Below are 57,671 nucleotides of genomic sequence, written 5' to 3'. Positions count from 1 at the left end.
GGGGTGCGACGAACAGACCCTTGTCGATGTCGTTGAAGGACTCCCGGGCGATGAGCTCGCTCATCTCCTGCGCGGTGCCCCACTGGTCCTGGTTGGAGACCTCTTTGATGTTGAGGCGGTGCGGCTGCCAGGTCTCCTCATCGACCACCGAGAGCTCGGTCGTGTACTCGATCGTGTTGCCGGCGGGGCTGAGGAAGTACGCGAACGTGTTGTCTCCGGCGTTGTGGCGACCGGGACCCCAGATCATGCGGGCTCCGGAACGGAGGATCTTGCCTGCTCCGCGCATCCACTCCTCGATGCCGCGCATCTCGAACGACAGGTGGTGCAGCGAGTGATGCGGCCCCATCGCGATCGCCACCGAGTGGTGGGTGGGGTTGCAACGCATGAAGTGCATCATGCTCGCCCCGTCCGGGCGGGTGAGCGAGTCCGAGATCGAGAAGTCGAGGTGATCGATGTACCACTGCGCGGACTGCTCGAGGTTGGCGGAGTTGAACACGACGTGCGAGAGCTTCGCGGGGATGGGCTCGCGCTCGCGGATCTTCCGCGCCTCGCGCGTGGCGTAGCCGGTGGAGAACTCCAGCACGCGTCCGTCGCCGTCGAAGACGCGGAAGCCGTACCCGCCGCTGAAGCCGGTGAGGTCCTGCGGCTCGTGGACGAACTGCACCCCCTCGGCGCGCAGCTTGTCGGCGAGGGCGTGGAGGTCGTCGCGACCGTTCACGGCGAATCCGACAAGGTCCACGCGCTTGTCGTCCGCGCGGAGGCGCAGGATGAACGGCTCGCTGGAGCCCTCGGCGGCGAGGTGGCTGAGCCCCTCTTCGGTGTGGACCTCGGTGAGACCCCAGTAGTTGACGAAGAAGTCCCGCTCCTCCGTGAAGTTCGGCACCGCCAGCGCGGCGTAACGGAGGTGGGACACCAGACGGTGCGTCATCATCGACCTTTCCTGCACAGCTTTCCGGCGCGGATCGCGCCTGTTTCCACGGTAGATCCGCGGAGCCGGCCCCGGCATGCGCGTCGTGGATACCGCGCATCACGGACCGGCATCCGCGAGTCGTCGACACCTCAGCCGAGGCGTTCCACGAGGGCTCGGGCACCGCGCACGGCGAGCGCCACCGACATGAGGGTCGGGTTCATCGTGTTCGCGGTCGGGATCAGCGCGTTGCCGCCGACCACGAGGTTGTCGAAGCCCCAGACCCGCGACTCCGGGTCGGCCACGGAGGTGCCGTCGTCGGTGTCGCCCATGCGCATCGTGCCCATGTAGTGCAGGCTCGAGCCGTTGGGGAGCAGTCGGGGCTCGGCGATGAAGGTGCCGAGCGCACCTCCGGCGCGCCGGAGGTGCTCGGTCGCGCGGGCGATCTCGGCGTTCTCGCGCTCGGTGAGGGCGTATTCGATCGTGAAGTTCGGGAAGCCCCGGTAGTCGAGCTCGTCGTCGTGGAAGCGCACGCCGTCCTCGACGCGCGGGAACTTCCGAATGCCGTAGCCCATGTTGACGTACCCCCACGGATTGCTCGCGTGCGGGTGGGTGCCCTCCAGCGGAAACGGCGGGTTCTCGGCGTACATGACCTGCAGCGAGAACGGGTGGTCCGGCTCGGAGAACGGGATGCGGTTGACCGCCGCCACCGGGTCGGCGGGGTTCTGCGCGCGGCGGGCGAGCTCGGCCTCGCGTTCGGCATCCGTCACCCGGGCCGCCATCTTCTCGGCGTCGAGCGACACCGTCGAGATGACCACGTGGTGTTCCGTGAGGTAGCGACCGAGGGCCTCGGGACGGATGCCGGAGGCCCACAGCAGCTGGGGCGAGCGGAACGCGTCCGCCGCGACGACGACCGCGTCAGCGGGGACGAAGGAGGTCTCCTTCGTCCGGAGGTCCTCGATCGTGACCCCGGTCGCACGGGCGCCGTCGGTCTCGACGCGACGGACGAGCGTGAGGTCGCGCAGCTCGAAGCGATCCGCGTAGGGCGAGTCTTCGGCGATGAGGGGGCCGAGGACGACGTCTGCGCCCGCCCACCGCATCGAGCCGTCGGGCTGGGGGTCGCCGGCGACCGGGAGGGTGGAGACTCCACGGCCCTCGTCCAGCTCGGCGCCGAATTCTCCGTCGAGGAGATCGCGCAGCGCCGCCCCGATCGGGGAGTCCGAGAACGCGTCGTGCTGGGCATGGAGAAGCCCTTCGGCGACGTCGATGAGGTCGTCCCACTCGGCATCCGGGATGAAGGCGACCTTCTCGCTGCCGTGCGGGCGCGGGATCGCGCAGGTCCAGTGCGCGCCCTGTCCGCCCACGTTGGTCGCGGCGGCCGCGGCGGGGAACGTCGGGGCGTGCGCGGAGCCCTCTCCGCCGAAGTCGAGGAGGTGCGTGCCGCCGCGCGCGGTGAACATCCCCTCCACGGCGACGCCGGCGGGGATGCCGAGGCTCTCACGGTACGACCCCGCTTGCGGACCCTGCGACATCTCGCGGGCGCGCGCCTTGTCGTCGGGGTCGGCGATGTTGCGGACGCTCTCGCCGGGGATGTCGGTCAGCTGCGGGCCGGCCTCGAACATCACCACGCGCGCGGTGGGGTGGTTCTCCAGGATCAGGCGGGCATAGGCCGAGCCGATCGGTCCGCTGCCGACGACGGCGACGGTGGGTGCGGTGCTCATGGGTACTCCTCTTCGAGTGGATGTCGGATGCCTGTGCGGGCAGGTGTCAGGGGGTGCGCTCGGCGAGCGCGGGGGCGGGTTCTTCGAGGGTGTCGGCCAGGCGGCCGGGAGGCATCAGGAGGGCGGCGACGACCCCGACGAGGTAGGCGATGCCGAGACCGACGAAGACCGGGGCGAGGACCGCCGAGTAGAGCGCCGCCACCTCGGCCTGGACGGCCGCGGACGCGGTCTGCATCGCCTGCGGGGTCAGCAGCGCCGGGTCGATCCCCGTGGGAAGGCCCGCGAGGACACCTGCGCCGATCACCCCGCCGACGACCGCGGTCGCGGTGGTCGATCCGATCTGTCGGACGAGGGAGACCGTCGCGGTGACGCTCCCGGTGTCTTCCCGCGCGGCGGCCGACTGCGCGACGGCGACGATGATGTTCATGAACGCACCCGTGCCGACGCCGACCACCGCCATAGCCGCCATCGGAACCCACAGTGGCAGACCCGGCGGAAGCGCGGCCATGACGAAGAGCCCCGTCGCGGCGAGCGCCGTCCCGATGACGGGGAAGAGGCGGTAGCGCCCGCTGCGGCTGGCGAGCCAGCCGGTGACGAGGGTGCTCACGAGCATGCCGAACACCGTCGCGATCGGCACGAGACCCGACACCGTGGCCGAGGTGCGGTAGGCCATCTGGATGTAGGTGGGCACGTAGGACACCACCGAGAAGAGACCCACGCCGATGACGGTGGAGAGGATGATGCTCATCAGCACCGTTCGGTTCGCGAAGTGGCGCAGCGGCACGATCGGCGCGCTCGCGCGGAGCTCGACCATCACGAAGGCGAGGGAGCCGACGGCGGCCACGACCGCGGCGGCGATGATGACGGGAAGGTCCGCTCCCCCGCTCGTGGCCCACCCGGCGGCGAGGACGAGCGCGGTGATGCTGACTCCGAGGAGCACCGCCCCGAGGACGTCGAATCGCCGCGCGGGCTGCCGATCGATGTGCGGGACGGCGATGACGGCGAGGACGAGTGCGACGAGGCCCACGGGGATGTTGATCCAGAACACCCAGCGCCATCCCCACGCGTCGGTGACGAAGCCCCCGACGAGCGGGCCCACCAGGATCGCGATCGGGAAAGCGACACCGATGAGCGAGAGGACCCGCGGGCGCTCGCGCGGGGTGGTCACGACACCGACGATCGTCTGCGGCATGAGGTGAAGACCGGCCGACCCGATGCCCTGGCCGACGCGTCCGACGGCGAGCTGCGCGACATCCTGCGCGAAACCGCAGTACAGCGACGCGACCAGGAAGATCACGAGGCTCGTGAGGAAGATCAGTCGCGCACCGAACAGGTCGGCGAGCTTGCCGAGGACGGGGAGGAGGACGGTGCTGGCCAGGGTGTACGACACCACGATCCAGCTCATCTGGTCGATCGCCCCGAGATCGCCGGACATGGTGGCCAGCGACGTGGCGACCACCGTGTGGTCCAGGGCGCCCAGGAACGAGACGGTGAGCAGGGAGACGATGAGGAGGCGGAGCCTCCAGCGGGAGAGCGGCATACCGGATTCACCCGAGAGATCGGGCCGTCGACGCGACGGTGTGTGCCTGCGATCGGCTTCGTCGACCGCAGAACGGGCCCGGAAAGACCCCGACGTCGCTGTCATCCTATCCCGACTTACGCCGAAAAGCAACGGAAGTCAGCCGATGCGGGACCGAGCGCGACTCCGTGTCCGCGCGCGCGTCACCGGCGGAACCGGACGCGGCGCGCCGACGACGCCGGAGAGTTCACCGATGCCCTCCACGACCATCCGCACGACGTCGCCTTCCGCCAGCGGCGGGGGCGTCAGTGCGCCCGCACGCCCCCACAGTTCGCCGAGGCATCCGCCGTTGCCGACGGTCCCAGACCCGAGGACATCGCCGGCGACGACGCGGGAGTTGCGCGCGGCATAGGCGACGAGCTCCGCGAAGGGCCACCCCATGTTCGACACGAGGTCCTCGCCGATCAACGCCTCGTTGACGTAGACCTCCGCCCGCACGGCGAGGAAGCCGTCGGTGTCGAGGTACGGGGCGAGCTCGTCGGCGGTGACGATCCACGGCCCGAGGGTCGTGGCGAAGTCCTTGCCCTTGGCGGGTCCGAGCCGCACCTTCATCTCGCGCGACTGCACGTCGCGCGCCGACCAGTCGTTCATGATCGTGTACCCGAAGATGCGCGATGCGGCGGCCTCGGCATCCAGATCCGCGCCGTCTGGACCCCCCAGGACCACGGCGACCTCGAGCTCGAAGTCCAGGCGCTGCGTGTCGGGCGGTGCGATGCGGTCTCCCGGTCCGTGCACCGTGTGCGGATTGGTGAAGTAGAACGTGGGCGCCTCGTACCACTCCGGCACCACCTCGCTCTTGCCGTCGACCGACGCGCTCACCCCCTCGACGTGCTCCTCGAACGCGACGAAATCGCGGATGGATGCCGGGACCAGCGGGGCGAGCAGGCGGACGTCGGCGAACGCACGCCCGGCGTGAGGGTCGAGGTTCGCGGCGAGGACGAGGGCGTCGTCGAGCCCTGCGGCGAGGACGTCGGCGACCGTGCGTCCGTCCGGGAACGGCACGACCCGGTCGCCCAGGACGACGCCCTCCTCGATCGGACCGTCGGCCGCCGCCAGCCACCGCGCGATCTTCACGCGGGAACCTCGACACGCGCGACGAGGGCGTCGGCGTTCCGGGAGAGGACGCGGGCGACGACCTCGGCGGGAAGCCGCGCGGACCGCACAAATCCCACGGGATCCTCGAGCCCCATGTCGAACGGGAAGTCGCTGCCGAGCACGACCTGAGACGCGCCGACCGTCTCCACGAGACGTCGGAGCCCCACCGTGTCGTGGACGACGGTGTCGAAGAAGATCTTCCGCAGATACGTCGACGGCGCATGCGCGCACCCGTGCGCCTCGGGGCGCACGCGCCACGCGTGGTCGCTGCGACCGATGGCGGTCGGGAGGTAGCCGCCGCCGTGCGCGGCGACAAGGCGCAGGCCCGGATGCCGGTCGAGCACGCCCGCGAAGATGAGGTGCGACAGTGCCACGGCGTTCTCGGCGGGCTGGCCGACGGTGTTGGAGAGGTAGAACCGGTCGAGGCGCTCGTCCAGGCTGCACCCGAAGGGGTGCAGGAACACGATCGCGCCGAGCTCGGACGCCCGGGCCCAGAAGGGCTCGAGACGCGGATCGGACAGCTCCACGTCCCCGGCGAACGAGGAGATCTCCACGCCGACGAGTCCGTGGCCGAGGACGGCGTCCTCGAGGCATTCGACGATGCGCTCGGGATGCTGCAGCGGCACGAGCCCGAGACCGGTCAGGCGCTCGGGGGCGAGCCCGATGTGCGTCGCGATCAGGCGGTTCGACTCGCGCGCGGCCCACACCGCGAGTTCCTCGTCGGCCCACGGATAGAAGTGGTTCGGCGAGGCACTGACCCACTGGCGGTCCACACCCTGGCGGTCCATCTCGGCCAGGCGCACGGAGACGTCGGTGAGCTTCGGGATGCGCGAACCGACCATGGGTCCGGACACCTGGAGGCTCTCGGCGCCGTTGCGGACGAGCTCGAGCGCGGCGGCCGCGCGCACGCCCTCGGGCGCGCGGCGTTCGATCTCGGCGTGCAGCGAGGGCAGGAGGATGTGCGCGTGGACGTCCGTGACGCCGGGGCGTGGGTCGGTCATGCCGGTTCCGCCATCTTCTGCGCGATCCCGAAGATGAGCCCGCCGGCGTCCGCGTCGCGATCACCGTCGATCTGCCACTGCGCGAGCTGGCTCGACGCCTCGACCACCGCCGTGGCGCGCGGCAGGCGGCGCGCGTGGAACTCGTCCCACAGACCCTGGTCGAGGGCGTCGCGGGCGACGAGCAGCTCGGTGAGGACGAATGCGTCCTCGAGGCCCTGCGCCGCGCCCTGCGCGATCGTGGGAGGGCACGAGTGCGCGGCGTCGCCGATGATGACGACGCGCCCGCGGTTCCAGGGGGCCTCCACGACATGCTTCGTGAACCACGTGTAGTTCGTGTGCGCGCCCTTCTCGAGGTCGGCGCGGATCGCGTTCCACGGTCCGCCGTACGCGCGGGACTCCTCGAGCATGATCTTCGAGGCCTCCTCGTCGGAGAGCCCGACGCGATCCTGCGCCTTCTCGACGAGGAACGCGTACATCGTGTCCTCGCTCGTGGGCGTGTACCCGGCGATGTAGACGGGCCCGCCGTAGTACAGCTCGCTGCTCTCGACCTCGGCGGGACGCGAGACGAACGTGCGCCAGATCCCCATACCGTTCGTCTCGGGCTTGGTCTCGATCCCGATGAGGTCGCGGACGACCGAGTTCACCCCGTCAGCGCCGATCAGCAGGTCGAACACGCCCGCGGACTCGTCGCCGATGAAGACCTCGACGCCGTCCTCGCGCTGCTCGAGCCCGGTGACCTTCGCGTCGAACCGCACCCGTGCACCCGCCTTCTCGGCGTGCGCGAAGAGGATCCGCGCGAGCTCGGGGCGCGGCATCCCCATCGTGGAGGGGTAGTCCGGGCCACCGGACTTCACGTCCGGCATGCGCGCGACGACCGTCGCGTCCGGCCCCGGCGCCCGCAGGTTCAGTCCGACGAACGGGTAGCCCGCCGCCTGCATGTCCTCCCAGACGCCCAGCGCGTCGAAGACGCGGAGCGCGTTGCCCTGGAGCGTGATGCCCGAGCCGAGCGCCGTGAGCTCGGGGCGGCTCTCGAAGACCTCGACCTGCACGCCCGCCTTCGCGAGCTGGATCGCGGCGGCGAGGCCGGCGACGCCTCCGCCGGCGATGGCGACGTTGTGGACTGCGGTCATCTCAGTTCCTCCGTTGGTCTGGATGGGGTCGCGGATCTAGAGGATCGCGACGGGGTTGAGGGGGGATCCGACCGCACCGGTGATCGGCAGCGGTGCGGCGGAGAGCAGGAAGGCGTATCGACCGGATGCCGCGCACGCGGCGCCGAGGGCGTCCAGGTCCCACATCTCGCCGATCGTCAGTCCGAGGTTCGGGATCACGACCTGGTGCAACGGCTGGAACGCGGGCACGTCGAACTCGTTCGGGCGGACCTCGAAGCCCCACGTGTCGGTGGCGATCGCGGCGATCTCGGTGCGGTGCAGCCAGCCGGCGGTCGTGAGCGAGAGTCCCGGCGCGGCGCCGCCCGCGTAGTCGCCCCATCCCTCGCGACGCGACCGGGCGAGCTGCCCGGTGCGGACGAGCACGATGTCGCCCGCGCCGAGCGTGACGCCCTGCGCTGCGGCCGTGGCCTCGAGGTCGGCGACGGTGATCGCGTACCCGTCGGCGAGCTCGCCGGTCGAGGGCTCGAGGTGGCGGCCGACGTCCAGCAGCACGCCGCGGGAGACGATGACGGATGCCGCGTGCTCGATGCCCGTGACGAGGTCGCCCTCGCTGGTCACGACATCGCCCGCACGACGGCCGTTCCAGGCGTTGCCGTGGTCGAAGATGTGCCCGAGCCCGTCCCACTGGGTCGAGCACTGCAGCGGCATGGAGATCACGTCGTCGGCACCGCCGATCCCGTGCGGGAAGCCCTGGTTGCCGCGCTCGGCATCCGTGCCGGTGTCGGTCATCGTGTGGACGGGGTTCGTCCGCCGGCGCCAGCCCTTCTGCGGGCCGTTCGTGTCGAACGACTGCGCGAGCGAGACGACGCGCCCCTCGCGGACGAGCGCGGCCGCCGCGACGCGGTGCGCGGGGGTGATGAGGTTCAAGGTGCCGAGGACGTCGTCCTGGCCCCACCGACCCCAGTTGCGGTACGCCTCGGCGCGGCGGGCGATCTCGCCCTCCGGGTCCTGACGGTCGAGGTCGGCGGGGTTCTCGGACGGCGCGCTCATGATGCGCCCACGCAGCGGACCGTCTGGGTGCCGAGATGCGCGATCGTGCCGGTCATGACGTCGCCGTCGCGGAGGAAGCGCTTCCAGTGCTGACCGTTGCCCGCCGGGCTGCCGGTGAGGAGGATGTCGCCGGGCAGGAGCGGCATCGTCTGCGAGGCGCCGGAGATGAGTGCGGGGACGTCGAAGAGGAGGTCGCTGGTGGAGGCGTCCTGCATGACGTCACCGTTGAGTTCGAGCGTGACCGAGAGGTCGGCGGGGTCCACGAAGGCGGCCGGCACGAGGAAGGGGCCGGTGGGGAGGAACCCGGGCGCGTTCTTGGCGCGGTACCAGTCGGTGCCGATCTCCTTCATGTCCTTCCGGAACACCAGGTCGCGCGTGGTGATGTCGTTGACGATCGTGTAGCCGGCGACGTGCGCGAGGGCGTCGTCCGGCGAGACGCGGAAGGCGGGGCGCCCGATCACGACGGCGAGCTCGAGCTCCCAGTCGTGGACGTCGCTGTAGGCGGGGAGCACGAGCTCCTCGTCGTCGCCGACGACGCACGCGGGGAGGCCGATGAAGAAGTACGGCTCGCCGTTCGCGGCGCGGTCGTCCATGAGCTTCGCCGCGAACGCACGTGCCTCGTCGGGGGTCCGATCGGTGTTCTGGGTGAGGCCCGCCGCGACCAGCTCGATGACGTGCTGGCGATAGTTGGCACCGGTCTGCAGCACCTGTCGGGGCTCGACGGGCGCGGTGAGGGTGACTTCGGCGAGCGCGCGCCAGTCGGCGGCGCCCTCGTCCTCGGCCAAGGCCCGGACGCCTGTCCAATCGCCGGCGGCGAGGAAGCCGTTCAGCCCGTCCGCCCCGAGCACCTCGGACGGGACGGGACGGATGCGGTCGCCGGCGACGACACCGACCCGGACGGCATCCGCATCACGGTAGCGCGCGAGGGCGAAGGGGGCGTCCGGTCCGGTCGACGTCGTCGTCATGTCTCTCTCCTGTCGGCGCATTCGGCCTGGTCGGCGCGCACCCCGAGTGGGTCGCGCGGCCTTCCTCCACTTTCGTCGTGGACGGACATATCAGGCAACGCCGTATCGCCGATCACCGGGATCAGTGACATCGATAATGCGGGAGAGCTCCTGCGCGAGCTCGGCATCGGCGACGAGGTCGTCCAGATCGGACGGCGTCGCACCCGTGCGGACGGCGTCGATCGCCCGGCGGAGGGCGACGCGTGTCGTCGATTCGTGCAGCGCGGGGAGGATCGTCTGCCCGTGTTCGCTCTCGCGCGAGACCTCGACGCCGAGCGAGGTGGCGAGGATCGTCGTCCGCTCCGGACCGATCACCCGCACCCGGACGCGCACCGGGCCCGCGGCCGCCAGAATCACGCCTGCGGTGATGGGGATGCCGGCCGGACTCTCGAGGAGCGCAATCCCGGCATCCTGGGCGAGGAGACGCGGGGCGCCTCCTCCCGCGACCCGCATCCATCCCGCCACGGCGCGCAGCGCGGTCGCAGCGCGCGGCGTCGGCGCGATCCCGTCGACGCTGATGAGGTGGGCCGGGCGCCCCGCCGCGATCGCAGCCTCCGCTGCGGCGACGAGGTCGGGACGTACGCGCGGTCGGTCGACCACGACGGGGATGCCGACCCGTTCGCGAAGGTCGCGCAGGTCCTCCACCGGAGTCGAGGCGGGGTGCGCGACGACGGCGGCGACGGCCCCTCGCGCGGCCGCCTCGAGTACGCGCGGGATCCACCCGGGCGCCCCGTCCAGCCCCACGACGGATCCGCGGACCTCGTCGCTCAGGTGCGACGACACCGGCAGCTCCGCGACGGCGGAGTGGAACAGGGGCGAGAGCACGCGTACGGGCATCGACGGCGTCATCGTCCACCCTCGAGGATCAGATCGTGCGCCGCGGTGGCGACGGCTTCGATGTAGTGGAGGTCGTCGAGCACCGCGTCGTATTCCGCCGCCGCGACGCCGGCCAGGAGATCGGCGAGCGCGCGCCACTCGGCGAGGTAGCCGTCGTCCGCATCGCGCGGGTACGTCGACGCGCGGTCTGTGCCCGAGATCACCGACACCTCCGCGCTCCCGGCGTGGACGAAGGAGGGCGGGAACGACACGCTCACCAGGTCGGTGTCGGTGGTCATCTCCACGCGCCACAGCGCGTCGGCGCCGGCCGGGAGCATGAGCGCCGACATCCGCACCGGGATGCCGGAGGCCCGGAACCCGAGCGCGAAGCCGAGGGGCGCGAGCGCCCGCGCGAAGACCATCCGCTCGAAACGCGGCGCGAGGTCGCGGACCAGTGGAAGGTCGTGCGCGGCCAGCCCCTCCACGAGCCGGCGGACGACCGTCGCAGCGATCGCGGGATCGGACAGGTCCGGGAGCCTGGGCGGCCCGGCCGCGGCCTCCGCCGGCGGGCCGTCCGGAGCCTCGCCGACGAGGGCGTGGTACCGCTGGTTCGGCGGCAGCGCGAGCGTGACGGTGATGTCGCGCACGCGCTCCCCCGAGGCGAAGAGATGATGCGTCGCGCGTCCCCACGCGGGGTCGAAGGCGTGATGGGCGCCGACGATGAGCGGGATGCGGGCGCCCCGGCAGGCCGCGATTGCCGCCTCGGCGTCGGCACCGCCCGTCGCCAGCGGCTTCTCGCACAGGATGCCGCGCACGCCGGCGTCGACGGCGGCGAGGATGTGGGCCGCGTGCTGTTCGGGCGGCGAGCAGATCGCGACGACCTCCACGGCCGGGTCGGCGAGAAGCTCGACGATGCCGTTCGAAGACCGCGCGCCGGTGCGCGCGGCGAGCGCCGCCGACCGACCGCTGCCCGCATCCGCGACGTGGACGACCCGGAAGAGCTCCGGCAGCCGCGCCAGCGTGGGCAGATGGAGAGAGGCGACACCGGGACCGGCACCGATGAGACCCACGCCGTACGGCATCCGTTCTCCTCATCATCGAGACTTGTGCCTGAAGTCTACATAAGAGAGACGGTTTCCGAACACTGACCTGCGTTCGTTCCGCCTGAATCGACACCGCTTGTGTCAAGATCAACCATGGCCAGTGAATCCACCTTGCGCTTCGGGGCTCAGACCGACGAGGTCACGAGCCTGCTCCGCATCGTCAACCTCGTCCGCACCGGCGTCGCCTCCACCCGCCCCGAGATCGGCCGCGTCACCGGCCTCGGACGCGGCGTCGTGACCCAGCGGGTCGAGCAGGCGATCCAGATGGGCTACCTCGAAGACGGCGAGTTCGGCCCCTCCTCGGGCGGCCGCGCGCCGCGCACCCTGCGCTTCCGCTCCGATCGCGCGCGCCTCGTCGTCTGCGCGCTCGGCGCCCTGCACATCAACGTCGGCATCGCGACGCTGGACGGCGAGATCATTGAGCAGAGCCACCGCGCATGGGAGATCGCCCGCGGACCCGCGGAGACCCTCGACGTCGTCCAGGAGATCGTCGACGACCTCCTCGCGCGCACCGGTGACGCCCCGGTCTGGGGGGTCGCCGTCGGCGTGCCCGGCCCCGTCGATTTCGCGTCCGGCCGCCCGGTCGCGCCGCCGATCATGCCCGGCTGGAACGGCTTCGACATCCGTCGCCGCTTCGAGCAGCACTACGAAGCGCCGACCTGGGTCGACAACGACGTCAACCTCCTGGCCCTGAGCGAGCGAGCCCACCGCGCCGCCGAGGACGCCGACCTCATCTACTGCAAGATCGGCTCCGGGATCGGAGCGGGCCTGCTCTCCCAGGGACGCATCCACCGCGGGGCGAACGGCGCCGCGGGTGACATCGGTCACGTCCGGGTGCGCGACTCGGAGGCCGCGTGCCGCTGCGGCAAGGTCGGCTGCCTCGAAGCCGTCGCGGGCGGCTGGGCCCTCGTGCGCGATGCCGCAGCGGCGATCGCGGATGGAGCAGGCGGGGCGCTGAGCGCCCTCGCGGACGCCGGCGCCCTCACCCCGGAGGCGATCGCGCGCGCCGCGGAAGACGGCGACGCCCTCGCGATCAGTCTCGTCCAACGCTCCGCGCGCGTCGTCGGCGAGTCGGTGGCCACGTTGGTCAACATGTTCAACCCCGGGGTCATCGTCATCGGCGGCGCCATCGCCTCCGCCGGCGAGGTGTACCTCGCGGAAGTCCGCCAGCGCGTGTACGAGCTCTCCCTGCCTCTCGCGACGCGCGACCTCAGCATCGTGCAGTCGACCGACGACGTCCGCGAGCCTCTGCGGGGCGGGGCCGAGCTCGTGCGCGAGCAGTTGTTCGACACCACGTTCCCGCGGTGGTTCGCCGACGGCAAGCCCACCATCGCCGCGATACGCGGGACGGAGTAACACTTCTTCCACTTTTCGTCAGAACTAGGTACGTTAGCCACGTAAGCCGGGTTCACGAAGGAGTGGCATGACGCTGGACGCCCTGCGCGAGGACGCGCTGACGACGACGCCCGAGGGCACCACGGTGCTGCTGTCCCTCCCCTGGATCCGATCACTCCCCGTGGCGTCGCTTGTCGCTCCGATTCTGGAGATCGACGGCATCCCCGCCGACGATCTGACCGTCGGGATCGACGGCACCGCGGTCGCACCGGACGCCCTGGACGATCACGACCAGTGGTGGTTCCTGCAGGACCGCCTGGCGCTGCGTACCGCCCGCGCCGTCGGTCCCGGCACGCACGTCGTGGCGGTGAGCTTCGGCCTGCGCATCCCCTACCTCCAGACCGGCCCCGACGGCCCCCTCGTCCTGCCCTTCCGCGCGGACGCCACCCTGACCGCCGATACCGCCGGCCCGGCACCCGCCCCGGCTCGAAGCACCGCGCGCACCGCGCCGCCGTCCGATCCGGCGCCGGGATGGGTCATGAGCGCGAGCGCGTTCAACTGGACCCCGGCCGTCATCGCGGCACGGCGAGATGCCCGCGACATCGCCGTCGACATCGTCGCCGACGGCATCGCGTCCGAGATCGAGATCGAACCGGGGCAGACCTGGCGGGGCTTCCCCGCGGACATGCGGACGGATGCCGAGACCCTGCGCACCCGACTGGCCGACGCCGGGGGTCGCGTGAGCATCCTCGGCGGCTCGCTCGACGACTGGGCCGCCGATCGGCGCCGCAGCGAGGACGAGCGCCTGGCCTTTCTCCGCCCGCAGCTCGAGGCGGCCGCTGCAGCCGGTGCCCGCGGGATCCGCCTGCCTATCGGGCAGGCGGGGCCCGCGCTCCTCGCCCGCGTCGCCCCCCTCCTCGACGATCTCGACATCACGCTGTTCGAGGAGATCCAGGGACCGCAGACGCCCGGCTCGCCTGCCGCCGGGGCGGCGATCGACCACATCGTCGCGCTCGATCACGCGCGCGTGCGGCTCGTAGTCGACATCTCGATGCTCATGCCCGCGCTCCCCGAGAGCTACCTCCGAGTCCTCGAGCGGGGCGGGATCCCGGCCGCGCTGATCGACACCCTGCGCCACGACTGGCGCGACCCGGCGACGACGGACGCCGTCGTCGCGCTCCTGCGCGGGGGCGGCGTCCCGCCCGCCGTGCACTCGTCGTTCATGAATCTGCTCGTCCGATTCGGTCGCTCCGACGCCGCGATCCTCGCACCTCTCCTGCCCCACATCGGCGCCTTCCACCTGAAGTTCTGGGACCTCGACGACACCGACGGGCGGGTCAGCGGACCGATCCGCGACCTCGGGACGATCCTGCGCGGGTCGGATTTCCGCGGGACGCTCTGCAGCGAGTGGGGCGGGCACGAGTGGCTCGCCGACGATCCCGCGCAGATGACCCGCGACCACCTGTCGCTCGCACGAGCGGCGCTGCGAGGCTGACCCCATCCTGCGCGCGGCTTCGGCCCGTCAGTCGGGGTGCGCGAGCGCGTTGTCGATCAAGGCGTCGAGGTCGCCGTCATGGCGGAAGCCGAGGGCGTCCGCGAGGGGAGTCCGCAGCTCCGGATACCGCGCGAACTGCGCCTCGATGTCGGCATCCGGCACGTGACGGATGCGGGTGGAGCTCGACGGATGGCGCGCGGCGAGTGCCGCGACCAGGGCGTCGATGCGCACCCGCTGCGCCGGCAGGAGGATCGCGCGCTGCCGGCCGAGCGATTCGGGCGGCAGGAGCGCCGCCGCCACGAAGCTCTCCGCCGCCCGCCGCGCGGACAGGAGCCAGGTCGTGCCGTCCGGGCCGACGGGGAGCTCGAGATCGACACCGCGCGCGTGCGCGAAGAACAGTCGGTTGAGGAACGCGCTCCGCTGCCGCGCATCGGCGCCGTCCCGCGCCACGATGCCGGGCACCCGCAGCGCGATCCCGTCGATCCATCCGCGCGCGCTGTACTGCTCGAGCGCGATCTCGACCTGGCGCTTCTGCGCCCCGTAGACGAGGGTGGGGAAGGTCGGGGAGTCATCCCCTGCAGGGTCGGGAAGCGGGGGCCCGAACACGGCGATGGAGCTGGCGTAGACCACGCGCGGCACCCGCCCGCCGGCGCCCACGGCGCGCAGGTCGTCCCAGAGCGCGAGCGTGGCGTCGAGGTTCACCCGCCGGGCGAGGGCGGGATCGGCTTCCGCGGCCCCGCCGAGGATCCCGGCGAGGTGGAAGACGACGTCGACGCCGCCGTCGATCGCGGCCTCCCGGACGGCCTCGTTCCCGAGGTCGCCGGCGACGACCCGCACCCGCGGATCCGACGGCGGATGCGGCACCGCGAGGTCGACGAGGGTGAGGCGAGCGCCGGCGAACGCGGGAGCGCGGAGAACCTCCGGCACCAGCCACGACGCCAGATAGCCGGCGGCGCCGGTCAGGACGATGTGCACGGCGTCATCGTATCTTCCACTTCTTTCCCTTGTGAGCAGAAGTAGGTAGGTTAAAGGCATAAGACTCAGAGAGGAGCCTGATGACCGACATCCTGAACGTCCTGATCCTGTCGGGACACATGACCATCGAGCACGACAACGAGCACCGCAGCTTCCGACTGCACAACCAGTGGATCACCCAGCTGCTCGAGGACACGGGGCGCTTCCGGGTCCGCGTCATCGAAGACCCTCGCGGTCTCGGCGCCGACATCATCGACAAGTACGACGTGCTGATCATCGTCTTCGAGGGGCGCAACGGGTACTTCGACAAGGCCGTCGGATTCGGCGCCGAGACGGATGCCGCGATCCTGCGTTTCGTCCACGAGGACGGCAAGGGCGTCGTGTGGTTCCACGGCTCGGCCGCGCAGGAGGACCGCTGGGGCTACCCGGAGGAGTACAACGTGATGCGCGGGTCGAAGCTCAGCGCCTACGAGACCGGGCTGCGTCCCCGCCCCTGGGGCGAGGCGCTGCTCACGACCGCCGAGCCGCGGCACCCGATCACGGAGGGGATCAACGCCACCTGGACGGTCACCGGCGACGACATCCTCACCGGCGTGGACCTGTACGACGGCGCGCAGGTGCTCCTGACGACGTTCGACGACCTCGAGGCGTACGAGAAGGCCCCCGTCTGGCCGATGTCGCACTATCCGGTCATGATCCCCGAGGGCGGGATCGCCGAGCTCAACGGCATGAACACCGATCAGCCGATCGCGTGGATCAACGAATACGGCGCGGGCCGGTCGTTCACCATCACGATCGGGCACGACATCGACACGTTCCGGCGGATCGAGTTCATCCGCATGTTCCCGCGCGGTGTGGAGTGGGCCGCGACCGGTGAGGTGACGCTCACGGGTCCCGACCGGCGCGGCGAGCGCCGATTCCTCCCCTGGCCGTACTACGACCACGCCGGGTGAGCCGCGTCCTCGGGTGACAGTTGTCGCCGCCTCACGCGAGATGAGGCGACAACAGCTGCCACCCGAGTGACGTGGAGGACCTACTTCGTCGAGAATGCGGCGTCGAAGGCAGCCGCCGGCGGGGTGATCTCGTTCAGCTTGCGCACGAACGCGAGCGCCTCGGGAGCGCCGACAAGGCGGTCCATGCCGGCATCCTCCCACTCGACCGACGTCGGCCCGTCGTAGCCGATCGCGTTCAGCGCGCGGAAGAGCGGCTCCCAGCGCACCGCGCCATGCCCGGTCGACACGAACGTCCATCCGCGGCGGGGGTCGGCCCACGGCCGATGCGAGCCGAGCACGCCGTTCCGACCGTCGAAGTTGGTGATCGACTCCTTCACGTGCACGTGGAAGATGTGCTCCGCAAAATCGAGAACGAAGGCGACGTAGTCCAGCTGCTGCCAGACGAAGTGCGACGGGTCGAAGTTGAACCCGAAGCTCTTCCGATGCCCGATCGCGGCGAGGGTGTCCTTTGCGCTCCAGTAGTCGTAGGCGATCTCGGACGGGTGCGGCTCGAGCGCGAAACGGACCCCGACCTCTTCGAACACGTCGAGAATGGGGTTCCACCGATCGGCGAAGTCCTGGTATCCGGCGGCGATGAACTCCTCGGACGCCGGCGGGAACATCGCGACGGCCTTCCAGATGGACGATCCGGTGAAGCCGTTGACCGTCGTCACTCCCAGCTTCGCCGCGAAGCGTGCCGTGTCCTTCAGGTCTTCCGCTGCGCGCTGTCGAACGCCTTCGGGATCGCCGTCGCCCCACACGCGGTCCGACAGGATGTCGCGGTGGCGCTGATCGATCGGGTCGTCGCACACCGCCTGGCCGGTGAGGTGATTGGAGATCGCGTAGACGGTCAGACCGTTGCGCTCGAGGATGTCGCGCCGCGACTGGACATAGTCCTCGTCGTCCCAGCGGGAGACGTCGATGTGGTCGCCCCAGCAGGCGATCTCGAGCCCGTCGTAGCCCCACTCGCCGGCGAGGCGGGCGACCTCTTCGAAGGGGAGGTCGGCCCACTGGCCGGTGAACAGCGTGATCGGTCGTACCATTGCTCTTCCTTCCGTCAGGCCGCGGGAACGCCCGCGGCGGTGCGGGTCCACGCGGAGTCGTTCTCACTCGAGCGTTCCACGGCGTCGAGCACGCGCTGCACCGACAGTCCGTCGGCGAAGCTCGGGTGCGGGTCCGTCCCCTCGGCGATCGCCGTGACGAGGTCGACCACCTGGTGGCTGAAGCCGTGCTCGTAGCCGAGCATGTGGCCGGCGGGCCACCACGCCTCGACGTAGGGGTGCGCCGCCTCGGTGACGAGGATCCGGGTGAAGCCCTGGAGCTCGTCGGGGGCAGTGCGATCGTAGAAGCCGAGCGTGTTCAGATCTTCGAGGTCGAAGCGGAGGGCGCCTTCGTCACCCGACACCTCGATCGACAGCGCATTCTTACGGCCGGTGGCGAAACGCGTCGCTTCGAACGACACCAGTGCTCCACCCTCGAGTCGTCCCGTGAAGATCGCGACGTCGTCGACGGTGACCTCCCCCATTCCCTCGGCCGCGGTGCCGGACAGGCCGGAGCCCGACCCCTGCAGCGGGCGCTCGCGCACGATGGTCTCCATCGTCCCGGACACCGCCGCGACCTCCTGGCCGGTGACGAACTGGGTCATGTCGATGATGTGCGCGCCGATGTCGCCGAGCGCGCCGGACCCGGCGTGCTCCTTCTGCAGACGCCACGCGAGCGGCATCTGCGGGTCGACCAGCCAGTCCTGACGGTAGGCGGCGCGCACCTGCTGGATGCGCCCGACCTTCCCCTGCGCGACGAGGTCGCGGAGGAACGTCACCGCCGGGACACGGCGGTACGTGAAGCCCACCATCGACCGGATGCCGGACCCGGCGGCGCGGGTGGCGGCATCCGCCATCGCCTCCGCCTCCGCGACGGTGTTCGCGAGCGGCTTCTCGCACAGCACGTGCTTGCCGGCCTCGAGCGCGGCGATCGCGATCTCGGCGTGCGAGTCGCCCGGGGTGACGATGTCGACGATGTCGATGTCGTCGCGGGCGATCACCTCGCGCCAGTCGGTCGCAGCCTCGGCCCAGCCCCACTGCTCGGCGGCGGCGGCCACGCCGTCGGGGTTCCGGCCGACGATGACCGCCATCTCCACCGCGCGCGGCAGCGAAAACATCCGCGGGGCCTGGCGCCACCCGACCGAGTGCGCCGCCCCCATGAAGCCGTACCCGATCATCGCGACGCGCAGCGGGCGCGCGCCGTCGGTGCTCATGCGAGCACGACCTCGCGCTCGACCGGAACGCGGTTGGTGACGTAGCGGCCGGGGCCGCCGTCCGCGCCCGGCAAGATCTGCATGTACAGCAGGCGCATCGTCAGCACGACCTCGACGGTGAGCGTCTCCCCCACTTCGGGCGCGCGGCCGAGGTCGATGAGCACGTTCGGGCGATCGGCGACGAACCAGAGGGTCTCGGACTGCTCGGGGAGCTCGTCGATCCGGTAGACCTTCCCCTCGAGCTCGAAGCGCAGCTTGTCGGTCGGGATCTCGGCACCGTTGACGGATGCCGCGACGCCGTCGACCGCCGAGAGCCACAGGCTCCGGTACCAGGGCAGCTGCAACGAGACCGAGAGTCCGGTGTCGGTGCGGCGGACGTCCTTGTCGGCGAACAGCGAATTGTGGGTGGCCATGGCTCCTCCGAGCGGTTCAGGCGGTTCAGGCGTAGGTGTCGGTGAAGTGCGCGTGCGGCACGGGCGGTGCCGGCTCCAGCTTCTGCACCGTCTGCGGGCTGTAGGGGTGATTGGTGTCCGGGACCGGCTCGTCCGCCGGGGGCATGAAGACGGGCTTGCCGTCGTCGCCGAAGTACATGAGGTCGAGGTCGAACGCACCCTGGTTCTTCAGCCCGAAGCTGACCCAGTTCTCTTCGAACGGTGCGCGCGCGAGCTCGTAGCAGCGGAACTTCCAGAACTTCCACTCGCCGTCCTGCTTGAGGAAGTCGATGGCGTACTTGCACCAGACCCAGTGCGCCCAGACCTTCTTGCCGAGCACCTCCTCGGGCGAGTACATGTCCGGGAAGGCTTCGGCGACCTTCGGGTCGGTGAGGCCCGACTCGGTGCCGGCCATCATCCACACGCCCTTGGCGGTCTTGCCGTCGGCGGCGACCTCGATGACGGGCGTGGTGGTGGCGTGCAGGATCAGCTTGCCTTCGGGGTGGGGGCGCCCGCGGTGGTAGTCGGTGACGCTCTTCCAGGTCGTGTACTGCCCGGCGTTGGTGTATCGGGCGCGGATGCCGTCCGTGCCCTCCTTCACCCAGAGCGGGATGATCTGCTCGTCCTCGAACGCGTTGTGCAGGTACATGTATCGGTTGAAGAGGTTCTCGACCTGCCCTCGGTCCTCCGCGCGCTGCGCGAGGGCACGGGTGGCGGCGACCTCTTCGCGCAGGCGCGCGAGCTCGGCGGTGATCTCCTCGATCGAGGCGGGGGCGGTGACGGTGTCAGGCATTCGCGGTCTCCTTCGACTGCTCGGCGACGGTGTTCTCGATGGCGGTGCGCATGAGCGCGTGCTGCTTCTTGACGAGGTCGATCGGGTCGGCCTCTCCGAGGTCCTGGAAGGCGTGGCCTTCCCACTCGCTGGAGAGGTAGCCGTTGTAGCCGCCCTTCACGAACTGCCGCACGATGCGCGGGATGTCCATGGCGGGCTCGTCGCCGTTCGCGTCGATGTCGTAGAACTTCGCGTGCACGTGGAACATCTGCGGCATGATGTCGAGCCACTCCTCGGGCGCGACCAGACCGTGCATGTTGAAGGCGAGACGCGTGAACGGCCCGAAGGTCAGCGGGTCCACGCCCTCACCGACGAGATAGTCCTCGAACTTCTGGTTGCGTACGTGCATCGGCGTCGGCTCGTGCCAGATCTCGTCCATGACCGGGAAGTGCTTCTCGTCCATGCCCATCTGCGCGAGCGTGGTCAGCAGCGTCGGCGACAGGGAGTGCATGGTGGATGAGAAGTCGGCGGTGAAGCCGAGACGCTCGGACTGCAGCTCGTCGTACATCTCGCGCATCTGCAGCACCTGCGGGTTGTTCGGCCCGGACGGCGCGTGGATCTCGTAGCCGAGGTACTGGTCGTACTTCTCCGCGAGGGGGAGGAGGCTGCGCAGCAGCTCCTTGCCGTGCGAGCGGATGACGATCCGCTGGAAGCCGAGCGTGTGCGCGGTCTTCAGCTGACGGGCGAGGAAGTCGTGCTCCTCGTCCGGCGTCATGTCGCGGTCCTTGCGACGGCCCATGTCGAGGTTCGTCCCGACGGCGCTCGCTTCGAGCCCGTACTTCTCGAGCGAGTCGAACCAGAGCTTCACGAACGCGTCGTCGACGTCCGGGTAGGTGCGCAGCAGCTGAGCGATGTTGAACTCGACGCCGGGGCCGATCCCCTCGTCGTGAACGGCGGTGATGAGGGTTTCGGGCGTGTAGACGCCGGCGGCGAACTCGCTCGTCATCGAGTACAGGGTGGTTCCCAGCTGGATGCCGGTTCCGGCGATGCCGTTCTGGATCTTCGGCAGGCTCATGCTCCTGCTCCTTCCGTGAGGGGGAGCCAGGCGGCGAGCTGCGCCCGCGCCTCGCTCAGGTCGGTGACCACGCGCGAGCCGGCGTCGGCGGCGGCGGAGCGCTGCACGGCCTGCTCGGCGCGGATGATGTCGAAGGGGGACTGCCAGTTGTTCCAGTGCCAGCCCTCGTACTCGCTCGAGATGGCGCCGTTGTAGCCGTTCTCGACGAGCAGCGTCACGAGGTCGCGGACGGGCACCGAGGGCTCCTCGCCGCTGTCGTCGATGCCGAAGAACTTGCCGTGCACGTGCCGGATCCACGGGAAGATCTCGAGCCAGTCGTCCACGCGCGCCGGACCGAACAGGCCCGTGCCGTTGATGCCGAAGTCGATGCCGAGGTCGGGTCGACCGTTCTGCGCCGCGAGACCGATGAACGACCCGAACCGCTGGCCGTGCTCGGCCTGGTCGGCGGGCGGCCCCTGCTCGTAGTAGGTGTTCCAGAGGTCCACGACCTTGCCGAGCAGCTCCTCGGACGCGCCGCGACGCCGGTAGGACTCGATGAGCGAGGGCGCGAAGCCGGAGACGGTGGCACCCCAGTCCATCGTGAAACCGAGGAAGGGCGAGCCGACCTTCTCGTAGCGGTCGCGGAGCGCGAGGATGCGCGGGTGCGAGGCGTACTGGTCGGCGTGCACCTCGAGGGCGAGGGTGACCCCGTGCGCCTCGGCGATCGGGGCGAGCTGCTCCATCGAGTCGGGCGTGATCGAGATCTGCACCCGTGCGATGGGGAAGCCGAGCGTCGCGGCCGCCTGGATCTGACGGGTCATGTACGCGATCAGCTCGTCCTGGTTCAGCAGGCGATCACGATGGATGCCGATGTCGGCGTTCACCGCGAGCGAGGTCTGGGTCAGCCCGACCTCGGCCACCAGATCCTTGAAGCGACCCGCGTAGGCGTCGTCGATCTCGGGGAAGCCGCGGAAGCTCGAGAATCCGATGATCTCCAGCCCCGGGCCGAATCCCTCGGCGGCGGTCTTGCGGATGAGGCCCTCGAGGTCGTACTCACGGCCGTGGAAGGCGCGGGTGAAGCTGTAGAGCGTGACGCCCTGGATGGGGGCGCCGAGCGCGGGCTGCGTCATGCTGCGACCGCCTTCATGGTCTTGGTGTTCTTCTCGTCGATGTGCAGCGTCTCGGAGTCCGAGATGATGATGTAGGGGATGTAGAGCGTGAGCCCGACCGTCACCTCGTGCTCGACATCCGGTGCGATGTCGAGGTCGCCGGAGAGGACCGCGGAATCGGTGGGGAACCACCACTCGTCGGTGTTGGTGCGGAGTTCGTCGAACGTGTACTCCTGGCCGTTCATCTCCCACCGCAGCGACTCCGCGGGAGCGGCCGCGCCGTCGATGCTGAGCGTCGCGCCTGCGATGCATGATCCCGGCAGGGCGCGGTACCACGGCAGCCGCACCTCGACCCGAGCGCGTGCACCATCGGTGACCAGCGTCCCCTCCTCGATGATCCGATCCGGAATCACGCGAGACCTCCTTCTTCGGGGCCGCGAGGCCCGACATCTTTGTCTGCTTTCCTACACACTAACGTCGATTATCGACATAATCAAGAGTCGGAAGACAGAATCTCCCGGGCGCGACGCGCGCCCGACACGGCGAGGGCCACCGACGTCAACGTCGGGTTGCACGCGGTGGATGTCGGGATGACGCCGTTTCCGGCCACGAAGAGCCCGGAGACCCCCCACACCTCGCTCCGCGGCGAGCACACGCTCGTTCCGTCGTCGGTCGGACCCATCCGGGTCGTCCCCTGATAGTGGAGCGACGCCCCGAGCGGCATCACGAACGGGCGGTCGTCGAGCGGCTCGCCGATCGCCTTCCCCAGTCGCACGATCTCGGCCTTGGCACGCTCGATCACCTCGTGATCACGCTCGCTCAGCGTGTAGTGGAGCGTCATGGCCGGCATCCCGTACCCGTCGAGGGCGTCGTCGGAGAATTCGACGCGGTCGGACGCCTGCAGGTCTTTGGCGCAGAAGAGCCCGAGTCCCACGATGGATCCCGGAGCAGCCGGGTCGTCGTCGGCGAGCTTCACCGGCGAGGCGTCGAGCTGCATGACCTGGCCGTGGAAGGGCGCCTCGTCGGTGAACGGCACCCACGTCACGCCGCTGTACTCACTGAGACCGGTCTGCGCGGCTCCCTCGTCGCCGACGGCAGGCTCGAAGTCGCGGATGCGCACCGCGAAGACGATCTGGGCCTGATCGTTGAGATACCGGCCGAGCGCCTCGGGACGGATGCCGGAGGCCCACAGCAGCTGCGGCGTGCGCAGTGCGTCTGCCGCCACGACGACGACGCGTGCGCGCACCTCGTGGCTCTCGCCGGTGCGGACATCGGTGACCCGCACGCCGGCGGCGCGGCCGTCCTCGACCAGGACCCGCGTGACGAGCGACTCGTCGTGCAGCGTGAAGTTCGCATTGTCGCGCGCAGGCTCCCCCAGCACGACGTCGGACCCCGACCAGACGAGGCGCCCGTCGTCGCGGCGGTGCACGGCGAGCGGCATCCGCTGGACGCGCTCGTGCGCGTCGCGCCCCTCGTCGGCCGCTGCGGCGAGCCGTCCGCGCACGAGCGGCGCGTGGGGCGAGGCCTCGAACGCGTCGGTGGTGACGCCGAGAAGGCGCTCGCCCTCGGACAGCAGCTCGTCGAAGACGCCGGTCTCATCGAGGAAGTCGATGCGCTCGCTGTCGTTGGGACGGGGGCAGGCTCCCGTCCAGTGGGCGGCCATCCCGCCGACGTTGCTCGAGAAGGCCGCGGCCGGAAGCCCGTCCTCGCCGTCCACCTGGAAACCGTCGTCGAGGAGGTACGTGCCCGGACGGGCGCGACGCTGGGCGCTCTTGACGATGCCGCCGGTGCGGTCCGCGCTCGCGCGGGCGTTCGGTCCCTCGGATCGGGTCTGCGCCGCGGCGCGCTCGTCGGGATCGGCGATGTTCTTCACGTGCGCGCCGGGCGGGTCCGACACGGTCGGCCCGACCTCGAACATCGCGATCGTCGCGGCCGGCGCCTCTTCGCTCAGGATCCGCGCGTAGGCGGCACCCGTCGGACCGCTCCCGACGATCGCGACGTCGACGGATGCCGGGTAACGATCGGTCATGCCTGCGCCGCCACGTCGCGGATGTACCGCACCGACTCGGCCGAGGCGGCCTGGGGGTAGTACTCCAGGCCGATCGGGCCGTCGTACCCGGACGCGCGGAGCGTCGCGAGCGTCGCGGGCCAGTCGAGAGCCCCGGTGCCCGGCTCGCCGCGCCCCGGGGCGTCGGCCAGCTGCACGTATTTCACGATCGATCCCGCGTTGGCGAGCTCCGCCGCCATGTCCTCGCCCTCGACGGCGGAGTGGTAGATGTCGTACAGCACGCCGAAGAACGGCGAGTCGACGCCGCGCGCGATGTAGACGCCCTCCGCGGTGCGGTCCAGGAGCGAACCAGGGTGGTCGACGCGGACGTTGACCGGCTCCAGCACCAGCGTGATACCGGAGCCCTCGATCTGGGCGATCGCCTTCTGGTAGACCTCGACGAGCTTGTCGAGCTGGACCTGACGCTTCCACCCGCCGAATCCCGTGCCGCTGCCGACGACGATGCGCGGGCATCCGAGATCCTGTGCGATCGCGACGCCCTCGTCGAGCTTGCGGTAGAACTCCGAGTGGTCCCACGGCGGGATCATGAACTGCGTGCGCGGCTCGGACAGCTGCGCGGTGAGCCGCGTACCGGTCTCTTCGAGCGCGGCCTTGAGCGCCGGCAGGTCCTTGGGCGTCGACGGCGCGTCGACACCGGTCGGACCCCACATCTCGACGGCGTCGAATCCGTCCGCCGCGGCGGCGCGCACGCGGTCGTGGTAGTCGCCGGCCTCGGTGTAGAGGAGTTCGATGTTCGGGGCGAGCTGGTACACGGGAAGTCTCCTGGAGAGGGGTGAGTGAACGAGGAAGGAGCGGTCAGCCTTTGAGGCCGCCGGCGAAGCCCTGGATGAACTTCTTCTGCGCGAACATGTAGAACGCCAGGATCGGGATCATCGAGATGATGACGACGGCGAAGATCTTGTTCCACGCCGAGACGAGACCGCCCACGTAGGTGTACATGGCGACGGGGAGGGTCTGAACGGTCGAGCCGCCGAGGAAGATCAGCGAGTTGAAGAAGTCGTTCCAGATGATCAGGCCCGCGAGGATCGCCACGGTTCCGGTCGCCGGTGCCATGAGCGGGAGGACGACGCGGAAGAACGCCTGCGTGGGCGTCGCGCCGTCGATGACCGCCGCCTCTTCGTACTCGGTGGTGAGCCCCCGGAAGAATCCGGCGTAGAGGAAGATCGACAGCGGCAGCAGGATGCCGGTCCACAGGAGGATCATGCCCAGGACCGAGCCGGTGAGTCCGACCGTGCGGGCACCGATGTACAAGGGCACGGTGCCGAGCTGCGCGGGGAGGATGATCGCGATCAGCACGAGGTAGTAGACCCAGGTCGTCCAGTGCCGCGTGCGGCGGGCGATCACGTAGGCGGCGACCGACCCGAGGAGGACGAGGCCGGCGACGGAGCCTGCGGTGATGAGCACGCTGTTGAGGATGCTCATCGGGATGCTGTTGCGCCCGGTGGAGGTGAGCACCTCGACGAAGGCGGTGAAGTCGAGGCTCGACGGCGGCGTGATCGCACTGGTGGTGAGGGTCTCCTCGGTGGTCTTGAACGCGCCGACGACGAGCATGTACAGCGGCAGCAGCATCATCAGGGTGATCACCCAGACGATCACCTCACGGACGGCGGTGAGCTTGGTGTAGCGGAACATGGTCAGGCCTTTCCGGCGTCGCGGTCGCGCGTGACGTACTGCTGGATGATCGCGAAGAAGAGGATGATCACGGTGAGGACGAGCGCGAGCGCCGAGCCGAATCCGAACTGTCCGAGCGAGAACGCCTGCTTGTAGACCTCGGTCGCGAGGGTCTCGGTCGCCCCCGCGGGACCTCCCCGGGTGAGGGCCAGGATCTGGTCGAAGATCCGGAGCCCTTGAATGATCCCGAGGGTGGTCGCGATCGCGATCGAGGGGCGGATCGCCGGCACGATGACGTGCCGGAAGCGTCCCCAGACGCCGGCGCCGTCCAGCGCGGCCGCCTCCTCGACTTCGATGGGGACGGACGCGAGACCGGCCAGGTAGATGACCATGACGAACCCGGTCTGCTGCCAGCAGACGGTGATGAGGATCGCCCAGATCGACCAGGTCGGGTCGGCCAGCCAGACGCGCTGCAGGGACTCGAGGCCGAGCGCCCCGAGGAGCCCGTTCAGCGGACCGTTGAAGTCGAAGATGAACTTGAAGATGTAGGCGACGGCGAGCGAGCTCAGCACGACGGGGAGGAAGAGCAGCGTGCGCAGGATGTAGCGGGTCTTCAGGGTTCGGTTGATGGCGAGCGCGAACAGGAGACCGGCCACATTCGTGATGACGACCGAGCCGAACGCGAGGAAGAGGGTGTTCCCGACGGCGAGGACGAGCAGCGGGTCGCTGAAGATCCGCTCGAAGTTCGCCAGCCCGATGAAGTCGAAGTCGCCGAGCCCGGTCCAGTTCGTGAACGCGAAGAAGCCGCCCGTGAGGGTGGCGGCGTAGTGCACGCCGATGACGAAGACGACGGCGGGCAGCGCCCACCACCAGTGGCCGTAGCTGATCAGCGGCCGCTTCTGGCGGGGCGGCGGGGTGCGTCGCGCCTTCGGAGGCACCGTGAGGGTGCGAGTGCTGTTCTCGTCGATCGCCACAGTGGCAGCTCCCTGACTTCGTCGTCGGCACTGAGAGCCTCAGCGCTGAGGCAACTATCACACACTTGCGTCGAAAGGACACATTAGTTTTAGCGATATCCGGTATAAGTTGACCCTCCCCCGAGGAGGAGAAGCGCGATGAAAGGATGCCCGCGTGACCGATGACGAGAACACGGATGCCGTAGGCGACGCGTGGGGGGCGCTGATCGATCCTCCCGACGATGCCCGCCCGCGCGCATGGTGGCACTGGATGGACGGCAACGTCGACCCCGAAGGCATCGTCCGCGACCTCGAATGGATGCACCGCGTCGGCCTCCGCGGCGCGCAGGTCTTCGATGGCGGGATGGGTGTCCCGCCCGTCGTCGACGCCCCCGTCCGCCCGGGCACCGATGCATGGGCCGACGCCGTGGACACCGCCGCGCGGGTCGCGTCCGAGCGCGGGATGGAGCTCGCGGTGGCGACGTCGTCCGGTTGGAGCGCCGCAGGAGGCCCCTGGGTGACACCCGAGGACGCCATGAAGAAGGTGGTGTCCTCGTCGACACGGGTGACCGGCGGCGCCCGGGTCGAGGTCACCCTGCCTCCCCTCCCTGACACCCCGGGCCCCTGCCAGGACGCGCCCCGGTGGGGCGAGGGCGACGGCATCCGCTGGTCGACGGACTGGCGTGTGCTCGCCGTCCCAGCCGAAGCCGCGCGGCACCCGCTCCACCCCGACGTCGTGCGGACCTCGGCGGACAGCGGCTCGGAGGCCGCGACACTGACCGACGGATCCTTCGCTGCGGGCCTCAGCCTTCCTCGCGCCGCGGAGACCCCCTCGTCCGCGTGGATCGAGCAGGTCTTCGCAGAGCCGGTCGAGGTGCGCTCCGTGGTCGTCGGCCTGCCGGGGCCCTCCGGGTTCGGTGCGGCACCCGCCCCGCGCGCACGGCTCCAGGCGAGCCCAGACGGCGAGACCTGGACCGACGTCGTCGCGCTCGACGTGACGACCGTGCCGGTGCGCACCGCCTCCTTCGCGCCGGTTCGGGCACCGCGGTTCCGCCTCCTCCTCGAGGGGGCGCCGCTCGCGTCCGCCCTCCCCGCGATGGCGCCCGGCGTCCGGGTCCCCCCGGTCCTGCGCGGCCATGACGCCTTCCTCGTGACACAGTTCTCACTACGGTCCGCGGCGCGTGTGCATCTCGCCGAGGTGAAGTCCGGCCTCGGCGTCGTCCCCGACTTCTACGCCGTCGACACCCCCGTCTCGACAGGAACGACCGGCGCGATCGACCCGGCGCACGTGATCGACGTCACAGCGCACATGCGGGACGGCGTGCTCACCTGGGACGCCCCCGACGGCGAGTGGGAGATCATCCGCCTCGGCGCCTCGCTCACCGGAGCCACCAACGGTCCTGCGCCGGCCGATGCCACCGGCCTCGAGGTCGACAAGCTCGACGGTGCACGTGTGCGGGCGTATCTGCGTACGCACCTCGCCAGGATCGGCGACGGCGCCGAGGGCGCGGCCGCGTTCTCCGCGCTGGTCAGCGACAGCATCGAGACCGGAGCGCAGAACTTCACCCCCGCGGTCGCCGAGGAGTTCCGCGCACGGCGCGGATACGACCCCACGCCCTACCTGCCCACCCTCGTCGGCGCCATCGTCGGAGACGCCGCGACGAGCGACCGGTTCCTGTACGACTATCGGCGCACGATCGCCGACCTCCTCGCCGCGGAGTACTACGGCACGCTCGCGGCGGAGGCAGCCGCGAGCGGCATGACCTTGTACAGCGAGGCGCTGGAGGACGCCCGCCCGCAGCTCGGCGACGACCTCGCCATGCGGGCGCACGCGGACGTGCCGATGGGGGCCATGTGGGCATTCGAACCGGCGGACGGCCCGCGACCGACGTACGTCGCGGACCTGCGGGGCGCGGCATCCGTGGCGCACGTGTACGGAAGACGCTGGGTCGGAAGCGAGGCGTTCACCTCGTTCGGTCAGCCGTGGACGGCGACCCCGGCGAGCCTCAAGCACATCGCCGACCTCCAGCTCGCACTGGGCGTCACCCGCTTCCTGATCCACACCTCCGCCCATCAGCCGATCACCACCCCGCCCCCCGGCCTCGCGCTGGCGCCGTTCCTCGGGCAGACCTTCACCGCGCTCGAGACCTGGGCGGAGATGGCGGGCCCGTGGGTGGACTATCTCGCCGGGTGCAGCGCCGTCCTCTCGCTCGGGATGCCGCTCGTGCGCGTCGCGGTCTTCGTCGGTGAGGAAGCACCCGTGACCGGGCTCTTCGCCGAGAAGGTCGACACGGCGGTCCCCGCCGGGATCGGCGCCGACTACGTGGGGTTCGACGCGCTCGTCGACGTGCTGCGCGTCGAGGACGGGCGTCTCCACGCCCGCGGCGCGTCCTACGATCTGCTCCACCTCGGCGGCTCCAGCCGTCGCATGACGCTGGCGGCGCTGCGTCGGATCCAGGAGCTCGTGGATGGCGGGGCGACCGTCGTCGGACACCCACCCGAGGGCTCACCGTCGCTCTCGGACGATCCGGCCGAGGTCGCGCGCGCGATCGAGCGGCTGTGGTCGGGGCGGCCCACGCGCGGTCGTGTCCTCGTGACCGACCTGAGTGCCGCGCTCGAGGCCCTCGGCATCCGTCCGGAGCTCGAGGTCGACGACGGCGATCTCCGCCGGATCGACCGGCGCCTGGCGGACGGCGTCGTGACGTTCCTGGCCAACCCGCGCGGGACGCCCCGCCGGGTGGCGCTGCGGTCGCCGGCGGAGCACCTGTCGGTGTGGGATCCGGTCGCGCGGCGCCGATGGACGCCGGCGGACGGCATCCTCGAGCTCCCGCCCTTCGGATCGGTGTTCGTCGTGACCACCGACACCCCGCAGACGGATGCCGCAGCCTCGACGCCGATGACGCGGAGAGTGGCGCCGGCCCCGGTCGCGGGATGGACGCTCGACGTCGACGACCGCACGATCCCGCTGCCGAATGGACCGGTCGCCTGGACCGATCTCGACGACGCGCTCCGCGGGTTCTCGGGGATCGGCACCTACCGTGCGACGCTCGCGGCGGCGACTGCCGATGCCGAGCCCGGCGCGGACCTCGTCCTCGACCTCGGCGTCGTCCACGGCATCGCGCGGGTGACGTGCAACGGCGTGGACTGCGGGGTCGCATGGACCACGCCGTACCGGGTGGATGTCGGGTCCGCGTGGCGCGCCGGCGCGAACGACGTCAGGGTCGACGTCGCGACCCCGTGGCGCAACCGTCTGATCGCCGAGGCCGCGGAGCCGAGTGGGGAGATCTTCGCGCCTATGGCGGCCGTGTTCGAGCCGAACGCGACGCCGATCGCCGCCGGGTTGGCGGGTCCGATCGCCGTGATCTCGGCATCCTGAGCACGGATCGACGGGCGTATTGCCACATATAAGCAACGTTTATGTCGAAATCCGGCAAATGGTGTCACAGTAGGGACTGCGGTCCCGATCCGCAGCCAGCCGCACCGCTGGAGACGAAGATGTCAGAAAGGGTAGTCATGCCACAGCACACTCGCACCGGTCAGCTCCGGTGGATGTTCCTCGCCGCACCTCTCGCCGGAGCGCTGGTCCTCGCCGGCTGCGCGGGCGGATCCGACGACAACGGCGGCGGCGACGGCGGAGCGACCGGCGAGCCCGGCAACGCCGGGTTCTCCGTGATGGTCGCGCAGGCGAACGACGAAGACGACTTCTACGCCCAGATGCTGGAGAAGTACTCCGAGGAGACCGGCACCGAGATCGAGGTCATCCCCTACCCCTCCGACGCGTACAACACGCAGGTCACGACGCAGCTCCAGGCCGGCAACGCCGCCGACGTCATGATCCTCGCCCCCGGCACCGGGCAGCCGATCTCGGTCGTCACCCTGGCCGAGGCCGGGTTCCTCGAGCCGCTGAACGACTCCTCGGCGTCGCTCGTGCCGGCAGGAGCCGAGCAGGAGTTCGAGGTCGACGGTGCGATCTACGCCCAGCCCACCGCCCTCACCCCGGTCGGCATGGTCTTCAACGTCACTGCGGCGGACGAGGTCGGCGTCGCCGAGTACCCCTCGACGTATGAGGAACTCCTCGAGGCGTGCACAACCGCGCGCGACGGCGGCAAGAGCTTCACCGTCCTCGCCGGCGGCATCCCCTTCAACACGGGACTGTTCTCGATGCTCGTCTCCGCGACCCGCGTCTACGCCGAGGATCCCGACTGGAACGCGCAGCGCGCGGCGGGCGACGTGACCTTCGCCGACAGCGGATGGCGCGACGTCCTCGAGGACATCGTCGAGATGAACGACTCGGGCTGCTTCCAGGACGGCGCCGCGGGCGGCACGTTCGACAACATCACCGCCGGACTCGGCGGCGGAACCTCGCTCACCGCCTCGGTCCCCGGCAGCGCCGCGGCCTCGATCATGCAGGCCACCGGCGCGACGCTGAACGTGCAGGCCTTCCCGCCGGCGCAGGGCCAGGAAGCCTTCACTGTGACGGGCGCCAACTACGCCTGGGCGATCAACGCGTCGTCGGACGACGCCGTCAAGGCCTCGGCACAGTCCTTCCTCGACTGGGTCGCCGAGCCCGAGAATGCCAAGGAGTACGCCGAGCTCTCCGGCGCCGTGCCGATCACCGGCATCGTGACCGACGAGCTGCTCCCGCAGTTCGAGCCGATCGGCGAGCTGCTCTCCAGCGGCTCCTACGCCGGCCTGCCGAACGCGACGTGGTCGAACCCCGCCGTGTACGAAGCGCTCGGTTCGGGCGTGCAGGGTCTCCTCACCGGCCAGTCGACGGTGGACAGCGTCCTCGAGTCGATGGACGCCGCGTGGGGCTGATCTGATCACCTGATCCGACACACCACAGGGATGCCGTCCGGGAGACCGGGCGGCATCCCTCTTTCCGGAAAGGACCCCGATGAGCGAGCGCATCGCCGATCTGGTGAGCCGTATGACCGCCGCGGAGAAGCTCGGGCAGCTGCAGATCATCTTCCGCCCGAACCACGACGATGCCGCCGCGCTCGTGCGTCGCGGAATCGGATCGATGTTCTGGCCTCCGTCGGCGACCGCGACGAACGCGCTGCAGCGGGAGGCGGTGGAGAATACGCGCCTCGGCATCCCTCTCCTCATCGGTCTGGATGTGATCCACGGGCAGCGCACCATCGCCCCCGTCCCACTTGCGCAGGCGGCCTCCTTCGATCCCGCGATGGTCGAGGAGCTGGCTGCCCTCGCTGCACGCGAGGCCCGCTCGGGCGGGGTGAACTGGACATTTTCGCCGATGGTCGACGTCTCGCGCGATCCGCGCTGGGGACGGGTCGTCGAGGGCTTCGGCGAGGATGTCCTGCTCAATGCCGCTCTGGGAGCGGCGATGGTCCGCGGGTATCAAGGAGACGACCTGGCTGCAGCGACGTCGATCGCGGCCACCGCCAAGCACTTCGTCGCCTACGGCCAGCCCGAGGGCGGACGCGACTACAACACCGTCGATGTCTCCGACCACCGGCTGCGGAACGTGCACCTCGAACCGTTCCGTGCCGTCGTCGCGGCGGGAGCGGCATCCGTCATGGCGTCGTTCAACACCGTCGCCGGGGTTCCCGTGCACGCCGACCGACGACTGCTCACCGGCATCCTGAAGGACGAGTGGGGCTTCGACGGCGTGGTCGTCGGCGACGCCGACGGGGTCGCCAATCTCGTGCCGCACCGTGTCGCCACCGACCTCGACGACGCGGTCGCGCTCGCGTACGGCGCGGGGATCGACATCGAGATGGGCGGGACGCCGGAGTCGATCGGATGGGGTGCCGAGCGGCTCGATTCCGCGCGCCTCGACGACGCCGTCCGGCGGGTGCTCTCACTCAAGGAGCGCCTCGGCCTGTTCGAGACCCCCTACGTCGATCCGGATGCCGAGATCACCGAACCGTCGAGCGAGAGCCGCGCGCTCGTGCGTGCCGCCGCCGCGCGCAGCGCCGTGCTGCTGCGCAACGACGGGACGCTGCCGCTCGGGGCGCCCCGCCGGATGCTCCTGACCGGCCCGTATGCCACCTCCACCGACCACCTCGGGGCGTGGACGCAGTACTTCGGAGCGCGGTCCGTGTCGATCGCGGATGAGCTCGCGGCGCAGCATCCGGAGATCGTCGTGACGGTGCTGCCGGGCGTCGGCTTCGTCGAGGACGACGCCGACGACATCGGCGGAGTGATCGCCGCGGTCCCCGGACACGACGTCGTGGTCGTCTGCGTGGGAGAGCCGTCGTCGTTCTCCGGCGAGGCGGCGTCGCGCAGCGACCTGCGCCTCCCCGGTCGGCAGGCGGAGCTCATCCGCGCGGTCGCGGCTGCGGGAGTGCCCGTCGTCGTGGTGATGGCCAACGGGCGGCCGCTCGTGGTCGCCGACTGGATCGACCAGGCCCCGGCCGTGCTCGAGGTGTGGCACGGCGGCACGGAGGCGCCCGCCGCGATCGTCGACCTGCTCTTCGGTGTCGCCGAACCCGCCGGGCGACTGCCGATGAGCTTCCCGAGGGCGGTCGGGCAGATCCCGATCCACTACGACCACGAGAACACCGGGCGCCCCGCGACCACCCGCGGTTCGCTCAGGCTCACGACGACGGACGTGGCCGTCGAGGGACCGGCCAACGTGGCGGAGAAGTTCACGTCCAAGTACCTCGACCTCGACCTCGGGCCGCAGTTCCCGTTCGGACACGGCTCGGGCTATGCGACGTTCGCGTACGGGGAGCCGCGACTGTCGGCATCCGTCATCGGGGTGGACGGAAGCGTCGAGCTCACGGTCGAGGTGACGAACACCTCGACGCGGACGGGCGACGAGGTCGTTCAGGTGTTCCTCGAGGACCTCGTCGCGAGCGTCGCGCCGCCGGTGCGGCGGCTCGTGGCGTTCGCGCGGCGCACGCTCGCGCCCGGCGAGACATCGACGTTCTCGTTCGCTATCGGCCCGGCCCAGCTCGGATTCCGCCTGACCGACGGCACCCTCGCGGTCGAACCCGGCAACGTCGTCCTGCACGTCGGCCCCACCCTCGCCGCGACCCGCCCCGTCCCCCTCCGCGTGACACCCCCGCCTCTCCCCCATTGACCGCGAGACTGCATCCTCCGGTCGAGACTGCACGCCGCGCGCGCTGTTTCGACCGGAGGATGCAGTCTCGGCGTCAGGGAGGGTCAGCGGGGTCAGGCGAACGCGGGCGCGAAGCGCTGCAGGGCGGCCGCATGGCCCAGAGGGCTGGCGTCCTCGACCCAGCGCGCCAAGGCGATCGGGCTGAGCAGGTTCTCGACGGCGAGGAGCGCGGCACCCGTGACACCCTCCTGCTGGTCGAGGGATGCGGGACGCACGACGAGGTGCTCGGACGCGATCTTCGTGCTCCGCCGTCGTACGACATCCTCGATACGGCCGACCAGCTCCTCTCCGGCGCGCAGAACACCGCCACCGACGACGAGCTGTCCGGGATTGGCGAAGTTCACCAGGCTCGCGGTGACCTCGCCGAGCGCGGCGGCACGCTCCCCCAACATCTCACGGGCCACAGGGTCGCCCGCGCGGGAGGCAGCACCGACATCTCCGAGGGAGATTCTCCCGCGCTCGCGCAACGCGTCCAGGAGCGTTGGGCTCTCGCTCGCCCGCTGGGTCGCTTCGACGATGAGCGACCATCCTCCCGCCACTGCCTCGAGGCAGCCGACCTCACCGCAACGGCACACGGCCGTCGGGTCGTCCGAGACGCGGATGTGCCCGATGTCGCCGGCCGCACCCCTCTGACCGCGAAGGAGCCGGCCGCGGGAGATGACCGCCGAGCCGATGCCCGTGCCGACCTTGAGGAACAGCATGTCCTCCGTTCGCGGCCCAACCCCGTGCACCCACTCGCCGACAGCCATGAGGTTGACGTCATTGTCGACCCACACCGGCGCATCAACGCGCTCGCGCAACCACGCGCGAACGCTGAATCCGTCCCAGCCCGGCATGATCGGCGGAGCGATGAGTCGACCCTCGGGAAAGTCGACGGGTCCGGGAACTCCGACGCCGATGCCCCAGGGCCGGGTGGCTGCGTGCCGGACCGCCAGCGCGTCGATGTGCGCGTGCACACGTTGCATCGTCGCCTCCGGCCCGCTGTCGACCGTCCAGTCCTCCTGCGACGTCGCCAGCGGGCGTCCGTCGAGGGCGGCGACGGCGACGCGGAGCTCGGAAGCACCGATGAGCACTCCGAAGACCCGTCCCGCATCGGGGTCGAACTCGAGGACGCGCGCGTGCCGGCCACCCCCGGACGGAGCGAGTCCCCCCTCGCGGAGGAGGCCGATCTCGCAGGCTTGGTCGACGCGCTGCGTGACGACCTTACGGCTCAACCCGCTGACAGCTGTCAGCTCCGGCCGGGTCCGTGCTCGGCCCGTGCGGACGAGATCGACGACGACGGCGAGGGGCGCGGCCTCCAGAGACGATGCGATCGCTCCCGACGCGGCGACCCCGTGCAGGATCTCCCTATGCTCTGTCGCCATCGATCCGTCCCCCGAGCCCTGAAGTGTTCTCCGATTCTGCCACCTCGGCGAGAGCCGGTATCCGGCGCCTTATCCTCGCATCAGCAGTGGCGAAGTCGCACATAACCGACACTTATGCGCCTGAGGCACTTATGGTGTCAAGGTAGTGCAGAGGTTTTGAACCGGCCACTCGCCCGGAGTGGCGACAACGATGTCACGGAGGCAGTCATGACCCAGAGCACGATCGACCGACACGTCCGGTGGGGCCTTCTCGCCGTCCCTCTCACGGGCGCGATGATCCTCAGCGGATGCACCGGCGCAGGAGAGGGCGGGAACACCTCCTCCGCCGATCCGGCCATGAGCGGGTTCACCCTCATGGTCCCGCAGGCGAACGACGTCGATGATCCCTACGCGAAGCTCGCCGAGCAGTACAGCGAGGAGACCGGCGTGGAGATCGAAGTCCTCTCGTACCCCTCCGAGAACTACAACCAGCAGCTGACCACGCAGCTTCAGGCCGGAAACGCCGCCGACCTCATGGTTCTCATCCCGGGCGGCGGCCAAGCGGTCACGGTCCAGACGATCGCCGAGGGCGGGTTCCTGGAACCGCTCGGCGAGGCATCCGCAGCGATCATCCCGAGCGGCCAGTCCGACCTGTTCGGTGTGGACGGCACGATCTACGGCCAGCCCACCGCGCTCGCTCCGACCGTGCTCGTCTGGAACGGTCCGGGCGGCGAAGAGGTCGGCATCGATGACTACCCCGCCACCTTCGAGGAGATGATCGACGACTGCGCCGCGGCCCGCGAGGGCGGCAAGAGCTTCGTCGTCGTCGCCGGCGCCATCTCGTTCAACACCGGCCTGCTCGCCTCCATCATCTCCGCGACACGCGTGTACCAGGGTGACCCCGACTGGAACCAGCAGCGCAGCGCCGGCGCGGTGACCTTCGCCGACAGCGGATGGCGGAACGTTCTGGAAGACATCGTGACGATGAATGACGCGGGCTGCTTCCAGGACGGTGCCGCCGGGGGAACCTTCGATTCGATCACCCAGGGCCTCGGCGGACAGACCGCGCTGTCGGCCCCAGTGCCCGGATCGGCCGCCGCACAGATCAGCGCGAACGCCGGGGTTGACCTGAACGCCCAGGCGTTCCCCCCGGCCGCGGGACAGGAACCGTACGCCCTGGTCTCGGCGAGCTACGCATGGAGCATCAATGCGGCCGCCGAGGATGACGCCAAGGCCTCCGCGCAGGCCTTCCTCGATTGGGCGGCCGAGCCCGCACAGGCCCAGACGTTCGCCGACCTGTCGGGTCTCGTCGCGATCTCCGGCGTCACCACGGACAACGTCGCCCCTGAATACGAGCCGATCGCCGATCTGATCGAAGCGGGCGACTACACCGGCTTCCCGGTCGAATCGTGGCCGAACCCTGCGGTGTACGACGCGCTCAGCGTCGGCATCCAGGGCCTGTTCACCGGGCAGAGGACGGTGGACCAGATCCTCGACGAAATGGACACCGCCTGGGACACCGGATCGTGATCGCCACGCTGAACTCGACGGAGACATCATGAACGCGAAGACCCCTGATACGCCGATTGTCATCATCGGCGCCGGCCCCGCCGGCATGGCCGCCGCGCTGGCACTGCATACGGTGGGCCACACCCCGATCCTGCTCGAGCGGTACCGGGAGGCTCGGCCCGCCGGCAACATCCTGAACCTCTGGCCGCCGCCCATCAAAGCGCTTCAGGAGATGGGCGTCGACACCGACGACCTGGGAGCCCCGTGCCACACCACCTTCCGCGGAGTGAAGGGCAACATCCGCGCCGATGTGCAAATCCCGGATGACGTCGTCAAGGCTTACGGCGGAGGCTTCATCGGGCTGCTGCGCCCCGAACTCTATCGGCGGATGCTGGCGGCGATGCCGGAGGGCGTGCTCCGGCCGGACGTCGAAGTCACCGCCATCGAAGACCTCGGTCCGACGGTGCGAGTCTCCCTGCGGGACGGCTCGAGCATCGACGCCGCGGCCGTGGTCGGAGCGGACGGTATCGACTCGATGGTGCGGCGACTGCTGTGGGGACCGAGCGAGCGCCGCGAGCACAAACTGCACATCATCGGGGGATACACCTTCGCCGACGTGCCCGGTGTCGAGCGGAACGAAGTCGTCCTCCGGCATGACCGCACGGTGCAGGGCACCTACTCCTCGATCCGCGACAACGGACGGGACGGCATCCAATGGTGGGTCTTGGAGGCCTGGAATCCGAAGGCCGAGCCGCCCGCCGACCTGAAGTCGCATGCCCTGTCGCTCGCTCGCCGCTTCCCGGGCCCTCTCGCCGCGCTCGTCGACTCCACCGATCAGAAGCACTTCCAGCGCTGGCCGATCCGCGACCGCAAGCCGTTGAAGAGATGGTCGAAGGGCCGCATCACCCTCGCCGGGGATGCCGCACACGCGACCTCTCCATATGCGGCGTACGGCGCGGGAATGTCGATCGGAGACGGCTACACCCTCGCGCAGGAGCTCACCGGGGTGGATCTGACCGATGCCGCCGCGGTCGTGGCCGCGCTCGGTCGGTACGACGACCGGCGTATCGCACACACGACGGCGCAGGTGCAGCAGGCGTACGTCCTGGGCAAGGTGTTCCACCACGCCCCAGCGCCCTTGCGCCCCGTGCGCGACTTCATCCTCGACAAGACGCCCATGCTCCAGAAGCAGGTGGGCGAGAAGAGTCCAGCCGAGATCGTGGCCCAGCTCGACGAGATGGGAGCCGGGCTTGTCCGAGCGTGAACAGACCCGCACCGCGGACGTGGTCATCGTGGGGACGGGTCCGGCCGGCGCCGCCTACGCCCGCATCCTGAGCGAGGAGCGCCCCGACCTGCGGATCCTGCAGTTCGACGCAGGGCCGATCATCACCGACCCCCCCGGCGCTCACGTGAAGAACCTGATCGACGACAACGCGCGCGCGCGAGCGCAACGCCTTTCGGAAGGACCCGCGCCCTCCTCTGTCTACCAGAGCACTGACACTCTGGACGGGTACGCATCGGACGCGGAGCGGATCGTCCGAGCCGGAACCTTCCTGCTCGAGGACGGATACCGACACGGCGACGAGGCGGGACTCCCCGCCGCGGCGTTCTCCACGAACGTCGGGGGCATGGGGGCGCACTGGACTTGCGCGTGCCCTCGTCCCGGCGAGGGCGAGCGCATCGCCGAGGTGTCCGACCTCGATGATCTCCTCGCGGAGGGCGAGCGTCTCCTGGGGGTCTCCGCCGAGCTCATGGGGGCCGCGCCGCTGGCGGAAGAGGTCCGCGAAAGATTGGCGCGCGGCCTCGATCCGCACCGCACTCGCCCCGTGCAGCCGATGCCGCTTGCGGTGCGTCTCGAGGAGGACGGCCGCCTGTGGTGGTCGGGGTCCGACGTGGTGTTCGGCGATGCCACCCGCGCCAATCCGAACCATCGCCTGATCGACCGGACACTGGTGACCCGGGTGCGCACGGTGGAGGGTCTCGTGATCGGCGTGCGGGTCCGCAACCTCGTCGACGGCCGCGAGTACGAGGTCGACGCCCCGACGGTCGTCGTCGCCGCCGACGCCCTGCGCACGCCGCAGCTCCTCTGGGCGTCCGACATCCGGCCGCCGGCCCTCGGCCGCTATCTGAACGACCAGCCGCAGGTCGTCCATGCGGTGAAGCTGCGAGACGTGCTGCCCCAGGACCCGACGCGGGCGGGAGGGCCGGTGGACGTCCTGAGCGGCGTGAGCTGGGTGCCGTACACCGATGACCACCCGTTTCACGGTCAGGTGATGCAGTTGGATGCCTCGCCGGTTCCGTATGACGGCGACATCCTCCCGGGCGAGGTCGTCGGGCTCGGGTGGTTCTGCGCGAAGGACATCCGCGCGGACGATCGGGTCGAGTTCGACGACGACCGGACGGACTCCTACGGGATGCCGGCGATGCGCATCCACTACGACCTGACCGAGGCCGATCGGCGCACCCTCGACCGCGCCGTAGCGGAGATGGTCGCCGTAGGTGAGCTGCTCGGAGATGCCGTGTTCGGAGATCCGATCGAATTTCCTCCCGGGGCCTCTCTGCACTACCAGGGAACGACACGGATCGGCGCGGTCGACGACGGACGCAGCGTGTGCGATGCCGACTCCCGCGTCTGGGGGGTCAGCGGACTTCACGTCGCCGGGAACGGAGTGATCCCTACTGCCCTGGCGTGCAACCCCACCCTGACCAGCGTCGCCCTCGCCGTCCGCGGTGCGCGCGCAATCGCTCGGGAGGCGGCATCCGCTCTCTCCCTCCACCGACCGCAGGCGGGTACTCATGCTTGAACGAGAGATCATCCAGAACCGCGGCGTGGAGAACGTCGTCGAGGACGGCGAGGTCACCGGCTTCCGCTTCCTCGTTCGGATGCCGAACTACCGGGGGGCGTACGGGCGCCTCATCGACGGCATCGATGTCCGCATCGACGGCCACCACTGGGACCGAACCGTCCCCCGGTGGACGCTGAACGGTATCGAGTACACCGTGGAGGACCTCCAGGCCTCCCATCTGGACGTGCGCTGGAACCTGGACGAACCCGCCGTCATCACAGTGCCGCACCCGGGCGGATTGAACCCGGGTGTGCACAATCTGGAGATCGACATCGCGATCCACGCGCCCTACATCCCCGCGATGTTCCAGCCTTCCCTCTTCCACGCTCAGCGAAAGGTCACGGTGGTCGTATGACCGACGAAAGCGCGTTCCGGTACGGCGTCTCGCTGTACAGCTACACCGGCGACATGAACACCGTCCTCACCCTGGACGATGCCATGGCCGAGATCGCCTCGGTCGGAGCCACCGGGATCGAGATCCTCGGCGAAAGCAATGTGGCGTGCTACCCGACCCCCTCGACGGCGTGGATCGATCGGTGGTGGGCGTCGCTGGACGCTCATGGGCTGCAGCCGTCCAACTACTGCTCATGGGTCGATGTCGGCATCGCGCGCGGTCGCGACCTCACGGCGGAGGAGGGGATGGAGGTCCTCGCCCGCGACATCCGGCTGGCATCGACGCTCGGGTTCACGTCGATCCGCCCGAAGTTCGGCGTCGTCAGCATGGAATTGGACCCGCATCCGCTCTGGCGCCCCGTCGTCGAAGCGAACCTCACGCTCGCGGAAGAGCGCGGCGTGGTGATCTGTCCTGAAATCCACGCGCCGACTCCCATCCGGCATTGCGTCGTCGACGAGTACATCGCCTTCATCGAACAGGCCGGTTCGGAGCACTTCCGGCTGATGATCGACACGGGGATCTTCCAGCGCGAGGTGACCACGGCTATCCAGCCGGGCATGAGCGATGAGGGGCACAAGGAAGGATGGATGCGGCCACTCGCCGTCCCCATGAGCGACCTCGTCGACGTCCTCCCCTACGTCGCGTTCATCCAGACGAAGTTCTTCGACATCGACGAGGACCTCGTCGATGCGCAGATTCCCTGGGCGGAGATCGTCGACACGCTTGTCGCGCACGACTATCGAGGCTGGCTGTCGAGCGAGTACGAAGGCGAACGCGTGGCCTACCGCGGGCAGGAGCAGGTTCGGCGGCACCATGCCCTCTTGCGTTCGCTTGAGCGCGAAGCCCGAGCAGACCGCTGAGCCCCGCGTCGGCTCGTGGCCGCGAGGCGTCAGGGAGCGCCGCGGAGGGTCAGAGACGGACGAGACGGATGCGGGCCGCACCCACGCGATCGTTGGGCAGGATCATGAGCCGCTCGTCGCCGTTGAGCACCCGGCCGTTCACGACGCGACCCTCGTCGATGATGAGCTCCTGCACCGCGTCGATCTCGACCCGCGCATCCGCCGCGAAGTAGTCCAGTGTGAGCTCGCGTCCGATCACGAGGAAGCCGCCGTCGCCGGTTCCGGCGATCAGGGCGAACGGCCGCGTCTCTCCGGGGACGGCGATCTGCGCGTGAGGCAGAGACTCGGCGGGCACCTCCAGCTCGGCGTGGGGGATGTTCACCCCGGCATCGAGCAGCATCCGCGCAAGCAGTGCGCGTGCTCCCCGCGCGATGATGTCGACGCCGTCAACGCTCCGGTTCTCGATCTCGACGCCAGGCTCGAGGACGATCGCCGTGAGAGCCCCGCGCAGGGATGCCGCGGCGATCTCCGCCTCGAGCCCCGCGATGAAGGTCAGCGTGGCCGACAGCTGCCCGTCGGGATTGGCCGCATCGAGGCCGTACGCCGACCATCCGACCGCGCCGTAGGTTCCGATCGCACGCACCAATTCGGCCGGCCTCAGCTGACTCTCCGGCACGAAGAACGGCTGGATGCCGGTCGCGTACGGCTTCATCGCCGCGTCGGCATCCTGCACGTAGATGTCGGGCCCCAGAAGGGAGAGCGACGGAGCCGCGGCTCGCCAGACATCGAGGACGGTGGATGCCGGTCCCCCGCTCGGCCACTGGCCGGGGGTGTCCTGACCGGGTTGAGGGCCGAGCCACGCATTCGCGTACATCGGGATGTCGGCGATCGCCCGACCTCGGGCCGCGAGGTGTTCGACGTAGGTGGCGATGGTCCAGGCCATGAAGACCTCCTCCGCCGCGGGCGTGTAGCCGAAGACCTCGGGCCACGAACCGTCCGCAGCGCGTCCGTTCGTTTCCCAGAGCGACCGGGCGGAAGTGCTGCCCTCCGGCGTCGCGCGCACGTGCGCGAGCAGGTCGGTCGGCACCTCCGCTGCCCACGCGGCCTCGGCGAGCGCGTTGCGGTCGCGGCTGTCCGACAGGATCCCCGATTCGTTCTCGACCTGCACCATCACGACCGTGCCCTCGGGATCGGCATCCACGAGGTGTCGGATGAGCGCTTCGAACGCGCGCGCGTCGGCCTCGCGCAGGTCGGCACTGAAGGCCGAGAGCACCGGCTTGGCCGTCGCGCCCTCATAGGTGAACGCCTGCAGACCCTTCGCCTCCACCACCGCGCGCGGGAACCGATCGGGATCGCTGCGCACCCACGTGGGAGCGTAGGTCGACGCCGCGTTCTTGAAGGCGCCGAACCACAGCAACACGAGGCGCAGGTCGTTCGTGCGGGATTCGGCGAGCATGTCGTCGACGAGCGAGAAGTCGAAAGCGCCTTCCGCGGGCTCGCTCAGCGCCCAGCTCACCGGCGCGAGTACGACGTTCGCGCCGACGCGTCGGACGTGTGCGAACGAGTCCGCGATCGCCTTCGGAGAGGACGACGCCGAGTTGAAGACCTGTCCGCCGACGAGAAGCGCCGGCGCTCCGTCGCGCTGGAAGTGGAATGGTGGCTCGGCGGTGAGTGCCCAGGGTCGGGTCGCGGGAGTGGTGGGGGAGGTCATGGTGTGTCCTGTCCTGTGGGTTTCAGCGATCGAAGCCACGTCGGGCATCAGGCGAGTGGGCGATATCGGACGTCGCGGAAACGCGCCGCACCCGCGCCGGCCGCGTAGAGCGCGGGCCGGAGGCTGAGAAGGTCGCCGATGGTGTTGGAGTGATACCCCGAGGTCTCGTAGCGAATCGCGTGCCGCGTCCACTTCCCGCCGCCGACGCGATACCAGCCGGAGACGATGTGCTCCTCGTTCCGAATCCGCAGCGCGATCCGCCGCGTCGCCGGCGCCGGTTCACGCCAGTGCGTGCGGATGCCACCCGAATAGCTCAGCATCCGCTCACCGTCGATACCCATGCCGCAGAAGAGCCGATTGTTGAAGAACAGGAGCAGGCCCGCCTCGGCATCGCCCTCGAGCTCCACATCGACCTCGACCTCGTAGGCGTGCGCACCGGTGAGGATCGCGAGCGGCGACGTGTCCGCGGGGCCTGCGCCCTTTCCCGCCATGCGCAGCCCGTCCCCCGCCGTGAGACGAGCGGCCTCCCCGAGTCCTGGCGCGTGGAAGGCCCACCGCTCACCGAGCCGAAGCTCCGCGAAGTCGTCGTCGAATCCGACCGCGTCGGGCTGCGCACCGGCACCACGCGGCGCGACGAGCGCTCCCCCGATGTCATCGAGCGCCGCCTCCGGCCACCCGTCCGCGCTCCAGCGGATCGGTTCGAGCAGGATCTGCCGCCCCAAGGTGCGGAATCCGTTCTCGTACCCGTGCGAGACCATCCACCAGTCCCCACCCTCGACCGCCGCACCCGGCGCCGGTACGAGCGTGGCGTGCCCGCGCGACCACCACTTCTGCGCGGCATCCGTCGTGCGGGCGATCGGGTTGCGCGGATGGTTCTCCCACGGACCGTCGATCGACCGCGATCGGGCGACGATGACCATGTGGCCGGTGGGCGGACCGGCCGTACCGCCGACCGCGCTCACGAGATAGAACCACTCACCGCGCCGGAAGAGCTTCGGTCCTTCGAGCGCGTAGGCCTCGGTGATCCACTCGTCGGGGTACCGCCAGCCGTCGTACACCTTCTCGAGCTCGCCGATCGTCGACAGGCCGTCGTCACTCAGCCGGATACGACGGATGCCGTTCGTGAAGAGCCACCGGCGCCCCTCGGCGTCGACCACGTGGCCCGGATCGATCGCCCCGCGGATGCCGAGATCCACCGGCGCCGACCACGGCCCCTCCATCGCGTCGGCGTGGACGACGAAGATCGACGGTTCCGTGAGCTCGGACCACGGGGCCGGGATGAACGGGATGTAGATGAAGAACCGACCGTCGTGCTCGGCGATGTCGACCGCGAACGTGTTGCCGATCGGTTCCGGCAGCGCCGCGGTGACGTAGGTCCAGTTCACGAGGTCGCGGGAGCGGTGCAGCAGCAGCCCCGGGGCAGCCTCGAACGACGAGTACGTCATCCAGTACTCCTCGCCGACCCGGATCACGGCGGGGTCGGGCCGGTCACCGGGGAGGATCGGGTTGGTGAACGTCGTCATGGCGCCTCCTGCGTGTCAGACGGATGCCGCGAGGTGCAGCCTCGCGAAGAAGTCGGCGAAGAGCAGTCGCACATCGATGGTGTCGAAGACGACGAGGTCCCGCGGCGAGGGGTGCATCGCATACCGACCCTCGTCATCGATCCAGGGGGAGGGGATGGTCCGCGACATGCTCGATTCGGTCGTGAGTGCCGTGATGAGCACCGGCGGACTGTCGCCCATCGGCCAGTGCCCCGCGATGCGCACGAACGAGGGAGGTGCGGTGAACCGGCTGTAGAGCCAGCGGCCGAACTCGCCGGCGCTGCGCAGCCCGTGCTCGAGTTCCGCAGTCGACATCGCGCACTGCCGGTACACGGCCTGCGGCACCTGGATGATCGGCACGCGTGTCTCGTTGAAGACGAACTGCGCGGCGGGCAGGTCGTGCGTGAGGTTGTACTCCCACGCCCCGTCGGGGTGACTTCCGCCACCGATCCACACGATGTGCATCCGGTCGGCGAGCGTCGGGTCGGCGCGCAGTGCGCTCGCGATGTTGGTCAGGGGCCCGCCCGCGCAGACGTAGAGCGGCAGATCATCCTCGCGCATCGCCTCGACCGTGAGGAGACGCGCGCCGTCGGTGGGCTCCGTGAGCTCCGCGAATCGCGCCCTCGTATCCGCCGAGACCGCGGGTCGCTCGGTCACGCCCAATCGATCGAGCAGTTCGTCGACCGCATCGCGCGCCGTGTCACCCGCGGGGACGGGCTGCCCCTCACGGGGGATCGCTGTGCCGGTGATGCCCCGGACGACGGCACCGTCGGCGAGGAGGTGGTGCGCGAGGGCGAGCAGTCCGTCTGGATCACCGGCGAAATCGTTGTCGACGATCACCCGCGCCTGCGGAAAGGTCGGGATCCGCCGGTAGGTCTCGCCGCTCATCGGGCACGGCCGATCCACGCGGCGATCGCCTCGACCGTCGGCAACGCGGTCGGATCGGCGGGCTCGTTGATGTGACCGTGATCGGCGCCGGCTTCCAGACGCAGCTCGACCGCGACACCCGCCGTGTCCAGCTGGGCCGCGAACGCCTCACCCGAGGGCCGCAGTCCATCCTTCTCGCACACGACGATGAGCGTCGGCGGGAACCCGTCCACCCGCCCGAGCGCGGCGAACGCGTGCGGGTCGGCGAGCGCCTCCACCGATCCGGCGAAGTTCAGGGCCAACCCTCCGTGCGGCGACGTCGGGTCGACCTCGCTCGAGGCCTCCGGCCCGTTCGGATGCACGACGGGGTAGACGAGCACGAGTCCCGCGGCCACGGCCTCGCCGGCATCCTGCAGCTGTGCGACGGCACCGGCCGTCAGGTTGCCGCCCGCGCTCGCGCCGCCGAGCACGACCGCATCGGGCGCGACCTCGAACAGCTCCTCGGCGTGCGCGACGGCGTATGCGAACGCGGTGCGCACCTCGTCGGTCGGCTCGGGGAAGTGCGTGTCACCGTGGCACTTGACATAGTCCACCGACAGCACGGGGATCCCGCGGGATGCGAGTTCGAGCGCGACCCAGTTCGCCTCGGGCATGTCGAGGTGCCCGCCGATGAACGCGCCGCCGTGGACCCACACCAGCGCCCGACCGGATGCCGCCGCCGACGGATCGCGGTACACCCGCGCCGGCACAGGCCGGCCGTGCGGGCCGTCGACGCGGAGGTCGGCCGTCTGGACCGTCCCCAGACGGGGGAAGCGGCGCATCAGCGAGGCCGTGTCGATGTCCGGCCGCGGATCGGCGGGCTCGCCGTTCTCGGCGAGCCACCGCACCGCCTCGGCGATCGGCATCCGTCGGAAGTCCGGAACCTCTGCGACCTCCGAGGGCACGGCCCCGCTCACGCCGGCTGCAGCGCGCGCATCGAGCGGCGGATCAGGTCGTGCTGCTTCCGTACGAGGAGCAGCGGGTCGACCTCGCCGAGCTCGGCGAACGCGTGTCCCTCCCATTCGCTCGACCAGTATCCGCGGTAGCCACCCTCGACGAAGACGCGCACGAGCTCGGGGTAGTCGATCGCCGGCTCCTGCCCGCTCTCGTCGATGTCGTAGAACTTGGCGTGCACGTGCAGGATCTGCGGCATGATGTCGGCCCACTCCTGCGGGGCGACGTGGCCGTGCATGTTGAAGGCGAGGTGCGCGAAGGCGCCGAGGCGACCCGGGTCGAAGTCGCGGCTCTTCAGGTAGCCGATGAACTCCTGCTGGCGCTCATGCATCGTCGCGTCCGTCGCCCAGATCGCCTGCAGCTTCGCGAGCGCCTCGTCGTCGAGCCCTGCGCGCTGCACGGCGCGCAGGAGGGTGGGCGACATCGCGTGCATCGTCGAGGAGAAGTCGGCGACGAAGCCGAGGAGCGGCGAATCGAGCTCGTCGTAGACCTCGCGCACCTTCATGATCTGCGGCGAGTTCGGACCCACCGGCGCGTGGATCTCGTACGCGAGCTTCAGATCGAGTTCCTCCGCGATCGGCAGGAGGCGCCGCAGCAGCGTGGGCTTCGCGCTCTGGATGCGCACCAGCGGGAACCCGAGGGCCGCGGCATCCCGGAAGAGGACCTCGCTGAAGGCGAACTCCTCGTCGTCGGTCATGTCGCGGTCGCGACGCCGCCCCATGTCGAGGTTCGCGCCGAACGAGCTGGCGTCGAAGCCGTAGGTGTCGAACGCCGCCCGCCAGTTGTCGACGAACTCCGGCGACAGGTGCGGATAGGTCGGCAGCACCTGCGACGCGACGATCTCGATGCCCGGTCCGATGCCGAGCTCCGCGACCCGCCCGAGAAGGCTGTCGAAGTCATACCAGCCGGCGCGGAACTCCGCGCTCGCCGAGTAGAGCGTCAGGCCGAGCCGGAACGGGTCCGCGTCCGTCGCCACCGGCGGCGGGGGCACGTCCGACACCAGCGCCGGGGGCGCGGCATCCGTGTCGGTCGCCGTCAGCGCGAACGACTGGCGCACGATGTTCGGCACGTACATGCCGGGCCCGCCGTCCTGCCCGGGCGCGATCTGCATGTACGGCAGTCGCAGCTCGCCGAAGATCTCGACCTCGTGGGTCTCGCCCAGCGTGATCGGCGCCGGCCGGCGGACGATCAGCAGCGGATGCTCCTGCAGGTACCAGAGGGTCTCGCTCTGCTCGGGCAGCTGATCGAGGGTGTAGCGCTGGCCCTTCAGCTCGAAGGCGAGATCGGATGCCGGCACCTCGGCACCGTCGATCGTGACCCGCAACGTGCCGACCGACGAGAGCCAGAGGCTCCGGTACCAGGGCAGTGTGAGCTTCAGCGCGAGGCCGTCGGGGTGCGGGCGGAGACTGTCGTCGGCGATGAGTCCGTTGGGCATTGTCGTGTTCCTTCGTCTTCGATGTGCGGCCGCGCGCTCAGAGCGCGTCGGCGACCTGACGCATGAGCGAATGCTGGCGGCGCACCTGCTCGATCGAGCGCCAGGGCTCGCGCTCGCCCTCGTACTCGCTCGAGAGGTAGCCGGTGTACCCGGCATCCTTCATCGCGCGGAGGACCGGCTCCCACGGGATCTGCTGGTCCTCGAGGGCGTCGTCGATGTCGTGGAACTTCGCCTGCACGAACACGGTGTACTTCGCCACCGCGGCGAAGTCGGCGGGGTCCACGCCGATGCCGTCGAGGAACGCCGGGCGCTGTCCGGGCAGCTCGCCGGGCTTCAGCGGGATCGGGCGGTCCTGGAAGATGCCCGTGTCGATCAGGATGCCGAAGTGCTTCGTCCCGGTCCGTTCGATGAACTCGATGTACTCGTCGACGACGTCGTGCTTGATGGGGGTCGGCGAGTGGATCTCGGGACAGATGATGACGTCGAGCTCCTCGGCCAGCGGCAGCGAGGCCTCGACGACCTCGGTCCAGATCGGGTGCGGGACGAGGTCGCTCGAGACGACGCCGATCTTCGGCCGGACGAACCGGAAGCCGAGGCGCTTCGCGAGCCGAAGGTCGCGCTGGAGCTGCGCGGAACCCTCGTCGACGGTCATGTCGCGGCCCTCGGGGCCGCTCGAGTGCAGGCGCGTGTCGATCCACGAGCCGTAGTTGGTCGGCTCGAGTCCGTAGACGTCGAGGAGGCGGAACCATTCGTCCACCCACTCCTGGGGCGGATTCGGGTAGTTCGGCACATGCCCCTCGCCGAGGATCTCGATGCCCGTCGCGCCGATGTCGGCGATCGCGGCCATCGCGGTCTCGAGGTCGAGGACCGTGCCGTAGTCGCCCATGAAGCTGTAGAGGCTGACGCCGTAGCGGAAGGGAGCCCCGGTCGCCTCGGGAGAGAGGGCGAGGTTGCGGGTCACCCGGTACGTCGACGGCTGGTGTTCGACGGGGATGTACGACATCCGCAGTCGGAGCTCGATGGACACCTCGTGGATGCCGTCGGGAAGACCACCGGGGTGGGGGACGGTGATGACCGCCGCCTCCTCAAGGGGCCAGCGGACGCCATCGGAGGCCCACAGCTCGGCGAGCGTGTAGCTCCTGCCCTGCAGGGTCCACATCGGGACGTCGGCGGGGACGTCGACCAGGTCGCCCACTCGAACGGAAACGCCGTCGATGAGCGACGCCGCCATGCCCCGGTACGACGGCATCCGCAGGCGGAGCTGGAAGCCGGTGATCTCGCCGCCGTCACGGACGTTGCGGAAGCCGGTGGACTGGAGGATGTCTCGTTCGAGAAGCATCTGTGCTCGCTCTCGGTTCGGGTACGACGACGTACCGCGGGCCACGCTGCGCGCGCGGGGCCTCGACAGGCCCGGAGCGAGCGTAGCACGTTTACGTCGATTTCCAACATAAGTGGTGCAGACTTCGCCAGAAGGGGCATCCGTCCGCTGGATGACGCCCCGGCGACGAATCGAAGCGATGGATAGACTGGGCGCTCCCGGATCCTCGAAGGAGCACGACGTCGTGTCCGATCAGCCCCTCCTGTCCCGCCTCGACCTCAACCTGCTGGTCGCCCTGGACGCGCTGCTGACCGAACGGAGTGTCACGCGGGCGGCCGAGAGGCTGCACCTCAGCCAGCCTGCGCTGAGCGCATCGCTCGCACGCCTGCGCACGCACTTCAACGACCCGATCCTCGCGCGTCGGGGCAACACGTACGAGCTGACCCCGCTCGCGCTCCGCCTCACCGACCACACCACGACCGCGCTGGAGGCCGCGCGCCGCGTCTTCGAAAGCCAGGCGAGCTGGAGCCCACGCGAATCGACGCGTGAATTCTCGATCTACGGATCGGACTACGGCTTCGCCCGCGTCGGCCCGCTCGTCTCGCGCCTCGCCGCCGAGTCGGCGCCGGGCGTGCGCTTCCGCTTCCTGCTCCACACTCCCGCCATCGTCGAGGACGCCGTCGCGCGCCTGCGGGCGGTGGACGGCATGATCATCCCCCACGGCCACCTCTCCGACCTCCCGTTCGCCGACCTCGCGCGCGACCGCTGGGTCGTGGTCGCGTCCGAGAGCAACGAAGCGGTCGCGGACGGCCTCACGATGCCGATGCTCGCGGAGTTCCCCTGGGTCTTCACCTTCCAGACCCGTACCGCGTTCACCTCCGCCGCGCGGCAGCTGCAGCAGCTCGGGATCGAGCCGCGCGTCGACGCGATCGTGGAGAGCTTCCTGGCCCTGCCGCACTTCATCGCCGGCACGAACCGGCTCGGGATGCTGCAGTCGGGGCTCGCCGCCACCGTCGCCCACATGCCCGGCATCCGTCTGCTGGAGCTGCCGTTCGAGGCGATCCCGGTCGTCAGCGCCCTGTGGTGGCACCCCGTCCACACCCGCGATCCCGAGCACGTGTGGATGCGCGGGATCTTCGAGGAGGCGGCCCGGATCCTGGCGAAGGAGCCGGACCCCTTTCCCGCGGTCGACGCCTGACGCCGGTATCCACCCTCGACGCCCGAGCACCGGATCCGTCGCCGATTTCCCGCGAACGGGCCGCGCCCACCCTGGGCGGCGACATAATCGGGGGCATCAGCGTCGCCGGACGGCCGGGACGCGCGGTGGAAGGACAGTGCGATGACGGACTCGAACCCCCAGAACCCCCAGGCCCAGAACGACCCCTTCGCGTCGCCGGACGGCCCCGAAGGGCACTCGATCACCGACTGGACCGACCTCGGCCGGGAGATGTGGTCGTATCTCACGGGCCGCGGCGCCGCGGTGAACTACTCCTTCGTCGACATGACCGTCGAGGTGCCGCGCGACATCGGGCCGGATGCCCCGCGCGCGACCTGGAAGCTCAACGGCACGCTCCGCGTCACGACGAGCGATGACGTGTCGGCGGGGTCGGACGAGTTCCGGAAGTCCTGAGCCTCCGGCGATGATCCGCCTGGACATCGACCTCGCCCTGGCGGAGGTCGTCACCGGCGACGGCGTGCCCTTCGAGGCCACGGTGCGCGCGTCGGGCACCGAGGTCGTCGTGTACGTCAGCGATCCGACGCGGCTGCCCGGGAACGGCCGCCGCTCCCTCCGCGACCTCGACGTCGTCGGCAAGGGACTCGCCGACCGTGGCATCTCGGTCCGCGTGGACGGGCCGGACGGCCCCATCCTCGCGCTCGGCAACGTGCAGCGGAGCGCGGTGCAGCGGGCGATCACGGGGTCGGCGTACGTGCGGGTCGGCAGTCCGTCCGCGCTCGCCCCGCTCCTGCGGCGTCGGAAGGATCGCGCGGCGACCATGATCGCTCCGCCCCCGACGACGATGCTGCCCCTCGCCCCGACGCTCAACCGCTTCGTCCAGCGACGCGTCACAACGACGCACTACCTCCCGGGATCGGGCCGGCCGCGGCTGATCTTCGCGGTGGGCTCGACCACGTGGGACGGTCGCCGCCCGCGCGAGTTCGACCTCACCGCCGATCGAGTGACCATCGGGTCGGATGCCGCGTGCGACCTGGTGCTGGACGGCCTCGCCCCGCTCCACGCCGAGATCCGGCACGAACGGGGCGACGAGTACATCCTGTACGCGATCGAGGAGGTCGGCGGGGGCAGCGCGCCCGAACCCGGCCGGCCGCCGGAGAAGCGACGGATCCTCCGCACGGGAGCGCGGATGGAGATGGGGCCGTGGCGTCTGGCGTTCTTCCGCGAGGAATTCGCCGACCACGGGCGCCCCTTCGGCGGACGCCAGGGCGGTGAGTACGCGGTGCAGCGGCGGCAGAGCCCCGTCGCACGACACCCGGCACCGCCGGCACGGACGACCGCTCGATCTACCCGCAGGGCTGAGCAGACGCCACGACGGATCGGCGGCCGGGTGGTCGTCGGCCGTCGTGGGACGATGGCGGACGTGGCGAACTCCTCCTCCGGCGACTCGGTGACCGACCGCCTCGTGCGGGTGCTCGAGACATTCACTCCGACCCGGACCGCCCAGACCGCCGCCGAGATCGGGCGGCGCGCGGGGCTGCCGAGCTCGAGTGCCCACCGGATCGTCGGCGAGCTCGTCGACAGCGGACTGCTCGAGCGCGACGACGATCGGCGGGTGCGGATCGGGATGCGCCTGTGGGAGCTCGCGACGCGCTCCTCCCAGGCCCTCCGCCTCCGCCAATCCGCGATGCCGGCGATGGAGCGGGTCCAGGCCCGGATCCGCGAGCACACGCAGCTGGCGATCCTCGAGCAGGACGAGGCGCTGTTCCTCGAGCGACTCTCGGGCCCGGCATCCGGCTCCAACGTCACTCGGGTCGCCGGCCGTCTGCCGCTACACGCCTCGTCGTCGGGCCTCGTGCTCCTCGCCTTCGGCGACCACGATCTGCAGGAGCGGATCCTCGCCTCCCCCCTGCCGCCGCTCACCCGCGAGACGATCACCGACCCCGCGGCGCTCCGCCGGAAGCTCGCCGAGGTGCGCTCCCTGGGGCACGCCGTCGCCCGCGGGTTCATCGAGGCCGTCTCCACGGGGGTCGCCGTGCCGGTGCGCGATGAGACCGGTCAGGTGGTGGCGGCACTGTCGGTCGTCCTCCGGCGGGACGCGCCCGTCGAACCGGCCCTGGTGGAGCTGCACGCCGGCAAGCGCGAAATCGAGCGCGCCCTCGGTTTCCGCGGCTGACCGAGAGCAAAATCCCGTTCAACGGGAGTCATCCGGCGCACCCCGCGCGACGCTCCGCACAATGGGCCCATCGTCCCGGAGTCGAAGGAGACACCCATGACCGCCGCCCCCACCGCCGTCCGCACGCAGGTCGCCATCGTCGGCGCCGGCCCCGCGGGCCTGCTCCTGTCGCACCTGCTGGACGAGGCCGGCATCGACTCGGTCGTCGTCGACCAGCGCACACGCGACGAGATCGAGACCACCATCCGCGCCGGCATCCTGGAGCAGGGCACCGTCGAGGTGCTCGACCGGCTCGGCGAGCACAGCCGCGCCCGCACCGTCGGCAACCGGCACGACGGCATCGAGCTGCGCTTCGAGGGCGCCGGTCACCGCATCGACTTCCCGAGCCTCACGGGGCGGAGCGTCTGGCTCTACCCGCAGCACGAGGTGCTGAAGGACCTCATCGCCGCCCGCCTCGCCGCAGGGCAAGACCTCCGCTTCGGCGTGAGCGTCGACGGTGTCGACGGCGTGGACTCCGACCACCCGGTCGTGCACGCCCGCACCGCCGACGGTGAAGCCCTCGAGATCACGGCGGACTTCGTCGTCGGAGCCGACGGATCACGCAGCGTCGTGCGCGCCGCCGTCACCGGCTCGAGCACGGGCGGCTACTTCCGCGAGTACCCGTTCGCGTGGTTCGGCATCCTCACCGAAGCGCCCCCGAGCGCCGAGGAGCTCATCTACTCCAACTCCCCCGACGGCTTCGCGCTCATCAGTCAGCGCAGCGCCACGGTCCAGCGGATGTACTTCCAGTGCGATCCGGATGCCGACCCGAATGCGCTGAGCGAAGAAGCGGTGTGGGAGAACCTGCAGCGCCGCGTCCCCGGCACGACGCTGAAGGAAGGCCCGATCTTCCAGCGCGACGTGCTGCGCTTCCGCAGCTTCGTCGCCTACGAGCTCCGACGCGGTCGTGCGGCGATCGTCGGGGATGCCGCGCACACCGTCCCGCCGACGGGCGCGAAGGGCATGAACCTGGCCGTGGCCGACGTGGTGCTGCTGAACCAGGCGCTGCAGGCGCTGATCCTCCGCGACGACGCGCACCTCATCGATGCGTTCGCGGAGACGGCATCCCGGCGCATCTGGAAGGCGCAGCACTTCTCGTGGTGGATGACCTCGATGCTGCACACCACCGACGAGGCGACACCCTTCGACCGGCGCCGTCAGGTGGGCGAACTCCGCAGTGTCGTGGAATCCGAGGCCGGCATGACCTACCTCGCCGAGGCATACACCGGCTGGCCGCTCACCTCGATGGACTGAGCGGCTCCCCGGGGGGAGGGATCAGGCGCGGGCGACCGCCGCGACGGCGGCGAGCGCCTCGCTGTGCCCGCCGGTGAAGCTCAGGCTGTCACCGGTGACCAGGCTGAGGATCACCATCGACATCACGAACCCGATCGACGCCATCATCACCGCGGTGGCCCCGACGGCCAAGAGCACTCGAATGTCCATCCCCCCATCTTGCCCTCTCACGAACCGGGGCGGACGGCCTGGCCGCGCTTGGCGCGCTGGATCTGCTCGTAGATGTGCGTGCGCAGCTCTGTGAAGCGCGGAAGGGCGCGCGTGGTGATCTGGTCGCGGTCGGCGTCCAGATCGATCGCGATGTCCTCCTGCACCCACGTCGGCGACTTCGAGAGCACCACGACCCGCTCGCCGAGGTAGACCGACTCGTCGATGTCGTGAGTGACGAAGAGGATCGACATCCCGCGGTCGAGGTGCAGGCGCCGCACGAGGTCCTCGAGGTCCGCGCGGGTCTGCGCGTCCACGGCGGCGAAGGGCTCGTCCATGATGAGCACCTCCGGCTGGTACGCCACCGCGCGGGCGATCGCCACGCGCTGCTGCATCCCGCCCGACAGCTGCCACGGATAGCTCTTGCCGGCGTGGTCGAGTCCCACCGCGACGAGGGCGTCGTCGACGAGGCGCGTGCGCTCGGCGCGCGAGAGCTTCTTGTGCTTCAGCGGCAGCTCGACGTTGCCGCGCACGGTGAGCCAGGGGTAGAGGCTCCGCCCATACTCCTGGAACACCAGCGCCATGTTCTCCGGCGGCGCGGTGACCGCGTTGCCGTCCAGCTCGATCCGCCCGGCGGTCGGACGCAGGAGCCCCGCGATGCACTTCAGCAGCGTCGTCTTGCCGCATCCGGAGGGCCCGACGATGCAGACGAGCTCACCCCGGCGCATCGTGAAGCTGATGTCGCCGATCGCCTCGACGTCACCCGTCGACGCTTCATAGACCTTCTTGAGGTTCTCGACCTCGAGCAGCGTGTCAGGCACGCTCCACCTCCTTGATTCCGTGGTACCAGCGCAGCACGCGCCGTTCGACGACGCCGAAGATCGCCGCGAGCAGGACGCCGATGAGACCGAGCAGCAGGATGCCGCTCCACATCTGCGCGATGAGGTAGTTCCGCTGGAAGTAGACGATCTGGTAGCCGAGCCCGGAGGAGGAGTAGAACATCTCCGAGATGACCATCAGGATCAGCGCGATCGACAGCGCCTGGCGGACGCCCGCCATGATGCGCGGGCTCGCGGCGGGGAGGACGAGGTAGCGCAGCTGCTCGGCCCGGGTGAGGGAGAACGACCGTGCGGTCTCGGTCATCACGCTGTCGGTGGCGCGCACCCCGTCGATCGTGTTCAGGAGCACCGGCCAGATCGCGCCGACGACGATGACGGTGACCTTCATCGCGTCGGTGGGTCCGAGGAGCACGGCGATGATCGGGATCAGCACCGGCGGCGGCACCGCGCGGAAGAACTCCAGCACGGGGTTCAGCAGCTCCCGGAGCCACCGGACGCGACCGATCACGATGCCCGCCCCCACGCCTACGGCGATGGAGAAGAGGACCCCGAAGAAGAGGCGGCCGAGGCTCGGGAGGACGTCGTTCCACAGGCGCGGGCCGATCCAGGTGTCGACGAACGCCTCGACGATCGTCATCGGCGGCGGGAAGAAGCGCTCGGGCGACACCGTCGCCCACACTCCCCAGATGACGACCAGGAGGATCGGCAGACCCAGGGCGTAGGCGGTGTTCTGGCCGATCGTCGCCCAGACGCGCGAGCGCTTCCGCGGCACGACGACAGTGCTCGTGTACAGGGTCACAGCACGTCCTCCCCTCGCACCGACTGATGCCAGCGCAGGGCGCGGCGCTCGATGAGACTGAACACCCCGTTGATCAGGATGCCGAGGATGCCGGTGACGATCACGAGCGCGTACAGCTGCACGTAGTCGCCGGCGGATTGGGCGAAGATGATCGCGCGGCCGAGACCCGGGTTTCCGATCGTCATCTCGGCCGTCACCGCGAGGATGAGCGCGACGGCGGCTGCAAGCCGCACCCCGGTCATGAGGTAGGGCAGGGCGGTGGGGAGGACGAGGTTCCACAGGCGCGAGGCGGGGGTCAGACCGAAGCTCCGCGCCGTGTCACGCGCGACGGTGTCGATGTCGGCGACGCCGTAGAGGACCTGCACGAACACCTGCCAGAAGCTTGCGAAGACGATGATGACCAGCGCGGCCTGGAGCTGGATGCCGAACATCAGGATCGCCAGCGGGATGAGGGCCACCGAGGGGATGGGGCGGAGGAACTCCACCGTGGTGTGGGTCGCGCGGCGGAGGAACGGCACGAGGCCGATGACCGTGCCGAGCACGGTGGCGAGGACCACGGCGATGACGAGGCCGATGGCCCACGCGGTCAGGGTCCGGCCGATGTTCCGCCAGAACTCGAGGTCGAGGGTGTCCAGGGCGAGCCGGCCCAGCACCTCGCTCGCGGGCGGGAAGAAGGCGGGGTTGATCAGCCCGAGGGTGGGGATCAGCTGCCAGGTGAGGAGGAAGCCGGCGATGCCGGCGGCACCGAGGAGGGCCTTGCGCGCCGCGCGGCGCTGCCCTCCCCGGTGTCCGCCGGTGCGGCGCGGGGCCGCTCGGCGCTCTCGCGGGTCGCCGGGAGCGACGACACCGGGTGCGTCGACAGAGGTCATGCGACGGCGTCCTCGCTACTGCTGCTGGACCAGGCGGTCGAAGTCGGGGAGCGCGTCGAGCACTCCGAACTCCACCGCGAGGTCGGCCAGCGCCTCGAGGTCGCTCACGATGATCTCCGAGGAGAAGGTCGGGAGCGTGATGCCCGCGGCCGCCTCCTCGGGGATGCCCATGTTCTCCACGATGGCTGCGCGGACGGCGTCCTCGTTGCCCATCGCCCAGTCGAGGGCCTCAGCCATCGCGGCCGACCAGTCGGCGACGAGCTCGGGGTCGCTCTCGAGCATCTCGGCGGTGGTGATGTTGGTGAGCACCGTCAGCCCCGGGATCGTCTCCTGGTAGGGGTGCATGATCAGATTGCCGCCCTCGGGGCCGGTGATGATCGACTGGAACGGGTCGGGCACCCACGCCGCGTCGATGTTGCCGGCCTCCAGCTGCGCCTGCGCGTCGGGGAAGGCCACCTCGACGAACTCGATGGTGGTCGGGTCGCCCCCGGCATCCTGCACGGCCTTCATGATCGTGACGTCGCCGGCGGCACCGAGGCTGTTCACCGAGACTCGCTTGCCGGCGAGGTCGGCGGGCGTGGTGATGCCGGAGTCGGCGAGGGAGACGACGCCGTTGACGTCCTTGCCCTCGGCGAGGCTGTTGGCGTAGTCGCCGATGATGACGATGCCGAGGTCCTGCAGGTCGGCGCGGAACGGACCGAACGGCTGGCCGATGGCGAACTGGATGTCACCGCTGAGGAGCGCCGGGATCGCCTGGGCTCCGCCCTGGGCGGGGACGACCTCCACGTCGAGACCGTAGTCGGCGAAGATGCCCTCGTCGATCGCGGCCCACAGGGCACCGCTCTCGGCGATCGGCAGCGCTGCGACGCGAACCGACCGGTTCTCTGTCGCGCCGTCGCCGGCATCGGAGGTGGGGGCGGCACCGGTGGGCGCGGCACCGGAGTCGGTACATCCGCTCAGGGCGAGTGCGGCCGCAGCCAGCACTCCCAGGGCTGCAAGAGTCTTCTTCATTGACGGGCCTCTCGTGGGGTGGATCGGCAGGATCGTCAACGCCCGGCGTCGCGGCGCCGGTGCCGTTGACATGGCCATCGTCCGTCAGGCGTCCGCCATTGTCAAGGTTTTCGTGACGAGCGTCACACTTTCGATGAAGAATGGGTATGGTGTTCCCTGACACGGGGAGCGAAGGAGCATCCACATGACACTCGAAGGCAAGGTCGCCATCGTCACCGGCTCGGGTCGCGGGCTGGGTCTGGCCTACGCGAAAGAGCTGGCCCGCCAGGGCGCCGCGGTCGTCGTCAACGACATCGACGCCGCCGTCGCCGACGCCGCAGCGACGGAGATCACCGCCGCCGGCGGACGCGCGATCGCCGTCGCCGCCCCCGTCGGCCCCACTGAGACCGCCCAGCGCCTCGTCGCCGCGGCGGCGGAGGAGTTCGGCCGACTCGACATCCTCGTCACCAACGCCGGCGTCCTCCGTGACACCGTCCTGTGGAAGATGAGCGACGACGACTTCGACACCGTCATCGACGTGCACCTGCGGGGCACCTTCACCTGCGTCCGCGAGGCGGCGTCGTACATGCGCGCCAACGAGATCGCCGGACGCATCGTCTGCATCGGATCCCCCACGGGTCAGCGCGGCAACTTCGGGCAGACCAACTACGCCGCGGCCAAGGCCGGCATCGTCGGCATGGTGCGCACGTGGGCGCTCGAGCTGAAGCGCGCGGGCATCACCGCGAACGCCGTCATCCCCGTCGCCGCGACCGCGATGACCGCCACCGTCCCGTACTTCGCCGCCGCTGTCGAGGCCGACGAGAAGGGCGAGCCCATGCCCGCCTTCTTCCGGCACGACCTCGGCTTCGGCACCGCGGACGACGTCAGCGGTCTCATCGCCTTCCTCTCCTCGGATGCCGCGGCGGGCGTCACCGGTCAGGCGATCGGCATCGGCGGCGACCGCATCCAGGTGTGGTCGCACCCCGAGCCCGCGCTCACCGCGTACCGCGAGGGAGGGTGGAGCG

At 70.1% G+C, this 57,671-nt stretch carries 50 protein-coding genes (2 of these 50 cut by a window edge); 16 read left to right on the top strand and 34 right to left on the bottom strand.

Annotated features, from left to right (window positions below):
* The 10 genes from KZC50_RS05620 to KZC50_RS05575 all read right to left on the bottom strand — a co-directional run.
* A protein-coding gene (locus tag KZC50_RS05620) for a VOC family protein (RefSeq protein WP_310890932.1) crosses the window boundary here: on the bottom strand, positions 1 to 931 show its 5' portion. 8 nt of this gene lie to the left of the window's left edge; 931 of the gene's 939 nt are visible here — the first part of the coding sequence; it begins with the start codon at positions 929 to 931; the stop codon falls past the left edge of the window.
* 128 nt (positions 932 to 1,059) lie between these two features.
* On the bottom strand, positions 1,060 to 2,628 hold the full coding sequence (locus KZC50_RS05615) for a GMC oxidoreductase (RefSeq protein WP_310890931.1): 1,569 nt from the start codon (positions 2,626 to 2,628) through the stop codon (positions 1,060 to 1,062).
* 46 nt (positions 2,629 to 2,674) lie between these two features.
* Entirely contained in the window at positions 2,675 to 4,168 is a 1,494-nt protein-coding gene (locus KZC50_RS05610) for an MFS transporter (RefSeq protein ID WP_310890930.1), read from the bottom strand.
* Positions 4,169 to 4,306: 138 nt separating this feature from the next.
* Positions 4,307 to 5,281, bottom strand: coding sequence for a fumarylacetoacetate hydrolase family protein (locus tag KZC50_RS05605; RefSeq protein ID WP_310890929.1), 975 nt, complete (start codon positions 5,279 to 5,281; stop codon positions 4,307 to 4,309).
* Positions 5,278 to 6,303 carry an amidohydrolase family protein gene (locus KZC50_RS05600; RefSeq protein ID WP_310890928.1) on the bottom strand — a complete coding sequence of 342 codons (1,026 nt, stop codon included), beginning with the start codon at positions 6,301 to 6,303 and terminating at the stop codon, positions 5,278 to 5,280. Before KZC50_RS05600 ends, KZC50_RS05605 begins: the two co-directional genes overlap by 4 nt.
* Complete coding sequence (locus KZC50_RS05595; protein ID WP_310890927.1) at positions 6,300 to 7,433, bottom strand: FAD-dependent monooxygenase; 1,134 nt, start codon at positions 7,431 to 7,433, stop codon at positions 6,300 to 6,302. Before KZC50_RS05595 ends, KZC50_RS05600 begins: the two co-directional genes overlap by 4 nt.
* 36 nt (positions 7,434 to 7,469) lie before the next feature.
* A complete protein-coding gene (locus KZC50_RS05590; RefSeq protein ID WP_310890926.1) occupies positions 7,470 to 8,462 on the bottom strand; it encodes a cyclase family protein in 993 nt (330 codons plus the stop codon).
* Positions 8,459 to 9,427, bottom strand: a complete 969-nt coding sequence (locus KZC50_RS05585; protein ID WP_310890925.1) for a fumarylacetoacetate hydrolase family protein — start codon at positions 9,425 to 9,427, stop codon at positions 8,459 to 8,461. The genes KZC50_RS05590 and KZC50_RS05585 overlap by 4 nt, the downstream gene beginning before the upstream one ends.
* A gap of 90 nt (positions 9,428 to 9,517) precedes the next feature.
* On the bottom strand, positions 9,518 to 10,315 hold the full coding sequence (locus tag KZC50_RS05580) for a hypothetical protein (protein WP_310890924.1): 798 nt from the start codon (positions 10,313 to 10,315) through the stop codon (positions 9,518 to 9,520).
* Entirely contained in the window at positions 10,312 to 11,364 is a 1,053-nt protein-coding gene (locus KZC50_RS05575) for a Gfo/Idh/MocA family protein (protein ID WP_310890923.1), read from the bottom strand. Before KZC50_RS05575 ends, KZC50_RS05580 begins: the two co-directional genes overlap by 4 nt.
* A gap of 114 nt (positions 11,365 to 11,478) precedes the next feature.
* Here KZC50_RS05575 and KZC50_RS05570 point away from each other — a divergent pair, with 114 nt between their 5' ends.
* Positions 11,479 to 12,741 carry an ROK family protein gene (locus tag KZC50_RS05570; protein ID WP_310890922.1) on the top strand — a complete coding sequence of 421 codons (1,263 nt, stop codon included), beginning with the start codon at positions 11,479 to 11,481 and terminating at the stop codon, positions 12,739 to 12,741.
* A 67-nt stretch (positions 12,742 to 12,808) separates the two neighbouring features.
* On the top strand, positions 12,809 to 14,215 hold the full coding sequence (locus KZC50_RS05565; protein WP_310890921.1) for a hypothetical protein: 1,407 nt from the start codon (positions 12,809 to 12,811) through the stop codon (positions 14,213 to 14,215).
* Positions 14,216 to 14,242: 27 nt separating this feature from the next.
* On the opposite strand, the gene KZC50_RS05560 is transcribed toward KZC50_RS05565, so the two are convergent.
* Positions 14,243 to 15,190 carry an NAD-dependent epimerase/dehydratase family protein gene (locus KZC50_RS05560; protein ID WP_310890920.1) on the bottom strand — a complete coding sequence of 316 codons (948 nt, stop codon included), beginning with the start codon at positions 15,188 to 15,190 and terminating at the stop codon, positions 14,243 to 14,245.
* An 80-nt stretch (positions 15,191 to 15,270) separates the two neighbouring features.
* Between KZC50_RS05560 and KZC50_RS05555 the strand changes: the two genes are divergently transcribed.
* On the top strand, positions 15,271 to 16,143 hold the full coding sequence (locus KZC50_RS05555; protein ID WP_310890919.1) for a ThuA domain-containing protein: 873 nt from the start codon (positions 15,271 to 15,273) through the stop codon (positions 16,141 to 16,143).
* A gap of 80 nt (positions 16,144 to 16,223) precedes the next feature.
* Here the strand turns inward: KZC50_RS05555 and KZC50_RS05550 are convergent, their stop codons facing one another.
* The 11 genes from KZC50_RS05550 to KZC50_RS05500 form a co-directional block, all read right to left on the bottom strand.
* Positions 16,224 to 17,225, bottom strand: coding sequence for a sugar phosphate isomerase/epimerase family protein (locus tag KZC50_RS05550; protein WP_310890918.1), 1,002 nt, complete (start codon positions 17,223 to 17,225; stop codon positions 16,224 to 16,226).
* Between the two features lie 14 nt (positions 17,226 to 17,239).
* Positions 17,240 to 18,400 carry a Gfo/Idh/MocA family protein gene (locus KZC50_RS05545; RefSeq protein ID WP_310891537.1) on the bottom strand — a complete coding sequence of 387 codons (1,161 nt, stop codon included), beginning with the start codon at positions 18,398 to 18,400 and terminating at the stop codon, positions 17,240 to 17,242.
* A gap of 32 nt (positions 18,401 to 18,432) precedes the next feature.
* Positions 18,433 to 18,849 (bottom strand): C-glycoside deglycosidase beta subunit domain-containing protein, encoded by a 417-nt coding sequence (locus KZC50_RS05540; RefSeq protein ID WP_310890917.1) that lies wholly within the window; start codon positions 18,847 to 18,849, stop codon positions 18,433 to 18,435.
* 25 nt (positions 18,850 to 18,874) lie between these two features.
* A complete protein-coding gene (locus KZC50_RS05535; protein ID WP_310890916.1) occupies positions 18,875 to 19,660 on the bottom strand; it encodes a nuclear transport factor 2 family protein in 786 nt (261 codons plus the stop codon).
* Entirely contained in the window at positions 19,653 to 20,699 is a 1,047-nt protein-coding gene (locus KZC50_RS05530; RefSeq protein ID WP_310891536.1) for a sugar phosphate isomerase/epimerase family protein, read from the bottom strand. Before KZC50_RS05530 ends, KZC50_RS05535 begins: the two co-directional genes overlap by 8 nt.
* A gap of 11 nt (positions 20,700 to 20,710) precedes the next feature.
* Positions 20,711 to 21,823 (bottom strand): sugar phosphate isomerase/epimerase family protein, encoded by a 1,113-nt coding sequence (locus KZC50_RS05525; protein ID WP_310890915.1) that lies wholly within the window; start codon positions 21,821 to 21,823, stop codon positions 20,711 to 20,713.
* Complete coding sequence (locus KZC50_RS05520) at positions 21,820 to 22,215, bottom strand: C-glycoside deglycosidase beta subunit domain-containing protein (protein WP_310890914.1); 396 nt, start codon at positions 22,213 to 22,215, stop codon at positions 21,820 to 21,822. The genes KZC50_RS05525 and KZC50_RS05520 overlap by 4 nt, the downstream gene beginning before the upstream one ends.
* An 80-nt stretch (positions 22,216 to 22,295) precedes the next feature.
* Positions 22,296 to 23,831, bottom strand: a complete 1,536-nt coding sequence (locus KZC50_RS05515) for a GMC oxidoreductase (RefSeq protein ID WP_310890913.1) — start codon at positions 23,829 to 23,831, stop codon at positions 22,296 to 22,298.
* Positions 23,828 to 24,622 (bottom strand): TIM barrel protein, encoded by a 795-nt coding sequence (locus tag KZC50_RS05510; RefSeq protein WP_310890912.1) that lies wholly within the window; start codon positions 24,620 to 24,622, stop codon positions 23,828 to 23,830. The genes KZC50_RS05515 and KZC50_RS05510 overlap by 4 nt, the downstream gene beginning before the upstream one ends.
* Before the next feature lie 43 nt (positions 24,623 to 24,665).
* A complete protein-coding gene (locus tag KZC50_RS05505; RefSeq protein WP_310890911.1) occupies positions 24,666 to 25,502 on the bottom strand; it encodes a carbohydrate ABC transporter permease in 837 nt (278 codons plus the stop codon).
* Positions 25,503 to 25,504: 2 nt separating this feature from the next.
* A complete protein-coding gene (locus KZC50_RS05500; RefSeq protein ID WP_310890910.1) occupies positions 25,505 to 26,455 on the bottom strand; it encodes a carbohydrate ABC transporter permease in 951 nt (316 codons plus the stop codon).
* Positions 26,456 to 26,609: 154 nt separating this feature from the next.
* On the opposite strand from KZC50_RS05500, the gene KZC50_RS05495 reads away from it, so the two are divergent.
* The 3 genes from KZC50_RS05495 to KZC50_RS05485 all read left to right on the top strand — a co-directional run bounded on the left by KZC50_RS05495 (position 26,610) and on the right by KZC50_RS05485 (position 33,485).
* Positions 26,610 to 29,810 (top strand): glycosyl hydrolase, encoded by a 3,201-nt coding sequence (locus KZC50_RS05495; RefSeq protein WP_310890909.1) that lies wholly within the window; start codon positions 26,610 to 26,612, stop codon positions 29,808 to 29,810.
* A gap of 137 nt (positions 29,811 to 29,947) precedes the next feature.
* Positions 29,948 to 31,252 carry an ABC transporter substrate-binding protein gene (locus tag KZC50_RS05490; RefSeq protein WP_310890908.1) on the top strand — a complete coding sequence of 435 codons (1,305 nt, stop codon included), beginning with the start codon at positions 29,948 to 29,950 and terminating at the stop codon, positions 31,250 to 31,252.
* Positions 31,253 to 31,331: 79 nt separating this feature from the next.
* Positions 31,332 to 33,485, top strand: a complete 2,154-nt coding sequence (locus KZC50_RS05485; RefSeq protein WP_310890907.1) for a glycoside hydrolase family 3 N-terminal domain-containing protein — start codon at positions 31,332 to 31,334, stop codon at positions 33,483 to 33,485.
* Between the two features lie 92 nt (positions 33,486 to 33,577).
* On the opposite strand, the gene KZC50_RS05480 is transcribed toward KZC50_RS05485, so the two are convergent.
* A complete protein-coding gene (locus KZC50_RS05480) occupies positions 33,578 to 34,888 on the bottom strand; it encodes an ROK family protein (RefSeq protein ID WP_310890906.1) in 1,311 nt (436 codons plus the stop codon).
* A 207-nt stretch (positions 34,889 to 35,095) separates the two neighbouring features.
* On the opposite strand from KZC50_RS05480, the gene KZC50_RS05475 reads away from it, so the two are divergent.
* The 5 genes from KZC50_RS05475 to KZC50_RS05455 are packed head-to-tail and all read left to right on the top strand — an operon-like array spanning position 35,096 to position 40,476.
* Complete coding sequence (locus tag KZC50_RS05475; protein ID WP_310890905.1) at positions 35,096 to 36,397, top strand: ABC transporter substrate-binding protein; 1,302 nt, start codon at positions 35,096 to 35,098, stop codon at positions 36,395 to 36,397.
* Between the two features lie 28 nt (positions 36,398 to 36,425).
* Positions 36,426 to 37,640: an FAD-dependent oxidoreductase gene (locus tag KZC50_RS05470; RefSeq protein WP_310890904.1), complete on the top strand. Its 1,215-nt coding sequence runs from the start codon at positions 36,426 to 36,428 to the stop codon at positions 37,638 to 37,640.
* The gene (locus tag KZC50_RS05465; RefSeq protein WP_310890903.1) at positions 37,627 to 39,180 is read left to right on the top strand and encodes a GMC oxidoreductase; all 1,554 of its coding nucleotides are present in this window, start codon (positions 37,627 to 37,629) and stop codon (positions 39,178 to 39,180) included. Before KZC50_RS05470 ends, KZC50_RS05465 begins: the two co-directional genes overlap by 14 nt.
* The gene (locus tag KZC50_RS05460; protein ID WP_310890902.1) at positions 39,173 to 39,577 is read left to right on the top strand and encodes a C-glycoside deglycosidase beta subunit domain-containing protein; all 405 of its coding nucleotides are present in this window, start codon (positions 39,173 to 39,175) and stop codon (positions 39,575 to 39,577) included. Before KZC50_RS05465 ends, KZC50_RS05460 begins: the two co-directional genes overlap by 8 nt.
* The gene (locus tag KZC50_RS05455) at positions 39,574 to 40,476 is read left to right on the top strand and encodes a sugar phosphate isomerase/epimerase family protein (protein ID WP_310890901.1); all 903 of its coding nucleotides are present in this window, start codon (positions 39,574 to 39,576) and stop codon (positions 40,474 to 40,476) included. Before KZC50_RS05460 ends, KZC50_RS05455 begins: the two co-directional genes overlap by 4 nt.
* Positions 40,477 to 40,525: 49 nt before the next feature.
* On the opposite strand, the gene KZC50_RS05450 is transcribed toward KZC50_RS05455, so the two are convergent.
* Genes KZC50_RS05450 through KZC50_RS05425 form a run of 6 tightly spaced genes read right to left on the bottom strand, consistent with a single transcriptional unit; the run spans position 40,526 to position 48,341 of the window.
* Entirely contained in the window at positions 40,526 to 42,166 is a 1,641-nt protein-coding gene (locus KZC50_RS05450) for a DUF5597 domain-containing protein (RefSeq protein WP_310890900.1), read from the bottom strand.
* A 47-nt stretch (positions 42,167 to 42,213) separates the two neighbouring features.
* Positions 42,214 to 43,689, bottom strand: a complete 1,476-nt coding sequence (locus tag KZC50_RS05445; RefSeq protein WP_310890899.1) for a family 43 glycosylhydrolase — start codon at positions 43,687 to 43,689, stop codon at positions 42,214 to 42,216.
* Between the two features lie 15 nt (positions 43,690 to 43,704).
* A complete protein-coding gene (locus KZC50_RS05440) occupies positions 43,705 to 44,595 on the bottom strand; it encodes a nucleoside hydrolase (RefSeq protein ID WP_310890898.1) in 891 nt (296 codons plus the stop codon).
* Positions 44,592 to 45,518 carry an alpha/beta hydrolase gene (locus KZC50_RS05435; protein ID WP_310890897.1) on the bottom strand — a complete coding sequence of 309 codons (927 nt, stop codon included), beginning with the start codon at positions 45,516 to 45,518 and terminating at the stop codon, positions 44,592 to 44,594. Before KZC50_RS05435 ends, KZC50_RS05440 begins: the two co-directional genes overlap by 4 nt.
* Positions 45,519 to 45,526: 8 nt before the next feature.
* On the bottom strand, positions 45,527 to 47,002 hold the full coding sequence (locus KZC50_RS05430; RefSeq protein WP_310890896.1) for a C-glycoside deglycosidase beta subunit domain-containing protein: 1,476 nt from the start codon (positions 47,000 to 47,002) through the stop codon (positions 45,527 to 45,529).
* A 37-nt stretch (positions 47,003 to 47,039) separates the two neighbouring features.
* Positions 47,040 to 48,341 carry a C-glycoside deglycosidase beta subunit domain-containing protein gene (locus tag KZC50_RS05425; RefSeq protein ID WP_310890895.1) on the bottom strand — a complete coding sequence of 434 codons (1,302 nt, stop codon included), beginning with the start codon at positions 48,339 to 48,341 and terminating at the stop codon, positions 47,040 to 47,042.
* Positions 48,342 to 48,519: 178 nt separating this feature from the next.
* On the opposite strand from KZC50_RS05425, the gene KZC50_RS05420 reads away from it, so the two are divergent.
* From KZC50_RS05420 to KZC50_RS05405, 4 genes are all read left to right on the top strand, one after another.
* Entirely contained in the window at positions 48,520 to 49,518 is a 999-nt protein-coding gene (locus tag KZC50_RS05420) for a LysR family transcriptional regulator (RefSeq protein WP_310890894.1), read from the top strand.
* Between the two features lie 141 nt (positions 49,519 to 49,659).
* Complete coding sequence (locus KZC50_RS05415; RefSeq protein ID WP_301134634.1) at positions 49,660 to 49,950, top strand: hypothetical protein; 291 nt, start codon at positions 49,660 to 49,662, stop codon at positions 49,948 to 49,950.
* 10 nt (positions 49,951 to 49,960) lie between these two features.
* A complete protein-coding gene (locus tag KZC50_RS05410; protein WP_310890893.1) occupies positions 49,961 to 51,670 on the top strand; it encodes an IclR family transcriptional regulator domain-containing protein in 1,710 nt (569 codons plus the stop codon).
* A gap of 96 nt (positions 51,671 to 51,766) precedes the next feature.
* The gene (locus KZC50_RS05405) at positions 51,767 to 52,963 is read left to right on the top strand and encodes a 4-hydroxybenzoate 3-monooxygenase (RefSeq protein ID WP_310890892.1); all 1,197 of its coding nucleotides are present in this window, start codon (positions 51,767 to 51,769) and stop codon (positions 52,961 to 52,963) included.
* A 21-nt stretch (positions 52,964 to 52,984) separates the two neighbouring features.
* On the opposite strand, the gene KZC50_RS05400 is transcribed toward KZC50_RS05405, so the two are convergent.
* From KZC50_RS05400 to KZC50_RS05380, 5 genes are read right to left on the bottom strand one after another with little or no spacing between them, the layout of a single operon-like run.
* On the bottom strand, positions 52,985 to 53,152 hold the full coding sequence (locus KZC50_RS05400) for a hypothetical protein (protein ID WP_156305125.1): 168 nt from the start codon (positions 53,150 to 53,152) through the stop codon (positions 52,985 to 52,987).
* Between the two features lie 17 nt (positions 53,153 to 53,169).
* A complete protein-coding gene (locus tag KZC50_RS05395) occupies positions 53,170 to 53,970 on the bottom strand; it encodes an ABC transporter ATP-binding protein (protein ID WP_310890891.1) in 801 nt (266 codons plus the stop codon).
* Complete coding sequence (locus KZC50_RS05390; RefSeq protein WP_310890890.1) at positions 53,963 to 54,787, bottom strand: ABC transporter permease; 825 nt, start codon at positions 54,785 to 54,787, stop codon at positions 53,963 to 53,965. The genes KZC50_RS05395 and KZC50_RS05390 overlap by 8 nt, the downstream gene beginning before the upstream one ends.
* Complete coding sequence (locus tag KZC50_RS05385) at positions 54,784 to 55,656, bottom strand: ABC transporter permease (protein WP_301134644.1); 873 nt, start codon at positions 55,654 to 55,656, stop codon at positions 54,784 to 54,786. Before KZC50_RS05385 ends, KZC50_RS05390 begins: the two co-directional genes overlap by 4 nt.
* A gap of 15 nt (positions 55,657 to 55,671) precedes the next feature.
* Positions 55,672 to 56,667 (bottom strand): ABC transporter substrate-binding protein, encoded by a 996-nt coding sequence (locus KZC50_RS05380; protein ID WP_310890889.1) that lies wholly within the window; start codon positions 56,665 to 56,667, stop codon positions 55,672 to 55,674.
* A 184-nt stretch (positions 56,668 to 56,851) separates the two neighbouring features.
* On the opposite strand from KZC50_RS05380, the gene KZC50_RS05375 reads away from it, so the two are divergent.
* Positions 56,852 to 57,671, top strand: partial view of an SDR family oxidoreductase gene (locus KZC50_RS05375; protein WP_310890888.1) — the 5' portion only. Its footprint extends 116 nt past the window's final position; the window shows 820 of its 936 coding nt (coding positions 1–820); it begins with the start codon at positions 56,852 to 56,854; its stop codon lies beyond the right edge, outside the window.

The sequence above is a fragment of the Microbacterium aurantiacum genome, from assembly GCF_031625015.1.
GTDB lineage: Bacteria > Actinomycetota > Actinomycetes > Actinomycetales > Microbacteriaceae > Microbacterium > Microbacterium aurantiacum.
This window is presented reverse-complemented; position numbering and strand designations above follow the sequence as displayed.

Bases quoted from the DNA above. Each gene is read 5' to 3' on its own strand.
- KZC50_RS05415 (WP_301134634.1), top strand. From the start codon at position 49,660: ATGACGGACTCGAACCCCCAGAACCCCCAGGCCCAGAACGACCCCTTC.
- KZC50_RS05470 (WP_310890904.1), top strand. From the start codon at position 36,426: ATGAACGCGAAGACCCCTGATACGCCGATTGTCATCATCGGCGCCGGC.
- KZC50_RS05480 (WP_310890906.1), bottom strand. From the start codon at position 34,888: ATGGCGACAGAGCATAGGGAGATCCTGCACGGGGTCGCCGCGTCGGGA.
- KZC50_RS05485 (WP_310890907.1), top strand. From the start codon at position 31,332: ATGAGCGAGCGCATCGCCGATCTGGTGAGCCGTATGACCGCCGCGGAG.
- KZC50_RS05385 (WP_301134644.1), bottom strand. From the start codon at position 55,656: ATGACCTCTGTCGACGCACCCGGTGTCGTCGCTCCCGGCGACCCGCGA.
- KZC50_RS05505 (WP_310890911.1), bottom strand. From the start codon at position 25,502: ATGTTCCGCTACACCAAGCTCACCGCCGTCCGTGAGGTGATCGTCTGG.
- KZC50_RS05490 (WP_310890908.1), top strand. From the start codon at position 29,948: ATGCCACAGCACACTCGCACCGGTCAGCTCCGGTGGATGTTCCTCGCC.
- KZC50_RS05550 (WP_310890918.1), bottom strand. From the start codon at position 17,225: ATGGTACGACCGATCACGCTGTTCACCGGCCAGTGGGCCGACCTCCCC.
- KZC50_RS05410 (WP_310890893.1), top strand. From the start codon at position 49,961: ATGATCCGCCTGGACATCGACCTCGCCCTGGCGGAGGTCGTCACCGGC.
- KZC50_RS05515 (WP_310890913.1), bottom strand. From the start codon at position 23,831: ATGACCGATCGTTACCCGGCATCCGTCGACGTCGCGATCGTCGGGAGC.
- KZC50_RS05565 (WP_310890921.1), top strand. From the start codon at position 12,809: ATGACGCTGGACGCCCTGCGCGAGGACGCGCTGACGACGACGCCCGAG.
- KZC50_RS05595 (WP_310890927.1), bottom strand. From the start codon at position 7,433: ATGACCGCAGTCCACAACGTCGCCATCGCCGGCGGAGGCGTCGCCGGC.
- KZC50_RS05545 (WP_310891537.1), bottom strand. From the start codon at position 18,400: ATGATCGGGTACGGCTTCATGGGGGCGGCGCACTCGGTCGGGTGGCGC.
- KZC50_RS05610 (WP_310890930.1), bottom strand. From the start codon at position 4,168: ATGCCGCTCTCCCGCTGGAGGCTCCGCCTCCTCATCGTCTCCCTGCTC.
- KZC50_RS05400 (WP_156305125.1), bottom strand. From the start codon at position 53,152: ATGGACATTCGAGTGCTCTTGGCCGTCGGGGCCACCGCGGTGATGATG.
- KZC50_RS05535 (WP_310890916.1), bottom strand. From the start codon at position 19,660: ATGCCTGACACCGTCACCGCCCCCGCCTCGATCGAGGAGATCACCGCC.
- KZC50_RS05430 (WP_310890896.1), bottom strand. From the start codon at position 47,002: ATGCCCAACGGACTCATCGCCGACGACAGTCTCCGCCCGCACCCCGAC.
- KZC50_RS05555 (WP_310890919.1), top strand. From the start codon at position 15,271: ATGACCGACATCCTGAACGTCCTGATCCTGTCGGGACACATGACCATC.
- KZC50_RS05475 (WP_310890905.1), top strand. From the start codon at position 35,096: ATGACCCAGAGCACGATCGACCGACACGTCCGGTGGGGCCTTCTCGCC.
- KZC50_RS05525 (WP_310890915.1), bottom strand. From the start codon at position 21,823: ATGACGCAGCCCGCGCTCGGCGCCCCCATCCAGGGCGTCACGCTCTAC.
- KZC50_RS05590 (WP_310890926.1), bottom strand. From the start codon at position 8,462: ATGAGCGCGCCGTCCGAGAACCCCGCCGACCTCGACCGTCAGGACCCG.
- KZC50_RS05585 (WP_310890925.1), bottom strand. From the start codon at position 9,427: ATGACGACGACGTCGACCGGACCGGACGCCCCCTTCGCCCTCGCGCGC.
- KZC50_RS05425 (WP_310890895.1), bottom strand. From the start codon at position 48,341: ATGCTTCTCGAACGAGACATCCTCCAGTCCACCGGCTTCCGCAACGTC.
- KZC50_RS05450 (WP_310890900.1), bottom strand. From the start codon at position 42,166: ATGACCTCCCCCACCACTCCCGCGACCCGACCCTGGGCACTCACCGCC.
- KZC50_RS05420 (WP_310890894.1), top strand. From the start codon at position 48,520: ATGGATAGACTGGGCGCTCCCGGATCCTCGAAGGAGCACGACGTCGTG.
- KZC50_RS05380 (WP_310890889.1), bottom strand. From the start codon at position 56,667: ATGAAGAAGACTCTTGCAGCCCTGGGAGTGCTGGCTGCGGCCGCACTC.
- KZC50_RS05540 (WP_310890917.1), bottom strand. From the start codon at position 18,849: ATGGCCACCCACAATTCGCTGTTCGCCGACAAGGACGTCCGCCGCACC.
- KZC50_RS05405 (WP_310890892.1), top strand. From the start codon at position 51,767: ATGACCGCCGCCCCCACCGCCGTCCGCACGCAGGTCGCCATCGTCGGC.
- KZC50_RS05460 (WP_310890902.1), top strand. From the start codon at position 39,173: ATGCTTGAACGAGAGATCATCCAGAACCGCGGCGTGGAGAACGTCGTC.
- KZC50_RS05600 (WP_310890928.1), bottom strand. From the start codon at position 6,303: ATGACCGACCCACGCCCCGGCGTCACGGACGTCCACGCGCACATCCTC.
- KZC50_RS05570 (WP_310890922.1), top strand. From the start codon at position 11,479: ATGGCCAGTGAATCCACCTTGCGCTTCGGGGCTCAGACCGACGAGGTC.
- KZC50_RS05455 (WP_310890901.1), top strand. From the start codon at position 39,574: ATGACCGACGAAAGCGCGTTCCGGTACGGCGTCTCGCTGTACAGCTAC.
- KZC50_RS05580 (WP_310890924.1), bottom strand. From the start codon at position 10,315: ATGACGCCGTCGATGCCCGTACGCGTGCTCTCGCCCCTGTTCCACTCC.
- KZC50_RS05575 (WP_310890923.1), bottom strand. From the start codon at position 11,364: ATGCCGTACGGCGTGGGTCTCATCGGTGCCGGTCCCGGTGTCGCCTCT.
- KZC50_RS05615 (WP_310890931.1), bottom strand. From the start codon at position 2,628: ATGAGCACCGCACCCACCGTCGCCGTCGTCGGCAGCGGACCGATCGGC.
- KZC50_RS05445 (WP_310890899.1), bottom strand. From the start codon at position 43,689: ATGACGACGTTCACCAACCCGATCCTCCCCGGTGACCGGCCCGACCCC.
- KZC50_RS05440 (WP_310890898.1), bottom strand. From the start codon at position 44,595: ATGAGCGGCGAGACCTACCGGCGGATCCCGACCTTTCCGCAGGCGCGG.